The following is a 46,906-nucleotide window of genomic DNA, read 5'->3' on the forward strand; positions in this document are numbered from 1 at the left end:
AAATCCATTCTTCCCTTGCCAGTTTTCCCGTTACCGTTTACTCTTTTCATGTGACCTCCTTGCTTTCCGTTGTTTTCGTTCAAAAACATGGTAGCAGGTGAGGTCATACCTTCGTTTCAACTAAGTTTAGGACACTTTCCGAAACGCCTGTCATTGATGGCCGCACAAGACCGCAAATCCCATAAGGTATTCCACGTTCCCCTTGCGCCCCTCTATCGGCGACCGGGTGACGCCAAGATACGCAAGGCCCGGGAGGGCGATGGCGCGAGCGCTCTCCTTTTTGTTTCTCCCCCTTGAGTGCCCCGAAGGGGGGAGGGGGTGGCATGTTGGCGATGGTTCCTGATTTGGTTCACCTCCCCCGCCGCTTTGCGGAGCCCCCTCCTTGTAAAGGAGGGGAAACGGGGCTTCGGACGAAGTTGACGCGCCGCCTGTCTGGAAAAACGTCCTGACATCCTCCAACACCTTCTGGCGCACTTTTTCGTCCCGCACGATTCCTCCCTTCCCAACATTCTCCCTGCCCGCCTCGAACTGCGGCTTCACCAGCAACACGGCGAATCCGCCCGGTTTGAGCGCTGGCAGGGCGGGGGGGATGGCAAGCCGCAACGATATGAACGACACGTCCGACACGATCATGTCCACCATGTCCGGGATCATCCCCGGCGAGAATTCCCGGGCGTTCAGCTTTTCCATGCAGACCACGCGCGGATCGGAACGCAATTTGTAATCAAGCTGGTTTTCCCCCACGTCCACGGCATACACCTTCGCCGCGCCGCGTTGCAATAAACAGTCTGTGAACCCGCCGGTGGAGGCGCCTATGTCCAGGCAGACGAATCCCTCGACATTGATATGGAAAAAGTCCAGCGCGTGGGCGAGTTTTACCCCGCCACGGGAAACATAGGGGTGGTCCTTGCCTTTGATTTCGATAGCGGCCTCTTCGTCCACCAGCGCCCCGGCTTTGGCGGCCAACACGCCCTCCACCGTCACCAGCCCCGCCATTATCAGCGCCTGTGCGCGTTGGCGGCTTTCGGCGAGATGGCGCTCAGTGAGAAGGATATCCAGCCGCTTTTTGGGCATGCGAGGATCCGTTGACGGGATTGGCCGAGCGCGAATCGTGGACGAATTCCCTGGCGGCGCGTTCTATTCCGTTTGCGTCCAGCCCGAACTTTTCGCGCTGTTCGGCCTGGCTTGCGTGCTCCACGAAAACGTCCGGCAGGCCCAGGCGCCGCACCGCCACATGGGGGATGCGTTTTGATTCTATAAGCTCCATCACCGCGGAGCCGAACCCGCCAGCAAGGGTGTTCTCCTCCACGGTCATCAGCAGGCCGCATTTCTCGCCCATCCGTTCGATAAGCTCCGCGTCCAGCGGCTTTACGAACCGGGCGTTCACCACGGCTACGTCCAGCCCTTCGGCGCTCAGGCGCACCGCCGCCTCCAGCGCGGCGTACACCGGATTGCCCGCGGCGATTATGCAAAGGTCCGCCCCGTCCCGCAAAAGTTCCCCCTTGCCGATGGCCACCGGCGGTGTGTCCGAGGCATTGCGCGTGCCGAAAACGGCGCCGCGAGGGTATCGTATGGCGGCGGGGCCGGGATGGTCCACGGCGGCCTTTAGCATAAGCGGAAGTTCATGTTCGTCCTTTGGCGCCATCACCACCATGTTGGGCACGCAGCGAAGGTATGTGTAATCGTACAGCCCCTGATGCGTTGCGCCATCCTCGCCGACGAGCCCGGCCCGGTCCACCGCGAAGGTGACGTTCAGGTCCATCAGGCATACGTCGTGCGCGATCTGGTCGAAAACGCGCTGCAGAAACGTTGAGTATATCGCCACAACAGGTTTCATCCCGTCGGCCGCCATGCCAGCCGCGAAGGTGGTGGCGTGCTGCTCGGCGATTCCCACATCATAGAACCTGTCCGGGAATACGCCGGCGAATTTGGAAAGCCCGGTCCCCTCCGGCATGGCGGCGGTGATGGCGACGATGCTTTTGTCCTTTTTGGCGAGGTCAATCAAGGCGTCGGCGAAAACGTCCGTGTATGTCATTTTCGACACGGTCTTTATTGAGTCCCCCGTGGCCGGATGGAAAGGGGAGACGCCGTGGAACGATTGCGCCTTTTCCTCCGCCGGGGCGTAGCCTTTGCCTTTTGTGGTGATCACGTGGATCAGCTTGGGGCCCTTGAGGTCCTTGGCCGCCAATAACGTTTCGATAAGATAGGAGATTTCATGCCCGGCGATGGGGCCGACGTATTTATATCCCAGGTCCTCGAACAGTTTGCCGGGGACGATGATCCCCTTGATCGCCTCTTCGAACCTTTTGGTGAACTGCGCCACCTGGTCCCCCGCCACGCTCTGGATCACCTGGCCGAACTCTTCCTTCAACTTTACGTACCATTTGCCGGTGATGATGCGGTTGAGGTGCTGGGAAAGCGCCCCCACGTTGTGGGAGATGGACATCTTGTTGTCGTTCAGCACAACGGTGAGGTTGGTGTGCATGGCCCCGGCGTGGTTCAACCCTTCGAAGGCCAGCCCGGCGGTCATGGACCCGTCGCCTATTACGGCGATCACCTTGTTCTGTTTTCCGCGATGGTCCCGCGCCTGGGCAAACCCTAATGCGGCGGAGATGGATGTTCCCGCGTGGCCTGTGTTAAAGCAGTCGTACGGGCTTTCGGTCCTGCTGGGGAATCCGGAAATGCCGCCGGACTTCCTTAACGTGTTGAACCTCTCGTAACGCCCGGTGAGCAGTTTGTGGGCGTAGCACTGGTGCCCCACGTCCCAGATGATCTTGTCCTCCGGGGCGTCGTACACATAGTGCATGGCGATGGTAAGCTCCACCACGCCGAGGCTGGAGGCCAGATGCCCCCCGTTGCGGGAGACCACTTCGATGATCTTCGCCCGAAGCTCCTCCGCGAGCTTTTCCAACTCCGGAACATCGAGGGATTTTATGTCCCCCGGGCTTTTTATCCTTGAAAGTATTGGATATCCGCTGCTTTTATCCATCAGGCAATATTCGCACAATTTCGGGGATGTATCAATGGAATTGGGGGGTGCGCGCCAGTTTGTCATTCTGAGGCAAAGCCTGAGAATCTTGAACAAGGAGACCCTTCACTTCGTTCAGGGTGACAAGCAAATTAAAGGCGTATCCTGTCATCCCGGAAACCGTTATTTGCTTCCCCGTGGTCGCCTGACCACGGTTCTTTTATGCTCGGCGGGGTGTTGAGCCGAAGGCGTCACCCCGCCGTCATTAAATCTCACCGCGAAAAGTCAGGGCAGACCGCCATTCGGCCTGCAACGCACCGATGGACGTAAAATCCGTGGTCAGGCGACCACGGGGAAGCAAAAGCGCCTCCGTGCCTCTGTGGTGAAAATATCTTCATCTCGCCTCGACTGTGGTTTAATTAAATCTTATGAACGAAATAACCGGACACTACGAAAGCCTTCTCGCCGACGTTTATACCTGGATGTGCGGGGGGCGCGAGGCGAAGGTGCGGGAGAACGAATCGCTTTTTGAAAAGTGGGACATGCTCCCGAGGCTTTCCGGAGTGGCGTTCGACCTTGGGGCGGGGCCGGGATTTGCCGCAAGCCCACTTGCAAGGCGGGGCTATAAAGTCACCGCCGTGGACACCAGCCGCAAGCTTTTGGACGAGCTTTCCGCCAGCGCCGATGGAAAGTCCATCAAAACGCTCTGCGCCGACATGATGGACATCAGGAGGTTGGCCGGCGGCCCGGTGGAGCTTGTTACGGTTATGGGGGACACTATTTCACACCTTCCCGCGCACGAATCGCTGGAAACACTTTTGCGGGACATTTATAAAACCCTCGAACCTGGAGGAGGGCTGATTTTGTCATTCCGTGATCAGCCGGCGTCGCCGTCCGGGATCGTGAAAAAATTCACGGTGATGGCCGATGACACGCGCGAGTTCCACTGCGAAATAACGTATGAACGCGAAAGGATAAAGGTGACGGACACCATCCGTGTGAGAATCCCCGGCGGATGGGACGAGCGGAGCGGGACCTATCACAAGATACGCCTGACGGACGATCACGTCATGGCAAGCCTGGCGCAGGCAGGATTCACGGTCGAAGCGCGGGAGGTCGTTGGCGGATTGAGCGCGGTGATGGCGGGGAAGGGGGGATAGGGGGGCTGAATCTACGCCACTTCCCTGGCGTGTGCTATTTCCATGCGGCCGGCCGGGCGCACTTGGATTCCAGGATGCGGCTGCTATGCTTTGATTTATTAAGCATCAAAGCGGCGGACAATCCGGCTTCAAACGGCATGTTAAACCTGGGCAGGCGTTCCTTTTTGCCGGAAAGTTGCACCCTGGAAAGGTCGTGAATCGAATATTTGCATTTATTGATGAGGTGAAAAATACGTTTCAAGCGGTCTTTGTCTGGAGGGACTTCCAATGTACAACGAGGCGTCAGGCCCAATGCCGTCAGGCCGCTGATAAGGGCGAGGTATAAACGTTCATACCTGGCGTCATAGGGTATGTTGATGAACACCCAGTTGTCGTTCATCGGGGATTATTTATAGGCCACGCGAGTTTTAGCCGGAAATTCTTTCCGGATTTTACTGGATATATTCCTTTGCGCTCGCGGGCCGATTTGCTTGCGCGCCTGTTTGCGGACATCACTCATTAACGATAATATTTCCCTGACTTTCTTATTTGAGACGCCAAGGTCTTTGGCGACTTCGTCGAGTGACGGGGCTTTGCCTTTTAAGTCTTATCGGTTCCATGATTTCTTATTCTAAAGTAAGTGAAAATATATGTCAACGCCCCTTGAATTCTAAAACGCCCTTGCTATCACATATTTCGCAAGATCGCTCAATCTCTCTCCTCCGGAGCCTAATATCGCAAGATGTCCGATGGCGCGGTCGGTTAGGCGGGAGGCCAGTTTGCGGCTTTCGGCGACGCCCATCAAGGCGGGGTAGGTAAGCTTTTTCTTCCGGGTGTCGGAACCGGGAGTTTTGCCAAGGCTTGCAAGTTCGCCTTCGATGTCGAGTATGTCGTCCACTATCTGGAACGCCAGGCCGATGTTCTTGCCATACTCCGTGATGGCGTTGACCGCATCATTGTCCCCCCCGCCAAGCAAGGCGCCGCCGCGCACCGATGCGGCGATCAGTTTACCGGTCTTGTGGATGTGGATGTATTCCAGCGACGCCATGTCCCCCTCGGCGCCTTCCATCTGGATGTCCGCCATTTGCCCGCCCACGGTCCCCACCGATCCCACGGCGTTGGCGGTGTGGCGCGAAACTTCCAGCAACGTTTCGGGGCTGACGCCGGGAAAGTTGCGAAGGTTTGATATTATCTCGAACGCCAGGGTCAATAGCGCGTCCCCGGCCAGTATTGCCGCCGCCTCGCCGAACTTTTTATGGCTGGTGGGAAGGCCGCGCCGGTAATCGTCGTTGTCCATGGCCGGCAGGTCGTCGTGTATCAACGTATATGTGTGGATCGCCTCCAGCGCCACGGCGAAAGGGACCACGCGCGAACGCGCCCCGCCGACGGCGTCGCAGGCGGCCATCGCCAGCGTGGGGCGCAGCCTTTTGCCACCGGCGAACAGCGAATAACGCATCGCCTCGTGCAAAACGGCGGGGTGGGTTGCGGATGGCGGCACGAGCCTGTCCATGGCGTCGTCCACTATGGCCCGGATTTCGTTGAAATACGCGGTCAGCGGCATTGCTAAAACGGGGCGTCTTCGGACGGGTCGGCCGCAGGCTCTGTGGCAAGGGCGCCATCCTTGCCCCGGACGAGTTTTTCGATCTTTTTCTCCGCCTCGTCCAGCTTTTTCTGGAGGGTTTTGGCCATGCGGACCCCTTCCTCGAAAAGCTCTATGGACTTCTCCAGCTCCAGGTCGCCCCCCTCAAGCTTGCCGACGATCTCTTCGAGCCGCTTTAAGGCCGCCTCGAACTTGATTTCCTTGTTGTTCTCGCTCATAGCGATTGGAAGTCTAGCATGGAAAGGCAGGTTTGAGAATCACTGCTTGCGCTAATCTCCTGTAGTAGCGCCGCCATCTTGGCGGCAATTGCCGGCGGGACGCCTGCGCTACGGGGTGTCAGTACGCCCCTCTCACATTTTTGTTACATGACGTAAAATACTGTGGCATAATCGACTCCTAAGGGAATCAATCGGTTATAAATCAACAGTGACCGCAACTTTGTTCAAGGCTCAAAAAGGGGTGGACGAGGACCAGTCCGAAACTCCGCACCTTTCCCGGAAGGCTCTCATCGGCATCATCGGCCGCATCAGGGAATTCAAGGGGTTTTCCGTCCCGCAGTTGACCCGGATCGCCAAGCTCAAAGTGGAGCATTGGGGGCCTGCCGAGTTCATCATCCACGAGGGGATGGACGATGTGGACCTGATGTTCATTCTTCTGGCCGGCACGGTGTATGTCCACAAGAAGGTGGAGAAGGACGGCGAGGACACTTTTGAGCAGATGGCGGAGATTTCCGGGCCGTCCATCATCGGCGAGAACTCGTTTTTCACGGGGCTGAGCCGGTCGGCGGCGGTGTTCGCCCGGGAGCGGGTGCCGGGCATAGTGTTAAACCGGCGGGATTTCATGCGGCTTATCAGCCTGGACAAATCGTCTTTCCTGAGCTTCCTGCGCCAGATAGCCGAGGAAAACCTGCAAAGGGCGGAGCGCACGGCGGTGCTTTACATGGGGACGCTTCAACTGATCCTCAAGGACGCCACCATGACCAAAAGCGCCTTCTACGCCGAGCTGATGCATTACCGGAAAAAGCTGGAGCTGAACAAGGACGACGTCCACGCCATGCACAACATCGTGCGGGACGTGATGCTTTTCATCCGCGAGCTGAACTTGACGCTCGAGGACCTGTATCAATTCGCCAACCTGCCGGAGATAAAGGTAAAATCGGTGGACTTCAAAAAGTTCACGCTGACCAAGACGCACAGGTTCTACCAGCTGTTCCGCAACCTGGTGGAGGACATGTACCAGACCCAGCAGCTTCTGCCGCTCATGGCGGTCAATTTCAAGGACAGCATCCTTTCGTCGGTGATAAACAGCATGGAGCAGGGGGTGCAGATCGTGGAATACCCGAAGATCATCTCCATATCCAACGAGGTTTACACCGAATTTTTGAAGCTGTACAGGGATATGGGCTTCACCCTTGTGAAAGACACCCCGCCGCCTGTGACGGGCCGCGGAGGAAAAAAAGGGGGGAAGAGCATTATTGATCTGTTGTGGGAGGATGTTTAAGAGTCGCCCCACCGTCTAAGGGCCCATTTTTGCTTCTCCGTGGCCCTCTGCACTTGCTTCCCCGCGCTTGCCCCGCGCTTGCTTCCCCGCGCTCGCCCCGCACCTGCTTCCCCGTGGTCGCCCCGCACCTGCTTCCCCGTGGTCGCCGACCACGGTTTCTTCACCCCTCTCCTCGCTTCCCCGTGGCCCCGCACTTGCTTCCCCGCGCTCGCCGACCACGGACTCCTCACCATGGCGTAGAAGGTTTTATCACTTCCAAGGGAACCGCGCCCCGCTGTTCGACCAAGTAATCGCAAGCGCTTGAATAGGGATAATGCTCCGGTCTTTCGCAAAGTCTCCAATGGGACGACAGCGGATTATTGTGTATGTACTCGATTTTCTGCAGGAAAAACTTCCACGTTGTTATTTGTTTTGGGGAATGCGTTTTTCGCCAAAAGTGGGTGTTCCGGTCGCGCTCCTGTACCACAAATCGCGTCAACACAGGATTTCTTTCCCTGTTCAGGGCGTTAATGATTTCTCTTGCGGTGAATTTATGGAAATCGCGCAGGAAATTCCGAAGAGAACCGCTTTCATCCATGGACACTATCATATGCAGATGATTAGGCATCAGCACATACGCGTTTAGTCTGATTTCGCCCTTCGCCACCCTGTAGGAGAGGGATTCAAGAATAATAGCCGCCAAATCGGAACGCTGGAAAAGTTTTATCCAGTGATTTACGGTGGAGGTGATGAAATACATTTGCCGCATGGGTAGTATTTTATAGCACAAAAGGAAGGAGTGGTGAACCGTGGTCAGCGACCACGGGGAAGCGATGGGGAGGGTGAGCAGTCCGTGGTCAGCGACAACGGGGAAGCTGAAAATTGCCGGTGACGCCGACGCTACTTAAAATCTTCAGCGTAGTCCACGCAGCGCATGTCCAGCCGGAACAGGTCGCCGGCCACGCGCCCGATCACCGCCGGGCTTTGCCGCCGGAACCATTCCGCCAGTTCGTTTGGCCCCATCTCTTTGTGCCGCACCGCCACGGATATCGTCGGGATGTCCATCTCCGGTAACGAGCCGCTCCCGGCGCGGGAGATGTCATCAATCAAAAACACCTCCGCATCGGCCCCTAATCTGGCTTTAAGTATCGCTGTAACCCTCTCCGCGCAACTCCTTATATCGTCAAGACTTCTGGCAAGATGGCGCAACGTGGGAATGCGTTTGACCGCAGTTTCCGGGTTAAGGTAAAACCGCAACGTCGCCTCCAGCGCGGCGAGGGTCATTTTGCCGCAGCGAAGGGCGCGTTTAAGGTGGTTCTTGCGGATCAGGGCCACATATTCCTCTTTCCCGGCGATTATCCCCGCCTGAGGCCCGCCCAATAATTTATCGCCGGAGACGGTGACGATGTCCGCCCCCGCCTCCAGGGTCTCCCGCATGGTGGGCTCATGGGGCAGGCCGAGCAGGGCCAGGTCCACCGCCGCGCCGGAGCCCAAGTCCACCACGTATGGCAGTTTTTTCGATTTTGCCAGTCCGGAAAGTTCCGCGTCCGAAGGTTGGGTGGTGAATCCGATTATCCTGTAGTTGCTTGAATGGGCGCGCAGGATCATGCCGGTGTTTTCGTTCACCGCTTCCTCATAGTCTGCAAGGTGGGTCCTGTTTGTCGTCCCCACTTCGCGCAGGATGCATCCGCTTTTCGCCATTATCTCCGGCAGGCGGAACGATCCGCCGATTTCTATAAGTTCGCCTCGCGATACGATGGCCTCTTTCCCGGCCGCAAGGGTGTTTAGCGTCAGGAGCAGGGCGGCGGCGTTGTTGTTCACCACTGTGGCGGCTTGCGCGCCGGACAATTCGATTATCAGGTCTTCCGTAAGGTCGTCCCTGTCGCCGCGCGATCCGGCGGCAAGGTCGTATTCCAGGTTCACGTTTGATATTGCCGCCTCGTATGCCGCCCTGGCCGCTTCTTCGGCCAGCAGCGCCCGGCCAAGGTTTGTGTGCGCCACCACGCCGGAGCAGTTGATCACTTTTACGACGCGGGGATTGGCGAATTCGTTAACGGCGTTTTGGACTTTGCCGGCCCATCCGTCCATGTGCGCAAGCTCGATTTTAGCGCCGGAGAGAATTGCGCGGCGGGCCTGGGCCATCACCTTGCGGGCGATGTTGCGCACATGCTCACGTCCATGCGCCTCGATGAGCGGGGCAATGGAGGCGTTTGCCAGCAATTTGTCTATGGACGGCAAATTTTTGAGGTCGTCTTTGGCCAAGGTTTAAAGTCTCCAGACGAACCGCCGGGCGCTGTTTCTTTTTCCCCTCCTTTATAAGGAGGGGTGGCGGCGCAAGCCGACGGGGTGGTATTCCGATTGAATTATACCCCCTCCCGCCTTCGGCGTACTCCCCCTATAAAGGGGGAGAAATAGTTGAGAAGTCCAGGGTGCAATACATTGGACTACAATATACCCTTTGCCGCCAATCGCGGGGAAGCTGAAAAATACCTCGCAAGTAAAGGAAAAAGCGGAATTGAACCACAGAGGCACAGAGGTTAAGAAAAAAGAAATATCTTTTCTCTGTGTCTCAGTGTCTCTGTGGTGAAAAATCTTCCTCTTTCAAAACTTCGAATAGGAATCCGTGGTCAGCGACCACGGGGAAGCTAAAACAGCCGACCACGGGGTAGCAACAACAGCCGACCACGGGGTAGCAACAACGATGCCCCCCCGGCGGCAAACAGGAATCCGTGGTCAGCGACCACGGGGAAGCTGAATTGTAACTCCATATCAAATCACGTCACCTGTTTTCCTTCTGCGTGTTTTCCTTGTGCGCGGCGGGGCATGTCTCCATAGGCTCGGTCCCGGCTATGAAAACCTCCGTTGCGGCATGGGGGCACAGGGGCGTGGCAAGTTTGCCCGTTTCGAGGTCTATTACGCGCTCGACCAGCCCCGCCGGTCTTTCAAATTCGCGGGCCGGTACGGTTTTGAGCGCTTCGGCCATGAACTTCGTCCATATGGCCCCGGCGCTGCCACTTTGGCCATTTCGTGTCCATACCGCAACGGCGATATCGCGGGTGAATCCGGCGAACCATTCGCCGCCGTCCGGAGCGCTTCCGCCAAAAGCGGCGATGTTGGCGCCAAGCTCTGGAATCCGTTTGAACGCGCCGTGACCAGCCGCGCCAGTAAGCATGTCCGTCAATAAATACACCGCCTGAGGCTTTACCGCGTCGGCGATCCGCGGCTGGCGCTCCTCCAACGTGGAGCCTTCGGAGGTGGCCGCGCGGCTTATGTAATACGGCTCCACTTTCAGCCCGTTGTCCGCCAGCGCGGCGCATGCACTGGCGATTTCCATTGGCGAAACCTTGCCCGCCGTAACCTCCTCAGGGTCTGCGGGAGCATGGAATCCAAGCCTCTCCATAAGCTCCACAACGGCGTTCGCCCCGGCCTTGTCCAGCAGTTTTGTGGTGGCGGCGTTGTTTGAATTCTCCAGCGCCGCGCGAAGCGTGACCGGGCCCTCATCCCCCTCCAGCATGTCCGCCGGGGTGAAGCCGGACTCGATGGCGGCAAGGTAGATGAAAGGTGAGATAGCGCTTCCCGCCGCCCCAGCGGCATGCGTTGCGAGGTTTTGCGGGGACGATTTATAGTCAATCCCCCCCACCATCGCCAGAATCGCCCCGTCCTCCGGCCTGATAGCGGCTATGGCGCCCTCCATCGGGGGCGCCTTGCGGGATTTTTGCGAAGCGGCGGCGGCCATCGCTTCTTGCGCCGTCTTTTGCAGGGCGGGGGAGAGCGATGTTTTCACGGTCAGCCCGCCACGGTACACGATGTCGGCCCCGTATGTCTGTTCAAGGTAAACCTTCACTTCGTCAATGAAATAAGGGGCCAGCCCCCCCGGAGATTTGAGCGGGACTATTTTCAATGGCTCGGCATTGGCGGCGGACTCCATGGCGGGGGTGATAAGCCCCTCGTCGCGCATGCGGCCCAGCGCAACGGCCCTGCGTTTCACCGCCGCGTCGTAATTGACGTGGGGGGAGTATTCCGACGGGGCGCGCAGAAGACCGGCGAGCATGGCCGACTCCCCCAGTGAAAGCCGGGCGGCAGGTCTGCCGAAATAGGTCATGGCCGCCGCCTCGAACCCGTACGAGCCGGAGCCCAGGAACACCATGTTCACATACAGCTCCAGAATCTCCGCCTTGGCGTACTGCTTCTCTATCTGGATGGCAAGCAGCGCCTCCTTGATCTTCCTGATGACGCTTTTTTCAGAAGTCAGGAAAAGGGTCTTTGCCAGCTGCTGGGTGATGGTGGAGCCCCCCTGGGCTTTTCGCCCCTCGCGGATGTCCACATACAGCGCGCGCGCAACGCTCATGTAACGTATCCCGTGATGGCGGAAAAAGGCGCTGTCCTCCGTGGCCACGATGGCTTCCGCAAGGGTCTTGGGGATGGCGGAGTAGGGTATCCAAATCCTTTTTTCGCGGTATATCTCCCCGGCGGGGGAGCCGTCCGCAGCCAGGATTTTTGTGACCACGTCCGCCTTGCGGTCCTTTAACTCCATTATCTCCGGCAGGTCGTGGTACATCGCGGCGGTGAAGCCGGAGACAGCGCCGGACAAGGCCGCCATCACAAAAAGTATTATCGAGAAATACGGCCGCCGCCTGAAAAAGGCGGGGAGGGGAAGGTTCATATGGTCAGCGATCTGCCGCCGTCCACCACGATGGTGTGGCCGGTGATATAGTCCGCCTGGGCCAGGAACAGGACTGTGCGGGCGATATCTTCCGGATCGCCGAACCGGCGCAATGGGATGCGGGCGAGGATGCGTTCGATCACCTCCGGACTCTCTCCCCCCACAGGCTCCATAATGGCGCCCGGCGCGACGGCGTTAACAAGGATGTCCGGCGCAAGCTCCACGGCAAGCTGCCTTGTCAGCGACTTCAATCCGGCCTTGGAGACGGCGTATGGGGTGAAATCTTTTTTTGTGAAATCGGCGTAAACGTCCACCATATTGATTATCCTGCCCGGTTTGGACTTGCGTAATAACTCCGCCGCCGCCAGCGAAAGCAGGGCGGGAGCCTTTATGTGGATGGCGTTGAACCTGTCGAACGACTCGCCGGTGATCTGGGCGATGGGGGTCTTTGCGAACACGGAAGCGTTGTTCACCACTACGTCCAACCGGCCGAAAGTATCTGCCACCCGGCGCGGCAGGGCGCCGATTTCATCTTCCCGCGACAACTGCGCCTTGAATATTGCGGCGGCGCCTTTGCCGCTGGCCGTTTCTATTTCATCCTTGAGCGCGATGGCCTCTGTTTCGGACGACGAATAGTGGATGGCAACACAGTACCCGGCCTTCGCGAAGGCGAGGGACGTTGCCCGGCCAAGCCTTTTGGCGGCGCCTGTTATGAGGACTGTCTTGCGGTGGTTGTCCATGGCTGGATGTTATCACAAGTGGCGCGGTTGGCGGCTTCCGGGATGGATGTATGCTCCGGGATTAGTCCCGGGGCCAATGCGATTTTCCTTTTACTGTACGCCTCCCATTTATTACAATGAAAAATTGTTTGAAGAATCGATGTTACACAAGGCGCAATCAGCTTTAGAGGCTTTTCGATGAAAGAGACTTTTGACAAGGGGCCCAGGATAACCGCCGGCAAAATCCAGAAGGGGATCGCCGTTGACGAATTGATAGACAGGTTTTTCAACGCCTACAACGCCGCCAGGCTGGCGGAGGCGTGCAGGCTGCTGGAGAAAAAGGTGCTGTCCACGGAGACGGTGCTGGGCGTGTCGCTCACCGGTGCGCTCACCCCGGCGGGGCTTGGCACCTCGTCGCTTGTGACGTGGATAGAGAACGGGTGGATAGACTACCTTGTCACCACCGGGGCCAACCTCTATCACGACCTGCATTTCGGGCTTAACCTGCCGCTGCACAAGCACACCCCCTTCGTGGACGACAGGGAACTGCGAAAGCACGGCGTGATACGGATATACGACATCGTTTTCGATTTCGATGTGCTGGCAAAGTCGGACAAATACCTGTTCCACATCCTGGCCCAGCCGGAGTTCAAGCGAAAGCTCGGCTCGGCGGAGCTGCATTACCTTATCGGCAAATACGTGGACGCCACGGAAAAAGAGACCGGAAGCGTGGGCAAGACCATACTGGCCGCCGCGTACAGGAACGCGGTGCCGGTGTTCTGCCCGTCGCCGGGGGACTCCACCATCGGCCTGAACGCCGCCGCGCTGGAGCTCACCGAAGCCGGGCTTGAGATGGACCCTGTGCGCGACGTGAACGAGTCCACCTCCATCGCCCTGCACGCAAAGCGGAGCGGCACATCCGGCGTTCTGATATTCGGCGGCGGCAGCCCGAAAAATTTCATGCTGCAGACCATCCCGCTGCTCGACGAGATTATGGAGATACACGTGGCCGGGCACGACTATTTCATCCAGATAACAGACGCCCGGCCGGACACCGGCGGGCTTTCCGGCGCCACGCCGCACGAGGCGGTGAGCTGGGGCAAAGTCAATCCGGAAATGATACCCGACACCGTGGTGGGATATATGGACAGCACCATCGCCATCCCGCTGATGACCGCGTATTTGTTAAACAGGGTGGCTCCGCGCAAACCCAAGCGGCTTTACGAGCGCCGCGAAGAACTTTACAGGAAGCTTGCCGCCGAATATGAAGCGGCCAGAAAGGGCTGACGCAATATATATGAAGTACCAAGCGACGTTGCGGCTTATGGCAATTATCGCCCTGCCGCTATTGGCCGCGTGCCAGGACCATCATTTCGTGCCTTACGACAAGATGAAGCCGCTGGAAGCGCCAAAACCGATGACCGAGGAGCAGAAGAAAGCCGCCGCCGAGCAGGCGCGGCAATCCGCCCAACAGGCCCCGCAGGCCCCGCTGGCTCCCATGCAGCAGGCCCCGCAGGCCTCGCAGGCCCCGCAGGCTCCGGCCCAGCAGGGCTATGGAGCCCCGCCGGTGGCGATGGAGGCGGTGACAATCGTGTCCGGGAGGGTGGAGCTTTCGGCGTCGGTTGGAAAACCGGAGCCGGGCTGGGCGCTGTATGTCGTCGTCCGCCCGCCGGAAGGAGGGCCGCCATTGGCCGCCAAACGGCTCGACAAGGTGAGTTTCCCTGTTGAATTCGCCGTTACCACGCGCGATGCGATGATGGGGGAGGTGAAGCCCGGCATGCCCGTTTCCGTGGAGGCCGTGTACGATTCCGACGGCGACCCGATCAGCAAAGACCCGAAGGACCTTTTCGGCAAGGGGAAGGAGACGGTGAAAGCCGGCTCGGGGAAGACGGTGATAGTTTTGGGGAAGAGGGGAAAATAAATCAGGATGAATTGACCACAGAGACACAGAGGCGCAGAGAAAAGGAAATATTTCTCCGTGCCTCTGTGCCTCAGTGGTGAAAAATCCTCATTTGCCGCTTACCGTGGTGTTTGAGCGCAAAGCGCGTCACCCCGGACTCCTGGAAGACTGCGGAGTGAAGAACACCCCGCAGAGCGGTAAGAACCGTGGTCAGGCGACCACGGGGAAGCGGGTAAATGCCATTGGATCAGGGGCAGTGTCCACAGCTTGTCATTCTGCGCGATAGCGAAGAATCCACTTTGAAAAAATATCGAAACTATAGGGAGACGCTTCGCGTTGCTCAGCATGACAGCCAAAAGTAAACTGAGCCACTTCCGGATTAAAAGCCAACTCTCCACTAAAAAATCCGCAACGCGCCCCCGTCCGGATGTGATATAAATTCCGCCATGCGACATTTGAAGTTATATGCCCTCGCCGCCATCGCCTTTGCGGCGGCGTCCCTTTGTTTGACGGCGGCCCCGGCCCATGCGCTAAGCCTTGGGGGGCTGGAGGAAACATGGATCGTCACGGTGTTCCGCCGTGGCGGACCGGTGATGATTATGATACTGATAAGTTCCATCATCGCCATGGCCATATCGCTGGAGCGGTTTTCGTCCCTGCGCCGCGGCAGGATGTTCAACAACGGGTTCCTGCTGGAGATAATGAAGCTTGCCTCCCGCGGCGAGTTTGAAATGGCGATCAAGATGTGCAAGTCGTCGGACATGGCCATGAGCCGCATTGCCCAGGCGGGGCTTTTGCGGGGGCGGTACGGCGTGCTGGAGGTGGAACGGGCCATAGAGTCCGCCGGGGCGCACGAGGCGACGCTTTTGCAGACAAACCTCCGGGGCCTTGGGGTGATAGGCATGCTCGCCCCGATGCTGGGGCTGTTGGGCACCGTGACGGGGATGATAAACGCGTTTAACGCCATATCGCTCGAAGGGGTGGGGAACCCCAGCGTGGTTGCCGCAGGGATAGCCGAGGCGCTCTTGAACACGGCGGCGGGGATCATCGTGGCCATATTCGCCCTTGCGGCGTACCATTATTTCCAGGGGCGGGTGGACAGGCTGGTGTATGAGATGGAGGAGACTTCGCTCCAGTTCGTGGAAGAGATAATGCACGCGGCCGAGGCGGCGAAAAAAGGGGCCAACGCGGCGGACCGGGCCAATGAAGTTTAAACGGCCAAGGACAGACAGTTTCGACCTGCAGCTCATCCCGCTCATAGACGTCATATTCTTCCTTCTCGCCTTTTTCATGATCTCCACCACATTCATAGACCACGACCGCGCCATGGACGTGGAATTGCCGCAGTCGAAGGCCGGCTCTTCCACGGTGAAGTCTTCCGTGTTTGAAATAGATATGACGGTGGACAACAAGCTGTACCTCAACGGCCAACTTATCCAGCTTGACGCGCTCCCGTCGCTCCTTGCGCAAAGCAAGGCCGCCGGGGACAAACGCTCCGCCATCATCCGGGCGGACAAGAGGGTGAACCACGGCGAAGTGGTAAAGGTGATGGAAGCATGCAAGGAAGCGGCCATAGCGGACATCGGCGTGGCAGTTCAATAGTCGCCGCGCTGACTATATTATTTCTGGCGGCGGGGCTCCCCGCCATGGGCGCCGAAAGCGGCGCGGCGGACGAGCCTGCGCCCATTTCATTCCCACGCAAGGCCATACCGGCAAAGGACAAGAAACTGGCGATAGCCTTGGGCTTCCCCCCTCAAATGATCCGGGACGCGGAGGCCGGGGCCGATTTAAGGACCACCCGGTATCTGATGAAACACCCATCCCTTTGCGCTAGGCTCATGGGGGAATACGGCCGTTCCGCCACACTGGAAAAGGACGAGGATAGCGGCGCATGGACGCTCAAGGCCGCCTCCGGCGCGTCGTATGTATTCACGGTGATCCACACATCCGAAGAGGTGACGCTGTTAAAGTTCAACTTTTTCATCCGGTCCGGCATGGGGATCGGGCTGAAAATATCGGGGACCGGCGCCTTGGTGATAAAGACCGGGCCGGGAGAAGGGAAGGGCGCCACAAGAGTGGACTATGACGTATATTTTGCAAGGGGAGCGCTCCCGCTGGACTCGCCCGCTTCTGCCATTCAAGTCCACGAAGGGGTGATCCTGGGGGATTTTGGCGCGATACTGCAAGCTTTTTCGGATCTAAGCGGTTCCGTCACGGACGAAGCGGGGCTGATCGCCCGGGAGATGGAACGGGAGAAGGATACGTTTGCCCCGGAAGAGGTAAAGGAGTTCAGGAAGATGTTTGTGAGGCAGGGGACAAACCGGAAGTGAAAAAATGAGAATCAAACCACAGAGGCACAGAGGCACAGAGTTAAAGAAATTCACTTTTTCAATCCTCAGCGGCTTTCGAGATAAAATACAGATGCTTGATCCGGCGAGGACAAAACCGCAAAATAGCGTCATTACATTCTTTGTATCTCTGCGCCTATGGGGTTTTGGTTGGGAGCAAACTTATGACAATGAATCCATGCTCTGACCTGACGGAAACGATAATATCGTGCGCAATTGAGATTCACCGGTGTCTTGGCCCCGGATTGTTGGAATCAGCGTATGAAGAATGCCTTTGCTATGAATTGAGCATGCGGAAAATCCCATTTGAAAGGCAGAAACATCTGCCTATGGAATATAAGGACATCAAGTTGGACTGCGGCTACAAGCTTGATATCATTGTTGACGGCAATGTCATTGTTGAACTAAAGTGCGTTGAAAACATCCTTCCAATTCACGAGGCGCAACTTCTCACCTACCTGAAACTGTCCAATATAAAAGTTGGATTGATTTTAAACTTCCACGTGGCCTTGATGAAAAACGGTGTGAAAAGGATGATCTTGTGAAAATAGAGGATTTTACGATTTGCAATGAATAGCGCTCTTTTCATTTTCCTCCTCTGTGCCTCCGTGCCTCTGTGGTGAATCAAAATCTTAATTGAAAGAATATTGAACATGAGACGGACTGATTTTGAAGGCGACCCCGATGAACTTGCCGCCGTTCTGGACATGGCGCGGGACGGCCAGTTGGGGATTGTGGACGCGGCGGGGTGGCCCAGGGTTGTCCCGGTGAACTTTGCGTGGATGGACGGCGCCATATATTTCCACGGCGCCACGGAAGGGGAGAAATATACCCTTCTAAAAGCCATGCCGAAGGTCTGCTTTTCGGCGTATGCGGCGTATTCGTATGTTCCATCATACTGGCGGTCGCAAAGTTACGCCTGCCCTGCTTCCATTTATTACAAATCGGCGCATATCCGCGGGACAGGGTCTGTGGTGGAAAACATGGAAGAAAAAGCGCGGGGCGCCCAGGCGTTGATGGAAAAACACCAGCCGGAAGGAGGGCATGTAAAGATACAGGCCGGGGATCCTTTGTACGCCAAAGCGCTTGTTGAAACAGCGGTATTCAAGATAGAGCCGGTTGAAATCACGATGAAAAGCAAGTTTGGCCAGAACCTGCCTGAAGAAGCGCGGCGGGGACTTATCGAAAAACTGGAACAACGTGGCGGGGAGATTGACAAAAAAACGGCGGAAGAGATGAGGAGAACGTTTGAAAAGGGGGGGGCCGTGGACTCGTAAATGTGTTTAATTTAGCGCAAGTTGTGAAGGCTTAAAGCTGGTAAATAAACGGGATTTTCATGAAAATAAGGATTCTAAAAATTAGTTTGCCATACATTTTTATCTATGCTATAAATAGCCCTGCCTTTTTTGGGCAGAACAATTCCGGGAATCAGAAAACCAACCTGATTTTTCGCGCAGTAGTGAACCATAGGGGAGAAAAACATGGCCGAGGAAGTGTCCGGCGCGCCGGGTGACGCCCCGTCGCGGAGGAAATTCTTTTTAATCACCGGCTGGTCTTCGCTTGGCCTTTTCCTGGCCGGCGCTGGGGCGGCTTTCGCCAAGTATTTTTATCCGGGCGTGCTTTATGAGCCGCAGACCACTTTCAACGCGGGCAAACCGTCCGATTTCGTGAAACCGGCCAACCCGAACGAGACCATCGTGGACGAGCGGTTCAAGAAATCCCAGCGGGTGTGGATAATGAGGAACACCAACGGCATTTACGTTATGGTGGCGGTGTGCACCCACCTGGGCTGCACCCCAAACTGGTTCCCGGGCGAGCAGAGGTTCAAATGCCCGTGCCACGGCTCCAACTATAACACCCAGGGGGAGGTTGTGGCGGGCCCGGCTCCGTTGCCCCTTTTCAGGGCGAAACTCTCCATCGCGCCGGACGGCTCTATGATAGTGACCACCGGCCTTTTGGGGATCAAGAGGGCGGAGCTTCAGTATAAAAAAGGGGTGTTGCTCCCCCGCTGGACCGATGAAGAGAAAAAAGATATCGCCAAGGCTCCATATTTTCTTGAGTTGAAGGCTTAACCGTTTGAATTTCAAGAAGGAAGGTTAGTTATATGTCACAAACGCCTGGACATGGAGGCGATCAGAAACCAGGGAAGTTAAAGATCCTGGCGGATTACATCCAGAGTACCGACGCATGGAAATCCTTTTTCCGCACCGGCTATCCGGACAGCCTGTTAAAGCGCATGGCGGTCATGCGCTCGAGCTTTGTGATGCACATCCTGCCTACCAAGGTGGGTGTCCACGGGCTCAAGCTCGGATACACCTGGTGCATGGGGGGCATCACGCTGTTCCTGTTCCTTATGCTCACCCTCACGGGGGTGATACTGATGTTCTATTACGTGCCGGAAGAGCACAGGGCCTTCACGGACATGAAGGACTTGAAGTTCATGGTCCCATACGGAATGATCATGAGGAACATGCACCGGTGGACAGCCCATGCCATGGTCTTTTCGGTGATTGTGCATATGGCCAGGGTGTTCTATACAGGATCATACAAACCCCCAAGGCAGTTTAACTGGGTGGTGGGTGTTATATTGCTCAAGCTTACGCTTTTACTGTCGTTCACGGGCTATCTGTTGCCTTGGGACCAGCTTGGATTCTGGGCGGTGACCGTGGGGACGAATATGGCTTCGGCCACACCATTGGTCGGTTACGAAGGGCCTTTCAGCGAATTCCTGGGGATCAGGGTTGATAACGATATAAGGTTCGCCATAATCGGCGGAACGAGGATCGGGCCCAACGCGCTGATCCGTGCGTATGTGTGGCATTGCGTGGGTCTGCCTCTGATCGCTTCAGGGCTTATGGTGTTCCATTTCTGGAGGGTACGGAAAGACGGATTCTCCGGGCCCCTATGAACTCATTTGATTATATTGTAATTAAGGTAGAAACAGGCTCAACTTCCCAGGTGAAAGGAAAAAGATGTCTGACCTGAATATAGCCAAGTCGGGCTACATGCTTTCGAATAAACCCGATTATCCACGGACGCCATCGTGGCCGTACTTCGTGTGGATAGTTTTCTTATGTATTCTGTTTGTGCTGGTATTCTTCTGGGGAGTTTCCTTTATATTCGACGCTCCATTGGAAGAAGAGGCGGCATGGGCGAAAACGCCGAATCCGGCCAAGGCGCCCTGGTATTTTATCGGGTTGCAGGAGCTATTGGTCTATTTCGATCCATGGATCGCCGGGGTGTTGCTGCCGGGCCAGATATTGGTGGGGCTGGTATTGATTCCATATGTGGACATTTCGCCAACTGAACAGGGTAAATTCAGCTTTTTCAACAGGAAATTTGCCGTCTCGTTTTTCTCTTTCGGGCTTTTCCTGTGGTTCTTCCTGATATTGATCGGTCAATGGTTCCGGGGCCCGAGCTGGGAGTTTTACTGGCCGCTGATAGACTATCCTATCGGGGGAATGCACTGGACGTATCCTGGGGTGCCTCTTAAAGTTTCGGAAGCGGGAACGGCGAACGTCCCCAATATTATTGGATTCATTGGGCTTGTCCTGTTTTTTGGCGGCGGCATGGTGGCGCCTTACCTGGTGGCCATGATGGCCGGAACCAACAAAATAGCCGCAAGGTTGAAGGAGTATCTGGACGTTCTGGGGCCGATCCGGTATGTCCTCATCCAGGTGCATGTATTGTTGACATTATCTGTGGTGGTGAAAATGGTTCTGCGGCTTGTGTTCGGGTTTAAATACGTGGTCACAACCCCTTACTTCAACATATAACGGAGGAGGGGAGAACATGATGAATAACATAGTCATTCTGATCCTTATAGCGAACATTGCGGGTGTGCTTGTCCTGTGGAAGCGGGACAAGAGCATGCTTTACGCCCTTTTCTCCGTGTCGCTTCTGTTCCTTTTCGGGATGACCACGTTCAAGGACATGGAGCCTGAGTGGAAGAAGTATCAGCGGCAGTATGTGAAAATGCTGGTGGACAAAGAGCAGGATCCGGCCAAAAAACATGATATCGGCAAGTTCGACATCAAAATCCGCCAGATATGGAACAGGGAGCTTGGGGTGACCGACCGGTGCGTCACCTGCCACCTTGGGGTGGACAATCCGGACATGAAGGACGCACCCCAGCCGTATAAATATCATCCGGCCGCCCATACCAGTGAAAGCGGGATGGTGATTCACGATTTCAACAAGGTCGGTTGCACCATTTGCCACCAGGGTCAGGGGTTGGGCACCAATCTGGAAGACGCCCATGCCAGGGATATCGAGCATTGGGAACATCCGATGTACGCCACCGGCAAGTTCTCGATGGTGCAGGCATCCTGCGTGCAGTGTCACGAGGAGTTAAAGGAAAAGGGGACGGACCTGCCCGGGGCTGAAATGATCCTCGAGGGGCGTAATTTCGCCTCCGGCCAGAACGGCCTGCAGATCGAGTGCGTCTCCTGCCATACCATCAACGGGGTGGGGGAAGTGGTTGCGCCGGACCTTACAAATTTCGGCGAGTCCACGGCGCATGAGTTCGAGGCCACCCATAACATGAAGCACCTGGCCGGTGAAAAGACCAAGTACAACTGGACGCTGGAGCACTTCCTCGATCCGAAGAGAGTGTCCCCGGCCGATCCGGCCCATGGCGTGGAAGAGACGATAATGCCCAACTTCGAGATGACCAAGGAACAGGCGCACCAGATGACTGTCTGGGTCCATTCGATGAAGGAGAGCAACATCCCGGTCAAATACCGGTACCGGCCCGAAGGGGCGGACGCGAAGAAGCGCGGATCGTTGCAGGCGCAGATCGCCGGACTGTACACTCCGGAGGAATACTCAAAACTTTCCTCCGGCGAGAAGCTGTTCCTCAAGTATAACTGCTGGGTTTGCCACACGGTGCAGGGCAAGGGGGGGAAACTGGCCCCGGACCTGAGCAAGGTTGGCAACAGGCGGCACGAGGACTGGATGCAGAAACACTTCAAGGACCCGAAATCGGTGACCAAGAAGTCGTTCATGCCGACGTTCACGTTGTCTGACGAGCAGATAGGTGAACTGATAGCGTACCTGAAGACGTTGCAATAAAGAATGTTGCGGGGGAGAGGATATCCGTTCCCCCGCGATGTTTCGAATTTGATTGATAAAATGGAGGGGCGGTCTTTATAATTAATCTTAAGCCTGGAATGATTATAAAACCGCCTTTTTCAAAGGGAGCTCCATAGCAGTCATGGAAAAGCGATATTACGATTTCTTGTACGATCCCAAGACATACGAGGACATCCCCTGCCAGTTCAACTGTCCGGTCCATACGGACGTGCAGGAATACATTCATCTTATATCCAAAGGAAAATACGCGCAGGCGCACGCGCTGATCCGCGAGACGAATCCGTTTCCGTCGGTGTGCGGCCGGGTGTGCCAGCACCCTTGCGAAACAGGGTGCAACCGGCAGAAGCTGGACACATCCGTTTCGATAAGGGCGCTTAAGCGGGCCGCCACGGATTTTTCGGACAGCCAGTTCATCCCTCCCGCAAAATCGTACTGCACGAAAGAGAAGATAGCGGTGATCGGGGCCGGCCCGGCCGGGCTGACGGCGGCGTATGACCTGGCGCGGCTCGGCTATCGCGTCACGGTGTTCGAGGCGGAGAAGCATCCGGGAGGAATGTTGCGCTATGGGATACCGGCTTACAGGCTCCCCCGCGAGGTGATAGACAAGGAGACGGAGTTCGTAAAGAGCGCCGGGGTGGAGATTAAATACGGGGTGCGGGTCGGCAGGGATATTTCCCTCCACGCGCTTCGGGAGGAGTTCAAGGCGGTGCTTATCGCCGCGGGGGCCTGGAAAGCGGCGCTGCTAAACGTTCCGGGCGAGGGATTGGCCGGCGTTTATCACGGCGCCACGTTCATGTACAAGATAAACAATGGCGAGGCGATGTCCCTTGCCGGCAAGACTGTGGTGGTGGTGGGCGGCGGATTCACGGCGATGGACGTTTCCCGCTCGTCAATCCGCATGGGCGCCAAGGAGGTGCACATCGTTTACCGCCGCACGAAGGACGAGATCCCGGTGGTGCCGTCTGAAATAGTGGAGGCGGAGGAAGAGGGGGTCCATTTCCACTACCTGGTGGCCCCGGTGGAGGTCGTTTCAAAGGACGGCAAGAACGTGTCTGGCCTTAAGCTTATAAAGAACAAGCTGGGCGAGCCGGACAAGAGCGGCAGGCGCAAACCGGTGCAGATCGAAGGTTCCGAGTTTGTGATGGAGTGCGATATCGTGGCCCCGGCGGTCTCCCAGGCGCCGGAGACGGACTGCCTCAACGGCATGAACGGCATCAGGATGAGCAACTGGGGCTCCATCGTTGTGGACGAGAAGAGCTGGATGACGAACATCCCCGGCATATTCGCCGTGGGGGATTTTATAACAGGGACCCAGCACGCCATAAAGGTCATCGCCGAGGGGCATCACGCCGCCGTGTCCATTGACACGTACCTGCGGGGCGAACCGGCGGAATACGCCAAAAAGAACCGGGACAATTACGTTATCGAGGACGCGGACGAGCCTTCGGACAAAAGCTATCACTACGACGACATCACGCGCAAGTCCAGCGGCACAATACCGATCCGCCAGCGGGTGACCACCTGGAAAGAGGTGGAGACCGGGCTGACCAAAGAACAGGCGGAAGCGGAGGCGAGCCGGTGTTTCCAGTGCAACTACCTGTGGACGTACATCCCGGAGTCGTGCATCATGTGCGCCAACTGCGTGGACGTGTGCCCGCAGTACTGCCTGTCCATCACTCCGCTCACGGAGCTTGAGCATCAGCGCTGGCTCAACGAGGGGATCGGGCTTAAAGAGCAGGGGGTCACAGGCATCCAGATAGACAAGAGCAGGTGCATACGCTGCGGATTCTGCAAGGCGGTGTGCCCGACGGACTCTATCACTTTCTCCTGTTACAAAGGGATGGCTGAAAGGGCGAAGGTCTGACGGCCGCGCCATGGTTGGCGTCCGGTGTGGAGCTTGTATGATTCAACTAGCGCAAGTGAGGGGTTTATGCTAACAGTAAAAGACAGGATGGCCGTTGAGATATCCAAGGTTGAAAGCTCCTCAACGGTCCTTGCCGTCGCGAAAATCATGGCGGAAAAAAGGATCGGAAGCCTGCTGGTTCAAAAGGACGGCAAGATAGCGGGGATAATCACCGAGACGGACCTTGTGCGCAAGGTGATGGCCGCCGGGGTGGACGCCGCGAAGCTTTACGCCACGGACGTGATGAGCGCGCCGTTGAAGACGATAGACTCCTCCAAGAAACTGTACGAAGCGGCGGAGTTCATGGACAGCCAGCACATCCGCCATCTTGCGGTGGAGGAGAATGGTGAAGTGGTGGGGGTCATCTCCGTGCGCGACCTGATCCATCCGGAGTTTGTGGACGGCGAAGGCTGGTAGCGGTCATTTCCCCGCCGCGGGGAACTCCACCTCGAATATGGCGCCGGACGGAATGTTGTTCCGGACATTGACCTGCGCCCCGTGCATGTCGGCGATCTGCCGCACAATGGCAAGCCCAAGGCCGCATCCGGGCGCCGTAGATTCGGGCATCCTGTAAAACCGCTCGAACACACGCTCCCGTTCGCTTTCCGGGATCCCCCGCCCGTTGTCCTCCACGCACAACGCCACGCAACCTTCTTTCTTCCTCACTTTAACTGTCACCACGCCTGATGGCTGGATGTAGCGTATTGCGTTGTCCACAAGGTTGTCGAGCATCTCCCTTATCAGCCCCTTGTCGCCGTTTACCATAAGCGGCCCATCGTCCTGATCGAAACCCACGTCTATCCCCTTGTCCAGCGCCCTGGCGGCCCAATGGGAGGTGGTCTGCATGGCGGCGGCGCCCATATCGAATACCGCGAAAGAGGGGGGGATGTTTTCCTGCGGCTCCACCCTGGCCAGCGAAAGGAGCTGGTTTGTGACGTGTATCAGGCGCTCCACGGCAAGCTTGATTTGATTGAGCGAATCGGCTGTCTCCGGGGTAACGGACTGGCGCAAGGCAAGCTCCGTCTGGGTCTTGATGCCGGCCAGCGGTGTGCGCAACTGGTGGGCGGCGTTGGATATGAACCTGTGGCGCGCCGCAAGGGCGTCCTCGTTGCGTTTGAGAAGCCCGTTAATAGCTTCCAGCAACGGGGCCACTTCCACCGGGGCCTTTTCTTCCTTGAGCGGGCTTAAGTCATTCCATGAGCGGCTGGCGACTTCATTGCGTATATCGTCCACAGGGCCCAGGCCGTGGCTTACGCCGCGCCAGGCAAGCACCGCTGTGATGGCCACCAGCAGCAATTGAGGGATGAATACGCCCGCCAGTATTTCCCCGGCGACGATCTGGCGTTTGTTCAGCGTCTCCGCGATTTGCACGGTCACCATCCCGTCCGCTTTCCCGGCCCCTTGCGGCTGGGTGAAAAGGGCGGCCACGCGCACAGGCTCCCCCCGGTAATCGCCGTAATAAAACTGCTTTTTGTCCCTGCCGCCGCTCCAGGCGGCAGGACCAAGCCCTGCGGCGCCGGACACATGCTTTCCTTTCCCGTCCGTGACCTTGTACACCACCTTGTCGTACTGGTCCCACAACAGCATTTCCATGGCTGGATGGGGGAGGTCCAACGTAATTTTGCCGTTTATTACCTTTACCTGGCTTGCGACGGCCAGGGCGGTGTTGAGCAGGTAGCGGTCTGAAGTGATGTCCACATACCGCAGCGCGATATAATACGACAGCGCTCCGCTGGCGGTGACGATGATGATCATCGGCGGGATGAGCCAGCGCAGGAGGTTGTGGCGAAGCGAAAGTCCGCCGCGCCGCTTATTTCCCGCCATCCAGAAGGTAGCCCAATCCCCTGACGGTGCGGATGTTCACACCATAAGGCTCCAGCTTTTTTCTTACCCTGTGCACATAGACCTCTATGGCGTTGGAGCCGATTTCCTCCCCCATGCCGCAAAGCCTGGCGGCGAGCCGTTCCTTGTCCATAATCCTGCCGGCCATGGAGGCCAGCGCCTCGAGCACACCCAGTTCGCGGGACGAAAGGTCCAGCGCTATCTCCCCGACCATGGCCCTTTTGCCGGCCACGTCAATCTTAAGGGCGCCAACCTGGATAAAATCGGCTCCGGAGGCCTTGGACCTGCGGACAAGCGAGCGCACCCGCGCCTCCAGCTCCGAAAGATCGAAAGGTTTTGTCAGGTAATCGTCCGCTCCCATATCAAGCCCGGCCACGCGCTGGGCCACTGTGTCCCTGGCTGTGAGCACAAGCACCGGGGTGGGGGACTTGCGGCCGCGCAATCGTTTCAATATCTCAAGCCCGTCCATTCCCGGCAGGCCCAGGTCGAGGATCACCGCGTCGTAAACCTGTGTGGTGAGGGCGGCGTCCGCATCATGCCCGTCTTCCACGCAGTCCACCTTGTGGCCTGTCTGCCGGAACGACCTGTCCAGCCCGTTGCGCAGCACCGGGTCGTCCTCCACGATAAGTAATCTCATGCCGGAACGTCCTTTCGAAAAAGGTGATAAACGATTTCATATCTTACTCTCAAGGCTTATGGCGGGCGATGGAAATAATTGGATGGCAGTAAGCGGCCTGTAAGGAACGGGATGTATATTCGGAGCATCGTCTTGCGCGGATTTGTTTTTGACCGCGGCGGATGGTCTGTTTTTGGGGGCGGGGGGTGGCGCATACCCGCTTAACATGCCTGTTCACCCCCCATTGAAAAAGCAGCCGTCGCCGCGGTTTTTTTTGTGCGCGGAAGTTTCAATCAGGGATGATGGGCAGGCTCGCAAGAGCGAAGATCAAGAATTTCCACCACAGAGGAGCAGAGGCGCGGAGGGGAAGAACTTTTGCCTCTTTTGCTTGCGTGTATTAGTGGTTATGAAAAAAATAACCACAGAGCCATTGTTCCACAGAGAATATTTATCTTCTCTGTGGCTGTGTGCCTCTGTGGTTATATTCTTTTCAGAAAAGGAAAATAGCCGCCGCCACCACCGTGGTGTATCCGCTCTTCACGATGGCGCTTTGGGTGATGTTGCGCGTGTTGACTATCCGGTTGGATATCTTGAACACCTCTTTCTTGTGGTCCCAGCTTGCGCTCTCGTCAAACTCCACGCCAAGCGTGGAGGCGAGCATGGCCGCCGCCAGGTCCTCGGCGTAGTCCCCCGCCTGCTTGTCGTTCTGGCCATAGCCGTGGTGCTCGCTCAAATAGCCGTAGCTGTTCTTGTCCGTGGGGATGGCGCAGCCGACGGACGACGACACCAGCCTGTGCGGCTCGTTGCTGCCGCACCGGGCCATGACGCAGAAGGTGATGGCGCCGGGATCGAGAAGCTTTTCACCTTCCCTGCGGGAGATGATCTTGCAGTTTGGCGGCAGGATGGACGAAACGTACACAAGGTTGCACTTTTCGATTCCCGCGTCGCGAAGCGCCAGCTCGAACGAGCGAAGCTCCTCTTTATGCGTGCCGACTCCGTTCGTGAAAAACAGTTTTTTGGGGACGAGATTCATCTTCTCCCACGCTCTCCTAAATCAAGCCGGCCGGTCAAGGCCGCTGGTCAATAAACCTGCAGGTGATTGGAATCCGCCTGTCCCGTCCAAACGCTTTGGATGTGATCTTTACTCCAACCGGTCCCTGCCGTCTTTTATACTCGTTGAGGTCCACCATGCGGACAATCTTCTCAACGAGTTGCTTACTGTAACCCAAATTCACGATCTCATCAATAGTCTTGTCGCGCTCGATGTACTCGGCGAGCACGGCGTCGAGAATATCGTATGGGGGCAGGCTGTCGGTGTCCTTCTGGCCGGGTCGAAGCTCGGCGGAGGGCTCTTTTTCGATGGTGGCGCCGGGGATGACGCCGTGCCCCGCCGAATCGTTGCGCCACCTGGCCAGCGAGTACACCCGCGTCTTGAAAACGTCCTTTATAACGGCCAGCCCGCCGGCCATGTCGCCATACAGCGTGCAGTATCCCACGGCGGTCTCGCTCTTGTTCCCGGTGGTGAGCAGAAGCCATCCGAACTTGTTGGAAAGCGCCATGCAAAGCGCCCCGCGAATCCTGGCCTGTATGTTCTCCTCGGTGGCGTCCTTGCCTCGCCCCGTGAACGTTTCGCGCAGCGCCTCGTCGTACGCCGTCATTATCCCGCCGATGGGGATGGAGACCATGCCGACTCCAAGGTTTGCCGCAAGCTCGTTTGCGTCCTTTACCGAGCCTTCGGACGAGAAAGGGGAGGGGAGCGACACGCCGTGGGCCCGCGCAGGCCCCAATGCGTCCACGGCGATGGCCGCCGTCAGCGCCGAGTCTATCCCGCCGGAGAGGGCTATCACCACGTCCGTAAATCCGTTCTTGGAGACGTAATCGCGCACTCCCATGGTGAGCGCCTTGTAAATCTCCTCGTCCTCGTTTTCGATGACGCGGCGCCTTGTTTCCTTTAACGGCTGTCTTGCGGCGGATGAAGACGTCACCTGGACAACGCTTCTTTGGTATCCGGAATTATTCGCGGTCAGGTCAAAATCGTAAACAAGGAAATCCTCGTCGAACGCCGCCGCTTCGGCAAGGATGGCGCCGTCCGGCCCGAGGATGAACGAACGCCCGTCGAACACAAGTTCGTCCTGCCCCCCCGCCTGGTTAAGATAGGCGAAAGGCAGGCCGGTCTTTCTGACCAGCCTTTCCACATGCTCTTTGCGTTTTGACAGCACGCCGCTCCTGTATGGCGAGCCGGATATGTTCACAAGCAGGCTCGCCCCGTCCGCGGCCTGGGATGTCACGATATCGTTTTCCACCCATATGTCCTCGCATATGGATATGCCCACGCCGTGGCCCCCTGTCACCAGCAGTTGGCCGTTGGCCCCGTGGGTGAAGTAGCGCCTCTCGTCGAATACTCCGTAGTTTGGCAGTTCAGTCTTGTAGACCGAGCCGCGCCATTTGCCGTCGCCGAGAATGCAGGCGGCGTTCATCGGCGCGCCATCGTGGAACACCGGTGATCCCACCACCGCCGCTATCCCCGTGGCCTCCTTTGCCAGTTCACGCACGTATTCTTCGCACCGGGTGATGAACGAGCGGCGCATAAGAAGGTCCTCCGGCGGATATCCGCACACCGAAAGCTCCGGGAACACCACCAGGTCCGCTCCGGCCTCCTTGCCCATCCGGATGCATTTGCGGATGATCTCGCCGTTGCCGCGCAGGTCCCCCACGGTGGGATTTATCTGGGCCAACGCCAGGCGGAAGGGGTTGCTCATGGTTTGCCGCCCGCCTCGGCGGGAGTTGTCCCGGCCGTGGCGCCTTTTTCGCCGGCCTGCTCCGGGACGATGTCTATCCGCGCCCCGGAATAGTCCCGCAAGGTGGCGTAGAACGCGCCGAAAATGATCTTCGACTTCATCATCACGGGGGCGAAGGCGTTGTCGTCGGAGAACCAGATGGTCATCTTGCCGCGCCGCTGGAATATCCCCTCGGTCTTAAGCTGCGGCTCCACCACTATGGTGTCCACCAGCCCCTGCCGGATACGGATACGCTCCTTGCGCACCGCCTGAATCTTCAGCTCGTATTTTTTCCTGTCGTCGAACACGGGGATTTCAAGCGTCTGGCCCACCTTGATCTTGTCCTTCATCGCGCGGAACGCGTACATCACGGAAAACGAGTCGAACGTGGCGGGGTCTATTTTGTATTCCTTCGGCTCCTCCCCGTCCACGCTGTACCTGGCCACGCTTTTCGCGTGGTCGAATTCGATCACCTTGCGTTTCCTGTAATTGCCTTCGGATATGCGTATGTCCACCCCGTTGCTGCGCATGTTGTCCACGTCGAAAATGGAAGACGACTGGTCGTCCACCTTGTAAAGTGAGCGGACCCAGCCGACGGACCGGGCCAGAAGGTCAATGGAATACAGCCTGCCGCCGGAGCCTGTTTTATCGTTGATGGAAAGTGACGCCTCGCCACCGAGTATCCCCATCCATGTGACGTCGTAGGTGAACCGTTCGCCGGGGGAGAAGGGGATGCGCGGGGCGGCATCGGCCATGGCCCCGGCGTTTGCGGAGAATATGTATAGAGTGAGGGCGCAAATCGCCAGCGTCACGGGCAAAAAGCGCGTTGTAAAAACCCCCGGGCCGTTACTGGCTGGCTGCGTGGGCCGGGTATTTGTTGGAATAGGCATGGACGACCTGCCAAAGGTCGAGCTTCTTGAGCTTGGCGGTCTTGAACACCCGGAGGTTGGACGTGGTGATAAGGTCTTCCAGCGACATGTCCATCCGCCACCCAAGCTTGCGGAAGAGAGGATCGCACATGTTTTCGACCTTGGCTATCATGGGATTGGACGAAACGAAATGGTTGACGATGACGATCTCCCCGTCCGGCTTGGTGACACGGCGCATTTCCTCGATCACCCGGAACGGATCCGGCACGACGCTGATGATATGCGTGGCCACTACGAAATCGAACGTATTGTCCGGAAACTGGAGGTCGCAAGCGTCCATTTCAAGGAGTTTTACGTGGTTTAAACCGTGTTTTTCCACCTTCTTGCGGGCTTCGCGCAGCATGTGGGTGGATATGTCTATCCCGGTGACGTGGCTGTTATGCGGATACAGCGGAAGCGTAAGCCCCGTGCCCACCCCCACGTCCAGCACATTGTCCCCCGGTTGTATCTCAAGGTTGCTTATGGCGAACTTCTGGCGGGGGTGGAAGAAACCCTTGAACAGCAGGTCGTAAACCGATGAGTAGCTCTTGTAAATCTTCTTGATGCTTTCGTATTCCATCAACCCCTCGTTATAAAGAATGACCTGACGGTCAACGTTTGCCGTTGGATCCTTCCAACGCCCGCACAGCTTCCATCGGAAGCTCGAAAAGCCGCTTGAAAACGTTTGCGATGCCCGATGCGAGCGACTCGAACGGGATCGCCTCCACCTCCGGGTCTCCCAGAGGCCCTGTCACCTCGAAATACGCCGCCAGAAACCCTTTTTTCTCCCCCGTCAGCACATATCCGGCCAGGGGTATTGAGCTTATTACCTTGTCCACCGTCACAAGCGGCATCACGCCCACCTGCAAGTCCACCGTGTTGCGCCCTATGTCATAGTCCCCAACGGCGGATATGCGCATGGCGTCCGATTCCACCATAAGGCCCTTCGTGGTGGCGACGCCGGACTTCACGGCGAAATCCGCCATGATGCCGTGGTAGGGCATCCCTTCCGCCGCCATGTCAGGCCACTTAAGTTTAAAATATTGAAGCACATTAAGCAAAGAGAAAATTTTCGACAGAAGATCGAACCTTTTGATCACACCCGGCCCGCTTTTGGCCTCCACCCAGCCGGAAAACGATTTCTTGATGTCCTGCCACCGTTCACCCCCGCCGGCGATGTCCCCCTTCAGGTTGATCCGCGAATCTATGATCTTCTCGTGGCCGAAGGCCTCCTGCAGGAACCTTCCGCTGTCCAGGTCGTTTATCTGCGCGGAGCTTGTGAAACTTATCCCGGGCTTGCCGCTGGGAATGGCTATGTCCGAGGTCCACCGCCACTGCCCCCCGTGGGCGGAGAACATGAGCGGCTCCACCTTGAACACCTCCCGTTCATAGCGCATACGGGCGCTTAAGTCGGTGTAATGGATCATCCCTATGGTACCGGCGCTGGAGGCGGTGTTTATGGTCCATATCCAGTCCGGGGTGGGGGTGGCGTCCGTGAGGGGTGGCGGGGCTGTTTTTGGCGCCGGTTCTCCTTCTCCCGAAGGTTCGCCGAACAGGTCGTAAAGGTTGAGCCCGTTTGCCGCTATGTTCAGGATGAACTCCGGCCTTTTGGCGACAATCCCCTGGGCGGAGATGGTGAAGCCAGCCTTGTTGAACTTCCCGGAGCCGTTCTTGAGGAAAAACTTGTTCGCTAAGAACTCGAACTCCCCGTTGCATCCGTTGAAAATCCCTTCGAGGATCGGAAGCTTGAAGCTGGCGTTCTCCACACGAAGTCCCCCGGCAAGTTTCACCGGCTTGTCCCCGGCCACGCTGTATATTCCCAGCTTGCCTGTGACAAGGCCGCTCCCTTTCACGTCGTCGAAGAAGAGGAAATATCGGTCCAGGTCGTCGAGCATGGCGCCGTCGGTCTCAAACGAAAGGTCCATCCCCTGGCCTTGCGGCAACTGGCCGATCTTCCCCGTCACCACGATGCGAGACTCGCCTATGTCCACAAGAAGCCTGTCTATGTTCAGTTTTTCACGCCCGGTCACCGAGCCTGTGAATGTGTACACATTGCGCGTCCCTTGCGGTTTTTCGATGACGTCCAGCAGGCGGTAGTGCGCGCCGGTCATGTCCAGCGTGGAACTTAAGGAGATATCGTTGAATCCACCTTTGGCGGCGATGGAGACGTTAGCCTCGCCGGTCTGGTGGTATGTGCGCTGGGTGGCGATGAACCTGATCCGGTTCATGTCCTCGAAGGCCGCCCGGCCGGTGAGGTTCATGTCGAAATAGGGATTGTCCTTTAGCGCGTCCTTCACCGTGCCGGAGACGATGAAAGGGGAGGAGCCTATTTTCCACCGGAGCCGCTTGAGCTTTATTTCCTTTAAGTTCCCTTCGATCTCCCCGGAAAGCCCCTTGACAGGCGGGCCCACCGCCTCGCTTTCCATGGTGACGTTGTCCAGCGTTATCTTTCCCTTCATGGCGATGGATTTGGCGAGGTCCTTCGTGTCCCCCGTGACGGCCATGTCCACGCCGGCCGATCCTTCGGTGAAAACGGTATGGGCCAGGAAATCCTTCAACTCCTCCGATTCGGCGCGGGACTCTATGATTTTCTCCGCTTCGTCCAGGTTCACCGCCGCATTGGCGCGCAGGTTGAAAGTGGGCCAGCCGTGGATGTTTTCAAGCGTCCCGGAAACGTCCGCCAGCGCGCTTTTGCCGTAATTGCCGCGCACGCCGGAAACGGCCAGCTTGTCCCCGTCCAGGGTGACTTTTCCCTCGATGCCGTCAAACGCGTTGGCAAGCTTCGGGAATTCGATCCTGGCTCCGGACACGAGCATGGAGCCTGAGAACCGGCGCAGCGATTCCGGCGTGCCCATGTTCTCAAACGTGGCGAAGTCCCCCTTGAAGGAAAGGCCGGCCAGGCGTATCTCCCCCTTTTTAAGGTTGGCGGAAAGGAAAGAGGACTGCTGTGGCGAAAGGGCGTTGTCCGGCAGCCATTCACGCAGTTCGGCCACCTCCATGGGCGCCGTGTCCACGGAGATGTCCAGCGACGGATTGTCCGTGTCCATCCCCTCGATGGTCCCCCGGACATTGGCGGACAGCCCGCCGATGGTGACGGCGGCCTTTTTAAGGTTGAACTTTTTGTTCGTCCCTTCCACGTCGTAAACGATCACAGTCTGCCTCGGCTTGACGTTGGCCGAAAACGCCTGGGCGTAGCGTATGTCCACCCCGGAAATGGAAACGCGGCCGCGGGACTTTATCCCTTTCTCGATGTTGCCGGCCAGCGTTGCGTTCCACGAGACCGTGGCGTTCATCTTCTGGAAAGGGACGTGGGGCCTTATGTAGGGCCAGAAGCGGCCGGCGTTAAAATTGGTAAGCGACACCTTGCCGGAGAACCCTGTCAGCCGCCCGGGGCCGTCCGGGATGTCCTCCATCACGCCGGACAAAAGGACGGAGGCCGGAACGCCGCCTGTCTGAATCAGCCCGGACACATCGATCTTGCCGCCGCCGTGACGCCCTTCCCGGGACATGGAGACGTTGACTTTGGCAAGGGCCGCCGCCACCGGCTCTTTGTCTATGTGATAGTCCTTCCAGTGGATGCTTCCGTTGGTGACGGAGACCGACTTGAACATGTCCAGAAAGCCCTTGATAAGCTCGTGGACGGTCAGTTTCTTCGAAGGGTCCAATTTGTTCAGCAACGGCACGTTGTACGATCCGTCCGCAAGGCGCACAACGCGGACGACGGGGCTTACCACCGTCAGATCGTCCAGCGACAATGTTCCCGTGAGTGCGTTGAGGACTGAAAGCGATCCGCGCGCCTGCTTTACGGAAAGCAGAGGCTTGCCGTTTTTGGAGACGAGCACGTTGCCAAGGTTTAGCGATGGCCCGCCGATGACGGAGAAGTTCACCTGGTCGAAACTCAGGTCCGCCTCCAGTTTCCTTTCGATGTACGACTTGATGAAGGCGCTGACGTGCTTTTCCGTGACGATGGACGGCGCGACGTGGAAAATGGCGATGAAAATGGCCAGCACATATATGAGGCTGGCCGTCACCTTCGGCCGCTTGAAACGGCAATGACGGAAGATGGAAGACTTCAAATCGGATTGAGGAGGCGATGATGGAGGCAATTCCGGTCCAGAAGATTCCGGATTCATCCCGCTCCTTTCCACCCCGGCGATCTTGCGGCCGGGCCGGAGGTTGTTTTGTTATCAGCTGGAAACCATCGCCGCCGGCCCGGTGAACAGGCAGGCGGCCTGGATGTGACTCTTTAGAAACGCTCCGTCAGGCGGGCGGCCTTGCCCTTCAGGTCGCGAAGGTAATAAAGCTTCGCCCGGCGCACCTTGCCGGACCGGACCACCTCGATCTTTTCCACCCGGGGGGAATGGACCGGGAAAATCCTCTCCACGCCGATCCCGGAAGAGACCTTGCGCACGGTGAACGATTCGCGCACGCCGCTGTGCTTCTTGGCTATCACCACGCCCTCCACGATCTGGATGCGCTCTTTCTCGCCTTCCACCACCTTGGTGTGCACACGGACAGTGTCCCCTATGGCAAAGGAGGGGATGCTTTCTTTCATGTATTGCTTTTCAACGAACTCGATTGCGGTCATGACAAAAATCCTTAAAAATCCTTTACGCCCGGGAACCCAGCAGCCTGTCCATTATTATGGCCGCCGCGCACCGCACGGGCAGGTGGTTAAACCCGTCTTTCAATCCTTCGATGGGGGCCAGCCGCACGTCCGCCCGGTCCATCACCGATTTTGCCAGCCCGTGCCCGGTGCCAAATAAAAGCGCCGCCCGCCCGCACTGGCTTAAATAGTCCCTCGCCGCGCCGTAGTCCATCACCGGCCCGGAGCTTTTGGCCCCGGTGGCCGCAAGTTTCACCGCGCCGCCGCGAAATGAAAAATTATCCACCATATCATCAATTGTGTCAACCACTTTAACGCACCCCAGGGCTTCTTTGCGGGATGGGTTATAAGCGGCGCCATACCCTTCCATCCAGTGGGTGGAGAGGCGCTCCACAAGCCGCCGCTGGGTGGCCAACGGGGTTATTATATAAAGGTTTGCGATTCCATAGGTGCGGCACGTCCGGGCGAAATCGTGGACGTCTATAGTGGTCACCGAGCTTGTCACCTCTTTGCCTTGCTTGTCGGACACGGGATGATGCACCAGCGCCACCGCCAGGTTCTCGGCGATCAGCCGGCTTTTCTCAAGCTCACTCACCTTTTTCCTCCATCGCCTTGCGGGCTGTCCGCATTTCATCCTCCGAAAGACCCGCTTTGTCCAGCAGGGCGGGGCGCACCCTGGCGGTCTTGATTATCGCCTGCTCGCGCCGCCATTTTTCTATTTTCGCATGGTCGCCGGAAAGGAGTATCTCCGGAACCTTCAATCCCTCAAACTCCGGAGGCCGGGTGTATTGCGGATATTCAAGCAGGTTGCCGGCGTGGGACTCCTTGACCGTGGACTGTTCCTCCCCCACCACCCCCGGCACGAGCCGGGCCACGCAGTCCACCAGCGCCATGGCCGGTATCTCGCCGCCGGTGAGAACGTAATCGCCGATGGACACCTCCATGTCGCACAAAAGCCCGGTCACCCGCGCGTCCACCCCCTCATACCGTCCGCATAGGATAATTATACCCGACTGCCTTGAAAGCTCCATGGCAAGGGAATGGCGCAAGACCGTCCCGGCGGGGGACATGAGTATCACCTTCGCGGCGGGGTTCGATGTTTTAAGCTGGGCCACGGCGGCCGCGAACGGCTCCACCTTCATCACCATCCCGGCCCCGCCGCCGTATGGATAGTCGTCGGTGATCCGGTGCTTGTCTGTGGTCCAGCCGCGCAGGTCGTGCACGTTCACCTGTATCTTGCCGCTATCCCTGGCCCTTCCGATGATGGAGGAGTCCAGCGGGCCGGCGAACATCCCGGGGAAGATCGTGACTATGTCAAATCTCACTCCATCTCCTCCATAGGCTCGGCCACTATCCTGCCGTTCTCCATATCCACTTGCTTCACCACATCGGGTATGCACGGCAATAAAAGCTCCTGGCCGGAATCGTTTTTCACCACCCACACGTCCCTTTCACCCGCCTCGAAAAAATCGGCAAGTATGCCCAGTTTCTCCCCGTCAGGCCGGAACACCGGAAGGCCGATCACCTCCTCGTAGTAATGGCCGCCGCCGGGAAGGTCCGGCATTGTGGATCGTGGCGTCTTTATCATCATGTTGACCAAATGGCGCGCCGCTTCCGGCGAGTTCACCCCGGCGAATTTCACCAGCATCGGGCCGCCGGAGCCCCTGGCCGATTCAAGCACAAGGGAAAGGGGGGGGGATGAGCCATGTTCATCGGCGATGGAAACGCAATTGCCCGATAGGCCCGAAACGGCCTCCGGGAAGAAAGGATACAGCTTTAACTCGCCATGCACGCCGTGGGGCTTTCCGATCCTGCCGACGGCGATCAAAAGGCCGCTGGCGGAGCCGTCCGCACCGGAGCTTTCGGCTTGCCGGGGCGGACGATGTCCTGATTCGCGGGCCAAAGGCTTATTCCAATATCTCCAGCACGGCCCGGACGTTCTTCCTGGCGGCGGTGGCCGCAAGGATTGTCCTCATCGCCGAGGCGGTCCTGCCGCGCCGTCCGATCACCTTGCCCAGGTCGTCCGGAGCGACGCTAAGCTTGATGGACGTCGTGTCGTCAGCCTCTTCCTCGGCCACGGAAACCTGCTCGGGATGATCCACCAGCGCCTGCGCCACGTGTTCAATAAGCGCTTTCATGTCCATGACCTCCACTTGTAATGGCCTCCCGCAAGCCAAATGCGGGCAGGCCGGTAAAAACAGGCGTTACTGCTTGGCCGCGGCCTGTTTTTTAATAAGGCTTTTCACGGTGTCGGAAACCGCCGCGCCGGCCTTGAGCCAGTGGTCGAGCCGTTCCTTGTTGAAATCCGCCTGCGCGCCAGCCGCCTTGTTGGGGTCGTAATGGCCGACGGTCTCCAGAAATTTGCCGTCCCGGGGATTGCGCGAATCCGTGGCGACGATCCTGTAGAATGGCTTTTTCCTGGCTCCCATCCGCTTCAATCTTAAAATAACAGACATTCCTTTCTCCTAATAGTCCCGATTTAAGTTACATGCCAAGCCCGGCAAACGGGTTCATTCCGGCCTTCTTGCCGGTGAACCTGCCAAGGCTCTTCATCATCTTCTTTGATTTCTGGAAGTTCTTGAGCAGGCGGTTGATCTCCATCATGTCCGTCCCGCTCCCACCGGCGATACGCCGCTTGCGCGACGTGTTTATTATGCCGGGATTCGATCTTTCCTTCTTCGTCATGGAGTTTATTATAGCCTCCACCCGGGTGATTTCCGACGGGTCGAAGTTGATGTCCTTCATCGCCCCGCCAACGCCCGGAATCATTTTCAAAAGCTGCTCCATCGGCCCCATCTTCTTGATCATCTGGAGCTGCTCTAAAAAGTCGTTCAGGTCGAATGACGCCGAAAGCATCTTCATCGCCTGGGTCTCGGCCTTTTTCTGGTCGATATTCTCCTGCGCCTTCTCGATAAGGCTTAGAACGTCCCCCATGCCCAGGATGCGCCCGGCGAGCCTGTCCGGATGGAAAGGCTCGAACTGGTCCACCTTTTCGCCGGTTCCGATGAACTTTATCGGCGCCCCGGTCACCTTTTTTATCGAAAGGGCGGCGCCGCCGCGCGTGTCGCCGTCAAGCTTGGTGAGCACAACGCCGGTCATCCCGATGCGCTGGTTGAACGTCTGCGCCACGTTCACCGCGTCCTGCCCGGTCATCGAATCGGCCACGAAAAGTATTTCGGATGGCTTTAACAGGTTTTTTATCCCGTCAAGCTCCGCCATCATCACGTCGTCTATGTGCAGCCGTCCCGCCGTGTCCACCAGCACCACGTTGTAATTGTCCCTCTGGGCCATCACAAGGGCCTGGCGGCATATTTCTATGGGAGGGGTGGTGGGGGAGGAGGGGGCGACAGGCACCCCGGAACTTTCGGCCAGCACTTTGAGCTGGTCCATGGCGGCGGGGCGGTACACGTCGGCGGACACCACCATCGGCCTGTATCCCTGCCTGGCGATCTTCAACGCAAGCTTGATGGTGGTGGTGGTCTTGCCGGAGCCCTGCAGGCCGGTCATCAATATGATGGTCGGGCCGCGCTCGGTGTATTTTATCTCTTCGGTCTTGCCCCCCAGAAGCTCGATGAGCCGTTCGTGGACGAGCTTTATCAGATGCTGGCCGGGGGTGAGCCCCGCGGCGGTCTGCGAGCCAAGGGCGGCCGTGCGCACGTCCGCGATGAAGTCCTTGACGACGTTTATGTTCACGTCCGCCTCAAGGAGCGCCATGCGAACTTCACGCATCGCCTCGGAGACGTTCTCCTCGGTGAGCTTGTGCATGCCGCGGAGGCGTTTTACCACCCCCTCGAACCGCTCGCTTAGACCCTCAAGCATCCAGTCGTATATCCGGTAAAATAGTTGCTCATTTCGCCAGTTAAGGCTTTCCAGAATCGTTTAGTATATAACGTGATATCAAGAAAGTCTATCTCGGGTTGAAGAAAAAATGGCATCGGGGCCAAGGGACGGATTTTGCGCTGTCCGGGGTGTTCTTCACCCCGGACTCCATGTGGCGTGCCAGGAAGGCGGGGTGGCGCCTCCGGCTCAACACCCCGCCGGGCGCCTAAGTTAATTACATGCACAGCGTCACAACCAGCTTCCCCGTGGCCGCCTCGGGCTGTTGCCAAATGCTCATCGGGGTGTTCTTCACCCCGATGTCCCAAAGTCGAGTGCGTAATGCTCGTATAAAAAAAGAGTCCGGGGTGAAGAACACCCCGGACAGCGTTCGTTTCGTGTGTTTTCCCTTTTGGGCAACAGCCCGGGGCGGCCACGGCGAAGCATAAAAAGGGGGAAGTTCTGATCCCGGATAGCCGGAGACGGCTTCCGGGATGACAAGACTCACTGCTTCTGTGGTGACAATTCAGGTTTCGCCGCCTAGCCCTGATGCTGGTTGGCCGCCAGGATTATTCTGATGTGTTCCTTGGCCTGATGGGAAAGGTTGACGAATTCCACCCCGGTCTCGATCCTGCCGGTCCCTTTTTTGTTCAGGTGCACCACTTCACCCTCAACTTCCACCATCTCATCCCCGGCGGCCAGGGTGATGTTCACCTTTGAAAGCAGCGGGAGCGGTTTTGTGGTCTCAAGGCGCATGCCTCCCATCGAAATGTCCAGCGTCCTGCCGATGGACGATTCGGCCACTTCCCCAAGCGCGCCGTATATATCATAAGCGGCAAGGTACAAATGTTTCACCCGTGGGTAGCGCCGTGAATCTTCACCGCTGGTCATCTGGAAATCTCCTCATCTCTTTTGCGGCCATGATTGTATCACTTCCCGTCATTTTCGTCCGGGCCGGTTTTTCCGATAAGGGTAACACAGGCGGAGTATCCGTGGACATAGCTTGCTCCCCCGATAGGGCCGATCTCATTTATGCACACAGACCCGGCCATGGGGGCGGAGTGGCCCACAAGTTCACGGGTGAGTTTTGCGTCCACCCCTTTTTTCCCGTAAAGCTCGTTGGCGCGGGCCGCGCCGGTGAATATGATGGCGCCGCCGGGGGGGCGGGCCGAACCTGTGCGGGGTGAAAAGAAGCTCCATGTCCTCGGTGGCGGTGGACTTATCCATCATGTGGAACCGCACCGTGTCCCCCTTGCGGAAAACCGGGCCGGCCGCAACGGCTCCGCGCCTGTGGTCCACCATTCGCACTTTGCGTATCAGGTAATCGCCCCGTCCGGCGGTGTGTGGGGGCTTGTCCGCCACAAGTTTGCCGAGGAAAAGGCCGCGGTGGAGCGCCTCGCTGTCCGCCATGGAGGCGTCGCCCATCACTACGTCGGCCGCTTCGTCCGCCGGGCGGCCGTCCAGCTCCATTATCATGGCCCCGGAGAGGCGTGTGACGGTGTATGGCCGCCCAAGGGGATTGCCCCCTTGCGAAAGCATCACCTGCGCCCCCACCGAGCCTGTCATGGCCACTCCCACAGCGCATATCTTGTGAGAAGGGCCGAATCCCGCCATGTGGCAAAGCCCCACGCTGGCCGCGTTCATCACCCCTCCGGCCACCGGGACTTCGGGGTACACCCGCGAGAACGCCGAAAGGACCTCCGACATACCCGTCCCTCCGGTTTCGCTGAACAATATCACCGCCCCCGGTTTTTTTCCGCCGAACATTCCGGCCAGGCTCTTTTCAATCCCGTCCGGACGTGCGGACAACACCTGTTTGTCGAGCGCGAAAGAAGCGAAATCGGCGCCGTCCCCCCCAAGGGCCATCACGGAAATGGCGCGTCCGTCGTCCTCGTCCACGCCGCCACCGATCACACCAGCTCCCGCGCAGGCGGCAACGGCGCCGCCGGGGATTGCGGCGGAAACGCCGGCCGCCAGCGATTGCAGACTGGCCCCGTGCCCCGGCCCGGCGAAGATCAATGCAAGCTTTACGGCGCCAAGCCCTCCCATGCGAAGGTCCATTTCTTTAAGTATGTCCTTCACGCCGTCGGCGGGGGGGTGGCTTTTGGAGAATTCGCAGGCTATCATCGGCCCGGCTTTTTCAGCGGAAGGGTGATATGGAACGTGCTTCCCTGGCCCGACACGCTGGACACCCCCACCGTGCCGCCGTGTAGCTCCACCAGGTTTTTGCAGATTGTCAGGCCCAGCCCGGAGCCAGGTTCGATGCCAAGCTGGTGCGTGCGCAACTGCTCGAACTTTTCAAACACGATCCCCTGCTGGTCGGCGGGTATCCCCGGCCCGGTGTCGGACACCTTCACGGTCACATGCCCGTTCTCCGCCGTTTTGGAGACGGTTATGGCGCCCCCTCGGGGGGTGAACTTTATCGCGTTGCTTATAAGGTTGTTCATCACTTGCAAAAGCTTGGCCCCGTCGCAGTCTAACGTCGTTTTTTCGCCCAGGTTGATGGTGATTTCCTGTTTTTTCTCGTTGGCGGCGAATTCCATTGTGCGGACACTTTCTTCGATTATATCGTCAATCACGATAGGATCATAGGCCAGTATTACTTTCCCCCCCTCCAGCTTGGAGACGTCCAGGATGTCGTTCACAAGCTGCATGAGCCTGTTGCAGGAGCGCAGCATGGTGGCAGTCTCCCTCTGGAAGTGTCCCCCCTCGCGGGACGACTGTATCATTTTCACGAATCCGCTTATCACGTTGAGCGGCGAGCGTATGTCGTGGGACACCACCGCCACGAACTCGTCCATCCGCCGGTTGAGGTCTTCGAGGACGCGGTTCTTCTCCTCCAGCTCGATTGCGTGGAGCGCCTTTTCCTCCGCCAGCGCAAGCCGCCTGTTCGCCCGGGTCATAAGCGTTCCGCCCAGCACCACAATGAGCACCACCACCACAAGCAGCGACATGGTCTGCCAGAAGCTTTTGTTAAGGAGCCTTGTGGCCTCCCATTCCGGCGCCGCCACGGCAAGGCTCCACGATTTGTCCAGTATCCTCACCGCCGCCATGGACACATACCATTCTTCCCGCGCGCCGTCCACCTTGAGCCTGCGGCCGTCCTGGTTAAGAGGAATCCAGCCGGCGGTCCTGTGGCCGGAGGCGGCCATGCGGAATTCGGAGGCCAGCCGCCCGCCGTCGCCCATGGCTCCGTAAATATCGCCTGCCATGCCGTCTATCTTGCCGGCGTCCGCCATGATGGTCTCGCCGTTGTAAAGCCAGGCAAAGCCGGAGCTGCCCACGCGCACAGGCTCTATGATGGTCTTCACAAGGTCGTCCACGCCGATGAGGGCGATTATCATCCCGGAGGCGAAAATCCCCCCGGCCCCTTTTTCCCCCTCCGGCCTGGCCTGGCGGAAAATGGGCATCCCCACGGCGATTCCACGGTAATGCGGCGTCTGGACTATCCGGGTGGCGATATTCACCCGCCAGCGCGGCATGGTCTCAAGGAAAAATGAGTGTATCTGACCGTGGAGCAGGTGCGGGTCCGGGGCCTTTGTGACGATAAGCCGCGTTTCCCCGGCGCCGTCCAGAAGGATCATGTGGGAAATCCTCTCGTCATGCTTGGAGATTATCCCCCGGAACGCCTTGTCCACCGCCTGTATGTCATACCGCTTGACGGCGTCCAGCTGGCTGGAGGTGATCATGTCGCTGATGACGCTTTCCATGAAAAGCTCCACGGACTTGGCCGACGAGTCCGCCAGGAACGTCAGGTTTTTGGTGAACGCCCGTTCGTTCTCCTCCTTCACCGTCCTGTTGACGCTGTACGCGATGGCCGCCACCAGGGAAAGCGAGATTATGACGCCAAGCCAGATAAGGCCTATCAGGCGGCGCTCCCGGTTCTGCTGCTGCGAGCTTTCAGCGGGCTTCATCGCTTGCCGCCGCGCTCCCGTTCCCCTGTTCGCCTGCCCGCGGGTTTGCGGAACAGAAGCCTTATGGGGGTCTTGTTAAATCCCCCTTGCTCCCTGATCCTGTTGGCAAGGTAGCGCTGATAGGAGAAATGCACCCCGTCGGGATAGTTGGCCATGATCACAAACGTGGGAGGGGCCGCAGAGGCCTGCGTGGCGAAATAAAGCTTCACCCGTTTGCCGCGGAACACCGGCGGCTCCTTGCGCTTGGTCGCTTCTTCCAGAATGCCGTTGAGGGCGGATGTGGCGATCCTCTTGTTGTACTCGGCGCCCACTTCCTCCACAACCTCCAGTATCTTGCTCACCCTTTGCCCCGTGGTGGCGGAAACGAATATAACAGGGGCGTGGACCAGGAACTTTAGCAGGTTGCGGATCCCTTCTTCATATCGCAGCGCCGTCTTTTCGTCCTTTTCCACCGCGTCCCACTTGTTCACCACGATAACGCACGCCTTGCCGGCCTCTTGGACAAGCCCGGCTATCTTCGTCTCCTGCGCGGCGGCGCCCTCCGTGCCGTCTATCATCAATAGCGCCACGTCCGCCCGCTCGATGGCCTTCATGGCCATTATCACGGAGTATTTCTCAAGCTTGGCCGTCACCTTGGCCTTGCGGCGTATTCCGGCTGTGTCTATTATCACCCACCGCTTGCCGCGCGCCGTGAACTCCGTGTCTATCGCGTCGCGGGTGGTGCCGGGAACATCGCTCACCATCATCCGGCTCTTGCCCAGCAGGGTGTTGACCAGCGACGACTTGCCCGCGTTGGGCTTGCCCACCACGGCGATGCGCACCGGGCGCTCCTCGTCCTCCGGTTCAACGTGCTCTTCTTCCTTGATTTCCCCCACGGCGTTCTTGAGCAGGGGGTCTAGCCCGATGGAATGCTCCGCGCTTATGGGGAAAACGTCCTCGAATCCCAGGCCCATGAAATCGGCCTCGGCCGACTCCTGCTTGTGGGAGTCCATCTTGTTCACAACAAGGGACACACGTTTCCCCGATTTCCGCAGCCGCTTGGCGATGTCCTCGTCCACGGAGGTGACCCCCTCTCGGCCGTCCACCATCAGGAAGATCAGGTCCGCCTCCTCGATGGCCATCATGGTCTGCTCGCGCATCTGGGAGAGTATCTTGTCGCGGCTTTCCGGCTCGAACCCGCCGGAGTCTATTATCCCGAATTTTTTGCCGCGCCATTCGGCGATGGCCACGTTCCTGTCGCGGGTGACTCCGGGTGTGTCGTCCACAATGGCGGGGCGCCCGCCGATGATTTTGTTGAACAACGTGGACTTTCCCACGTTCGGCCTTCCCACGATAGCGATATAGAACATAGGACTCCAAGCTCTGAAATTGAATATTTTAACACTTTGGGGCGTTAAGGTGGGGCGCATTGACGCGCCGGGGAATATCGGGGAGGAGCCGTGATGTAAAAAGTCTTTTTAAAGAAAATGATACGGCGTGTCGCGGGCAAGTTCGTCAATCGTCACTCCCAGCGTGGCGGCCAGGGCTTTTGCCATGTCCCAACCTGGGGTGAATGCGCCGTTTTCGATGCGCTTGATAAGCAGGACGCTGATTCCGGAACGGCGCGCAAGTTCCTCCTGCGACCAATGGTGGCCTTCCCGAAGCCTGCTCACGCCGTTTTGAACTGACATTTTAGTGACGCTCCCCTGTAAATATATTACCAAATTTATTCGAAAATGGGGGCGCGGGGGGGGGCGGAGAGGGGGGGATGAAGATGCAGTGACACAGGTATTAAGCCCGCAAGACGCCTGCGCTATGGCTGGCACAAGTCATCAATCATTTTACGGACTGTCCCGGCCAAAACAGGGATGTCATTTTGACATATACCGAAGACCGCTTCATGGTCAAAGCGGCGCTGTATGCGGCCTATCACCTTAAGCGCGCTTTCCAACGTCTTTACTGTTCATGCGTTTGAGAGCGATATGCCCATCCGCAAGGTCGTCAAGGAACTCGCTGACGGCTTCGCGGATGTAATAGCTTTTGCCACGGCCGGTTTTTCTGGCGAGTTTGTCAAGCCGCTTCACCATGTCGTCCGGCATCCGCACGGCAACCTGTTGCTCCATCTTTTCCTCCATTGCCCGATGCTTTAGCTTAGCACATCCTTGCGGCGGAGATTTTGCGTGAAATCATGCCGGGCGCAAGAAAGCCGGGGAGAAGGCCTCCCCGGCGCGCGGACGAATAGGAAATCACGCCCGGGAGTTGATGTACACCCCGTACTTCTTGTCCACGCCCTGGATGTGGTGGACGAGCCAGTCCTTGAGGAACATCATGATGTCGGTGGCCAGCGCCGTGTCCCCGGCCTTGAACTTGCCGTAAAGCCTGCCGGCCTTGGCCAGCAGGTTCTCGTGCAGCTTCTTGTGCGTGTCAAAGTCCGGATAGTTGTTCTTGCGCAGGAACGCTTCTTCGTTCTTAAGGTGCGTCTGCGCGTATTCCATCAGCCCGTCGAGCACCGAGCCTATGTTAGCGTGGCTGCCGCCGGTGCGCACCTGGTGGTGCATCTCGTTGATGATGTCCACAAGCTTTTTGTGCTGCCTGTCCATTTCCGGCACGCCGACGCTGAACACGTCGTCGTCCCATTCGAGCAGCACGCCGCCATCGCCTCCCTTGCTGTGGAAAAGAAGCTCCGCCGCATGGGTGTCCGAACCGTGGACGAGCCGGATGAGGTCCTTGACCACGTCGTTGAGGCTTTCGGCCTGGGCGTTCAGCTCCTCGGAGGCCGCCGCGATCTCCTCGGCGGAGGCGGCGTTGTTCTGCGTCACCTTGTCCATCTGCGACACCGCCACGTTCACCTGCTCCACCCCGGTAGTCTGCTGGGTGGAGGCCTGCGAAATGTCCTGGACGATGCTGCCCACCTTTTTCACACCTTCTATGACGCCGCTCATGGCGCCGCCGGCCTTCCCCGCTATCTCCACCCCGGTCTGGGCCTTTTTCACCGCCTCGGCGATCATCGCCGCCGTGTCCTTGGCCGCGCCGGCCGACCTTTGCGCCAGGTTTCGCACCTCCTCGGCCACCACCGCGAACCCTTTGCCGTGCTCTCCGGCCCGCGCCGCTTCCACGGCGGCGTTGAGCGCAAGAAGGTTGGTCTGGAACGCGATCTCCTCGATCACCTTGATGATCTTGTTTATCTCGCCGGAGGACTTGCTTATCGCCTGGATGGCGTCCAGCAAATCTTTCATGGCCACGGAGCCTTTTTCAGCCCCTTCGCCAGCCAGGTGGGATATCTTGTTGGCGTCCGAGGCGTTGTCCGAATTCGTGCGGCTTTGCGAGGTGATCTGCTGGAGCGCCGCCGACGTCTCTTCCAAAGATGAGGCCTGCTCTGTCGCCCCTTCGGCCAGGGCCTGGGATGCGCTGGAAATCTCGCCCGAGGCCGCGCTTATCTGCGAGGAGCCCTCGCTCAATGTGTTTATTATGCGGATCACCGGCTTGACCACGGAGCGGTTGATGAACAGGAACACGGCGCCGAACACCGCCAACGCGAAGACCGAAAGGGCGGAGTTGAGGATTATCGTGTTGCGCGAGTCCGCCAGCGTGATGTCCGCGGCTTCCGTGGAAAGTTCGCCCACCACCTTGGATATGTTAAGCGAGGCGTTTATCGCCTTTGTGGAGCGGCTGATCCATTCTCCGGCGGTGACAGGGTAAGGGACCGCTTCGGCGCTGGCCTTGAAAATGTCCAGCCGCAGCTTCTGGTACTCGCCCAAAAATTCCTGTTCGAAGGCGCTGATGGCGGAAGAGAGCTTCGGGGGAGTGTTCTTCAGCCCTCTTAAAGCGATAGTCTTGGCCGCGGCCTGGTCCACCACGGCGCGGAACATCTTGAGCTTTTCGAGCGTCTCCGGCGGGATGGGGGCGCCCGAGCCGATCACGTTGCCCAATTGCGCCCGCTCCCTGCCGGCGTATTCGGCCAGCGCCGCCACGTTAGCGCGCAGCACGCTGTTGTAATACAGCACCTGTTCGGAAGGATCCTCCGGCGCGAAAGCAACGTCGCGCAGTAAAAATTCCGCGTCTATGTTGGCGGTGGCCTTTGCTATCCAGTCCGGCGCCGGGATGGACTTGCCTTTGACGGCGGAGCGGGAGGACTTCACCTCCTCATACGCCTTTTTCCACGCGCCAAACTGGGCCTTGAAGTCCACGCCGTCCCGCTCGGACAGCAGCTTTTCGGACTTCAGCGCCGCCGAGTTGGCCTCCGTGTCGCCGTTGCGCCCAACTTCGTCGAAAGTCGCAACAAGCTCCGCCGGGGGCGTCTGGCTGCCGATGATGGTGGCGCCCACGCCCCGTTCGATGGCCTGCCACCCGGCCGCGGCGTTCAGATGTCCGGCGATTTCGTTCATCTGGTCGTAACGCTTCGCGTCACCGCGTTGGCGCAACGCTTCGGTGACAAGCAGCGCCGCCAGGACCAGCGACACAACCAGCATCAGAGAGATCATGCTAACGAGTTTGGCGAGTCAATCCCTTTTTTAGTTGAAACTCCCGGCATGACCGTCACGCCGCTTTCACCATTATCTTCCCCGCCAGAGCCCGTTTCATGATCTCACGCAGTTCTGGCAGGTGTTTATAACCGCTCACTTTCCTCAACCTGGG

At 58.1% G+C, this 46,906-nt stretch carries 46 protein-coding genes; 15 read left to right on the forward strand and 31 right to left on the reverse strand.

What is annotated here, in order from left to right; translation table 11 throughout:
- Positions 1–150 precede the first annotated feature (150 nt).
- Together HZB29_10665 and HZB29_10670 are read right to left on the reverse strand one after the other, a co-directional pair.
- Entirely contained in the window at positions 151–1,074 is a 924-nt protein-coding gene (locus tag HZB29_10665; protein MBI5816054.1) for a TlyA family RNA methyltransferase, read from the reverse strand.
- Positions 1,040–2,989 (reverse strand): 1-deoxy-D-xylulose-5-phosphate synthase, encoded by a 1,950-nt coding sequence (locus HZB29_10670; protein MBI5816055.1) that lies wholly within the window; start codon positions 2,987–2,989, stop codon positions 1,040–1,042. Before HZB29_10670 ends, HZB29_10665 begins: the two co-directional genes overlap by 35 nt.
- Before the next feature lie 407 nt (positions 2,990–3,396).
- Between HZB29_10670 and HZB29_10675 the strand changes: the two genes are divergently transcribed.
- Entirely contained in the window at positions 3,397–4,128 is a 732-nt protein-coding gene (locus tag HZB29_10675) for a class I SAM-dependent methyltransferase (protein ID MBI5816056.1), read from the forward strand.
- A 34-nt stretch (positions 4,129–4,162) separates the two neighbouring features.
- On the opposite strand, the gene HZB29_10680 is transcribed toward HZB29_10675, so the two are convergent.
- The 3 genes from HZB29_10680 to xseB form a co-directional block, all read right to left on the reverse strand.
- Positions 4,163–4,507: a hypothetical protein gene (locus tag HZB29_10680; GenBank protein MBI5816057.1), complete on the reverse strand. Its 345-nt coding sequence runs from the start codon at positions 4,505–4,507 to the stop codon at positions 4,163–4,165.
- 270 nt (positions 4,508–4,777) lie between these two features.
- Complete coding sequence (locus HZB29_10685; GenBank protein MBI5816058.1) at positions 4,778–5,668, reverse strand: polyprenyl synthetase family protein; 891 nt, start codon at positions 5,666–5,668, stop codon at positions 4,778–4,780.
- Between the two features lie 2 nt (positions 5,669–5,670).
- Positions 5,671–5,925, reverse strand: coding sequence for an exodeoxyribonuclease VII small subunit (xseB, locus tag HZB29_10690; protein MBI5816059.1), 255 nt, complete (start codon positions 5,923–5,925; stop codon positions 5,671–5,673).
- Positions 5,926–6,133: 208 nt separating this feature from the next.
- Between xseB and HZB29_10695 the strand changes: the two genes are divergently transcribed.
- The gene (locus HZB29_10695; GenBank protein MBI5816060.1) at positions 6,134–7,207 is read left to right on the forward strand and encodes a cyclic nucleotide-binding domain-containing protein; all 1,074 of its coding nucleotides are present in this window, start codon (positions 6,134–6,136) and stop codon (positions 7,205–7,207) included.
- A gap of 226 nt (positions 7,208–7,433) precedes the next feature.
- On the opposite strand, the gene HZB29_10700 is transcribed toward HZB29_10695, so the two are convergent.
- The 4 genes from HZB29_10700 to HZB29_10715 form a co-directional block, all read right to left on the reverse strand.
- Positions 7,434–7,946, reverse strand: a complete 513-nt coding sequence (locus tag HZB29_10700) for a transposase (GenBank protein ID MBI5816061.1) — start codon at positions 7,944–7,946, stop codon at positions 7,434–7,436.
- Positions 7,947–8,086: 140 nt separating this feature from the next.
- A complete protein-coding gene (selA, locus tag HZB29_10705) occupies positions 8,087–9,448 on the reverse strand; it encodes an L-seryl-tRNA(Sec) selenium transferase (protein ID MBI5816062.1) in 1,362 nt (453 codons plus the stop codon).
- Between the two features lie 517 nt (positions 9,449–9,965).
- On the reverse strand, positions 9,966–11,849 hold the full coding sequence (locus HZB29_10710) for a transglycosylase domain-containing protein (protein ID MBI5816063.1): 1,884 nt from the start codon (positions 11,847–11,849) through the stop codon (positions 9,966–9,968).
- Positions 11,846–12,589, reverse strand: a complete 744-nt coding sequence (locus HZB29_10715; GenBank protein ID MBI5816064.1) for an SDR family oxidoreductase — start codon at positions 12,587–12,589, stop codon at positions 11,846–11,848. Before HZB29_10715 ends, HZB29_10710 begins: the two co-directional genes overlap by 4 nt.
- A 177-nt stretch (positions 12,590–12,766) precedes the next feature.
- On the opposite strand from HZB29_10715, the gene HZB29_10720 reads away from it, so the two are divergent.
- From HZB29_10720 to HZB29_10780, 13 genes are all read left to right on the forward strand, one after another.
- Positions 12,767–13,855 carry a deoxyhypusine synthase gene (locus HZB29_10720; protein MBI5816065.1) on the forward strand — a complete coding sequence of 363 codons (1,089 nt, stop codon included), beginning with the start codon at positions 12,767–12,769 and terminating at the stop codon, positions 13,853–13,855.
- Positions 13,856–13,865: 10 nt separating this feature from the next.
- Positions 13,866–14,489 (forward strand): hypothetical protein, encoded by a 624-nt coding sequence (locus tag HZB29_10725; protein MBI5816066.1) that lies wholly within the window; start codon positions 13,866–13,868, stop codon positions 14,487–14,489.
- 425 nt (positions 14,490–14,914) lie between these two features.
- The gene (locus tag HZB29_10730; GenBank protein ID MBI5816067.1) at positions 14,915–15,682 is read left to right on the forward strand and encodes a MotA/TolQ/ExbB proton channel family protein; all 768 of its coding nucleotides are present in this window, start codon (positions 14,915–14,917) and stop codon (positions 15,680–15,682) included.
- Positions 15,672–16,070, forward strand: coding sequence for a biopolymer transporter ExbD (locus HZB29_10735; protein MBI5816068.1), 399 nt, complete (start codon positions 15,672–15,674; stop codon positions 16,068–16,070). The genes HZB29_10730 and HZB29_10735 overlap by 11 nt, the downstream gene beginning before the upstream one ends.
- 44 nt (positions 16,071–16,114) lie before the next feature.
- Entirely contained in the window at positions 16,115–16,798 is a 684-nt protein-coding gene (locus HZB29_10740; GenBank protein ID MBI5816069.1) for a hypothetical protein, read from the forward strand.
- Positions 16,799–16,980: 182 nt separating this feature from the next.
- The gene (locus HZB29_10745) at positions 16,981–17,361 is read left to right on the forward strand and encodes a GxxExxY protein (GenBank protein MBI5816070.1); all 381 of its coding nucleotides are present in this window, start codon (positions 16,981–16,983) and stop codon (positions 17,359–17,361) included.
- 108 nt (positions 17,362–17,469) lie between these two features.
- Positions 17,470–18,093 carry a pyridoxamine 5'-phosphate oxidase family protein gene (locus HZB29_10750; protein ID MBI5816071.1) on the forward strand — a complete coding sequence of 208 codons (624 nt, stop codon included), beginning with the start codon at positions 17,470–17,472 and terminating at the stop codon, positions 18,091–18,093.
- A gap of 204 nt (positions 18,094–18,297) precedes the next feature.
- Positions 18,298–18,888 carry a Rieske 2Fe-2S domain-containing protein gene (locus HZB29_10755; protein MBI5816072.1) on the forward strand — a complete coding sequence of 197 codons (591 nt, stop codon included), beginning with the start codon at positions 18,298–18,300 and terminating at the stop codon, positions 18,886–18,888.
- A 32-nt stretch (positions 18,889–18,920) separates the two neighbouring features.
- Positions 18,921–19,724, forward strand: a complete 804-nt coding sequence (locus HZB29_10760) for a cytochrome b N-terminal domain-containing protein (protein MBI5816073.1) — start codon at positions 18,921–18,923, stop codon at positions 19,722–19,724.
- A 64-nt stretch (positions 19,725–19,788) separates the two neighbouring features.
- The gene (locus HZB29_10765; protein ID MBI5816074.1) at positions 19,789–20,592 is read left to right on the forward strand and encodes a hypothetical protein; all 804 of its coding nucleotides are present in this window, start codon (positions 19,789–19,791) and stop codon (positions 20,590–20,592) included.
- Between the two features lie 16 nt (positions 20,593–20,608).
- Entirely contained in the window at positions 20,609–21,889 is a 1,281-nt protein-coding gene (locus HZB29_10770) for a c-type cytochrome (protein MBI5816075.1), read from the forward strand.
- A gap of 142 nt (positions 21,890–22,031) precedes the next feature.
- Positions 22,032–23,774 (forward strand): FAD-dependent oxidoreductase, encoded by a 1,743-nt coding sequence (locus HZB29_10775; protein MBI5816076.1) that lies wholly within the window; start codon positions 22,032–22,034, stop codon positions 23,772–23,774.
- 66 nt (positions 23,775–23,840) lie between these two features.
- On the forward strand, positions 23,841–24,230 hold the full coding sequence (locus tag HZB29_10780) for a CBS domain-containing protein (GenBank protein ID MBI5816077.1): 390 nt from the start codon (positions 23,841–23,843) through the stop codon (positions 24,228–24,230).
- 3 nt (positions 24,231–24,233) lie between these two features.
- On the opposite strand, the gene HZB29_10785 is transcribed toward HZB29_10780, so the two are convergent.
- The 22 genes from HZB29_10785 to HZB29_10890 all read right to left on the reverse strand — a co-directional run bounded on the left by HZB29_10785 (position 24,234) and on the right by HZB29_10890 (position 46,752).
- Complete coding sequence (locus tag HZB29_10785) at positions 24,234–25,637, reverse strand: sensor histidine kinase (GenBank protein MBI5816078.1); 1,404 nt, start codon at positions 25,635–25,637, stop codon at positions 24,234–24,236.
- Positions 25,624–26,292, reverse strand: a complete 669-nt coding sequence (locus HZB29_10790; protein MBI5816079.1) for a response regulator transcription factor — start codon at positions 26,290–26,292, stop codon at positions 25,624–25,626. The genes HZB29_10785 and HZB29_10790 overlap by 14 nt, the downstream gene beginning before the upstream one ends.
- Positions 26,293–26,761: 469 nt before the next feature.
- Entirely contained in the window at positions 26,762–27,304 is a 543-nt protein-coding gene (locus HZB29_10795; GenBank protein ID MBI5816080.1) for an arginine decarboxylase, pyruvoyl-dependent, read from the reverse strand.
- A gap of 34 nt (positions 27,305–27,338) precedes the next feature.
- On the reverse strand, positions 27,339–29,030 hold the full coding sequence (locus HZB29_10800; GenBank protein MBI5816081.1) for an NAD+ synthase: 1,692 nt from the start codon (positions 29,028–29,030) through the stop codon (positions 27,339–27,341).
- Positions 29,027–29,860: a DUF3108 domain-containing protein gene (locus tag HZB29_10805; protein ID MBI5816082.1), complete on the reverse strand. Its 834-nt coding sequence runs from the start codon at positions 29,858–29,860 to the stop codon at positions 29,027–29,029. Before HZB29_10805 ends, HZB29_10800 begins: the two co-directional genes overlap by 4 nt.
- A 34-nt stretch (positions 29,861–29,894) precedes the next feature.
- Complete coding sequence (locus tag HZB29_10810) at positions 29,895–30,536, reverse strand: class I SAM-dependent methyltransferase (GenBank protein MBI5816083.1); 642 nt, start codon at positions 30,534–30,536, stop codon at positions 29,895–29,897.
- A gap of 31 nt (positions 30,537–30,567) precedes the next feature.
- A complete protein-coding gene (locus HZB29_10815; GenBank protein MBI5816084.1) occupies positions 30,568–33,987 on the reverse strand; it encodes an AsmA-like C-terminal domain-containing protein in 3,420 nt (1,139 codons plus the stop codon).
- A gap of 215 nt (positions 33,988–34,202) precedes the next feature.
- Entirely contained in the window at positions 34,203–34,544 is a 342-nt protein-coding gene (rplS, locus tag HZB29_10820; protein MBI5816085.1) for a 50S ribosomal protein L19, read from the reverse strand.
- 22 nt (positions 34,545–34,566) lie between these two features.
- Entirely contained in the window at positions 34,567–35,196 is a 630-nt protein-coding gene (locus HZB29_10825) for an RNA methyltransferase (protein MBI5816086.1), read from the reverse strand.
- Positions 35,150–35,887: a tRNA (guanosine(37)-N1)-methyltransferase TrmD gene (gene trmD / locus HZB29_10830; protein MBI5816087.1), complete on the reverse strand. Its 738-nt coding sequence runs from the start codon at positions 35,885–35,887 to the stop codon at positions 35,150–35,152. The genes HZB29_10825 and trmD overlap by 47 nt, the downstream gene beginning before the upstream one ends.
- Positions 35,884–36,465, reverse strand: a complete 582-nt coding sequence (gene rimM, locus HZB29_10835) for a 16S rRNA processing protein RimM (GenBank protein MBI5816088.1) — start codon at positions 36,463–36,465, stop codon at positions 35,884–35,886. The genes trmD and rimM overlap by 4 nt, the downstream gene beginning before the upstream one ends.
- Positions 36,466–36,469: 4 nt before the next feature.
- Positions 36,470–36,700, reverse strand: a complete 231-nt coding sequence (locus HZB29_10840; protein ID MBI5816089.1) for a KH domain-containing protein — start codon at positions 36,698–36,700, stop codon at positions 36,470–36,472.
- A gap of 66 nt (positions 36,701–36,766) precedes the next feature.
- Positions 36,767–37,018 carry a 30S ribosomal protein S16 gene (gene rpsP, locus HZB29_10845; protein ID MBI5816090.1) on the reverse strand — a complete coding sequence of 84 codons (252 nt, stop codon included), beginning with the start codon at positions 37,016–37,018 and terminating at the stop codon, positions 36,767–36,769.
- 28 nt (positions 37,019–37,046) lie between these two features.
- Entirely contained in the window at positions 37,047–38,381 is a 1,335-nt protein-coding gene (gene ffh, locus HZB29_10850) for a signal recognition particle protein (GenBank protein MBI5816091.1), read from the reverse strand.
- Between the two features lie 537 nt (positions 38,382–38,918).
- Positions 38,919–39,269 (reverse strand): PilZ domain-containing protein, encoded by a 351-nt coding sequence (locus HZB29_10855; protein ID MBI5816092.1) that lies wholly within the window; start codon positions 39,267–39,269, stop codon positions 38,919–38,921.
- A gap of 38 nt (positions 39,270–39,307) precedes the next feature.
- Positions 39,308–39,475, reverse strand: coding sequence for a hypothetical protein (locus HZB29_10860; protein ID MBI5816093.1), 168 nt, complete (start codon positions 39,473–39,475; stop codon positions 39,308–39,310).
- Positions 39,453–40,505 (reverse strand): hypothetical protein, encoded by a 1,053-nt coding sequence (locus tag HZB29_10865; GenBank protein ID MBI5816094.1) that lies wholly within the window; start codon positions 40,503–40,505, stop codon positions 39,453–39,455. The genes HZB29_10860 and HZB29_10865 overlap by 23 nt, the downstream gene beginning before the upstream one ends.
- Positions 40,502–42,292 carry a HAMP domain-containing histidine kinase gene (locus tag HZB29_10870; GenBank protein MBI5816095.1) on the reverse strand — a complete coding sequence of 597 codons (1,791 nt, stop codon included), beginning with the start codon at positions 42,290–42,292 and terminating at the stop codon, positions 40,502–40,504. The genes HZB29_10865 and HZB29_10870 overlap by 4 nt, the downstream gene beginning before the upstream one ends.
- Positions 42,289–43,641, reverse strand: coding sequence for a ribosome biogenesis GTPase Der (der, locus tag HZB29_10875; protein ID MBI5816096.1), 1,353 nt, complete (start codon positions 43,639–43,641; stop codon positions 42,289–42,291). Before der ends, HZB29_10870 begins: the two co-directional genes overlap by 4 nt.
- Before the next feature lie 108 nt (positions 43,642–43,749).
- Positions 43,750–43,962, reverse strand: a complete 213-nt coding sequence (locus HZB29_10880; protein MBI5816097.1) for a helix-turn-helix transcriptional regulator — start codon at positions 43,960–43,962, stop codon at positions 43,750–43,752.
- A 243-nt stretch (positions 43,963–44,205) separates the two neighbouring features.
- Positions 44,206–44,394: a ribbon-helix-helix protein, CopG family gene (locus HZB29_10885; GenBank protein ID MBI5816098.1), complete on the reverse strand. Its 189-nt coding sequence runs from the start codon at positions 44,392–44,394 to the stop codon at positions 44,206–44,208.
- Positions 44,395–44,517: 123 nt separating this feature from the next.
- Positions 44,518–46,752: a bacteriohemerythrin gene (locus HZB29_10890; GenBank protein MBI5816099.1), complete on the reverse strand. Its 2,235-nt coding sequence runs from the start codon at positions 46,750–46,752 to the stop codon at positions 44,518–44,520.
- Positions 46,753–46,906: the final 154 nt, after the last annotated feature.

Source organism: Nitrospinota bacterium, assembly GCA_016235255.1.
Classification (GTDB): domain Bacteria; phylum Nitrospinota_A; class UBA7883; order UBA7883; family JACRLM01; genus JACRLM01.

What these genes read in the sequence shown, in the direction of transcription:
- HZB29_10665 (MBI5816054.1), bottom strand. Translation starts at nt 1,074, where the DNA reads ATGCCCAAAAAGCGGCTGGATATCCTTCTCACTGAGCGCCATCTCGCC.
- HZB29_10670 (MBI5816055.1), bottom strand. Translation starts at nt 2,989, where the DNA reads ATGGATAAAAGCAGCGGATATCCAATACTTTCAAGGATAAAAAGCCCG.
- HZB29_10675 (MBI5816056.1), top strand. Translation starts at nt 3,397, where the DNA reads ATGAACGAAATAACCGGACACTACGAAAGCCTTCTCGCCGACGTTTAT.
- HZB29_10680 (MBI5816057.1), bottom strand. Translation starts at nt 4,507, where the DNA reads ATGAACGACAACTGGGTGTTCATCAACATACCCTATGACGCCAGGTAT.
- HZB29_10685 (MBI5816058.1), bottom strand. Translation starts at nt 5,668, where the DNA reads ATGCCGCTGACCGCGTATTTCAACGAAATCCGGGCCATAGTGGACGAC.
- xseB (MBI5816059.1), bottom strand. Translation starts at nt 5,925, where the DNA reads ATGAGCGAGAACAACAAGGAAATCAAGTTCGAGGCGGCCTTAAAGCGG.
- HZB29_10700 (MBI5816061.1), bottom strand. Translation starts at nt 7,946, where the DNA reads ATGTATTTCATCACCTCCACCGTAAATCACTGGATAAAACTTTTCCAG.
- HZB29_10710 (MBI5816063.1), bottom strand. Translation starts at nt 11,849, where the DNA reads ATGAACCTTCCCCTCCCCGCCTTTTTCAGGCGGCGGCCGTATTTCTCG.
- HZB29_10715 (MBI5816064.1), bottom strand. Translation starts at nt 12,589, where the DNA reads ATGGACAACCACCGCAAGACAGTCCTCATAACAGGCGCCGCCAAAAGG.
- HZB29_10720 (MBI5816065.1), top strand. Translation starts at nt 12,767, where the DNA reads ATGAAAGAGACTTTTGACAAGGGGCCCAGGATAACCGCCGGCAAAATC.
- HZB29_10725 (MBI5816066.1), top strand. Translation starts at nt 13,866, where the DNA reads ATGAAGTACCAAGCGACGTTGCGGCTTATGGCAATTATCGCCCTGCCG.
- HZB29_10730 (MBI5816067.1), top strand. Translation starts at nt 14,915, where the DNA reads ATGCGACATTTGAAGTTATATGCCCTCGCCGCCATCGCCTTTGCGGCG.
- HZB29_10735 (MBI5816068.1), top strand. Translation starts at nt 15,672, where the DNA reads ATGAAGTTTAAACGGCCAAGGACAGACAGTTTCGACCTGCAGCTCATC.
- HZB29_10740 (MBI5816069.1), top strand. Translation starts at nt 16,115, where the DNA reads ATGGGCGCCGAAAGCGGCGCGGCGGACGAGCCTGCGCCCATTTCATTC.
- HZB29_10745 (MBI5816070.1), top strand. Translation starts at nt 16,981, where the DNA reads ATGACAATGAATCCATGCTCTGACCTGACGGAAACGATAATATCGTGC.
- HZB29_10750 (MBI5816071.1), top strand. Translation starts at nt 17,470, where the DNA reads ATGAGACGGACTGATTTTGAAGGCGACCCCGATGAACTTGCCGCCGTT.
- HZB29_10755 (MBI5816072.1), top strand. Translation starts at nt 18,298, where the DNA reads ATGGCCGAGGAAGTGTCCGGCGCGCCGGGTGACGCCCCGTCGCGGAGG.
- HZB29_10760 (MBI5816073.1), top strand. Translation starts at nt 18,921, where the DNA reads ATGTCACAAACGCCTGGACATGGAGGCGATCAGAAACCAGGGAAGTTA.
- HZB29_10765 (MBI5816074.1), top strand. Translation starts at nt 19,789, where the DNA reads ATGTCTGACCTGAATATAGCCAAGTCGGGCTACATGCTTTCGAATAAA.
- HZB29_10770 (MBI5816075.1), top strand. Translation starts at nt 20,609, where the DNA reads ATGATGAATAACATAGTCATTCTGATCCTTATAGCGAACATTGCGGGT.
- HZB29_10775 (MBI5816076.1), top strand. Translation starts at nt 22,032, where the DNA reads ATGGAAAAGCGATATTACGATTTCTTGTACGATCCCAAGACATACGAG.
- HZB29_10780 (MBI5816077.1), top strand. Translation starts at nt 23,841, where the DNA reads ATGCTAACAGTAAAAGACAGGATGGCCGTTGAGATATCCAAGGTTGAA.
- HZB29_10785 (MBI5816078.1), bottom strand. Translation starts at nt 25,637, where the DNA reads ATGGCGGGAAATAAGCGGCGCGGCGGACTTTCGCTTCGCCACAACCTC.
- HZB29_10790 (MBI5816079.1), bottom strand. Translation starts at nt 26,292, where the DNA reads ATGAGATTACTTATCGTGGAGGACGACCCGGTGCTGCGCAACGGGCTG.
- HZB29_10795 (MBI5816080.1), bottom strand. Translation starts at nt 27,304, where the DNA reads ATGAATCTCGTCCCCAAAAAACTGTTTTTCACGAACGGAGTCGGCACG.
- HZB29_10800 (MBI5816081.1), bottom strand. Translation starts at nt 29,030, where the DNA reads ATGAGCAACCCCTTCCGCCTGGCGTTGGCCCAGATAAATCCCACCGTG.
- HZB29_10810 (MBI5816083.1), bottom strand. Translation starts at nt 30,536, where the DNA reads ATGGAATACGAAAGCATCAAGAAGATTTACAAGAGCTACTCATCGGTT.
- rplS (MBI5816085.1), bottom strand. Translation starts at nt 34,544, where the DNA reads ATGACCGCAATCGAGTTCGTTGAAAAGCAATACATGAAAGAAAGCATC.
- HZB29_10825 (MBI5816086.1), bottom strand. Translation starts at nt 35,196, where the DNA reads ATGAAATGCGGACAGCCCGCAAGGCGATGGAGGAAAAAGGTGAGTGAG.
- HZB29_10840 (MBI5816089.1), bottom strand. Translation starts at nt 36,700, where the DNA reads ATGAAAGCGCTTATTGAACACGTGGCGCAGGCGCTGGTGGATCATCCC.
- rpsP (MBI5816090.1), bottom strand. Translation starts at nt 37,018, where the DNA reads ATGTCTGTTATTTTAAGATTGAAGCGGATGGGAGCCAGGAAAAAGCCA.
- ffh (MBI5816091.1), bottom strand. Translation starts at nt 38,381, where the DNA reads ATGCTTGAGGGTCTAAGCGAGCGGTTCGAGGGGGTGGTAAAACGCCTC.
- HZB29_10855 (MBI5816092.1), bottom strand. Translation starts at nt 39,269, where the DNA reads ATGACCAGCGGTGAAGATTCACGGCGCTACCCACGGGTGAAACATTTG.
- HZB29_10865 (MBI5816094.1), bottom strand. Translation starts at nt 40,505, where the DNA reads ATGATAGCCTGCGAATTCTCCAAAAGCCACCCCCCCGCCGACGGCGTG.
- HZB29_10870 (MBI5816095.1), bottom strand. Translation starts at nt 42,292, where the DNA reads ATGAAGCCCGCTGAAAGCTCGCAGCAGCAGAACCGGGAGCGCCGCCTG.
- der (MBI5816096.1), bottom strand. Translation starts at nt 43,641, where the DNA reads ATGTTCTATATCGCTATCGTGGGAAGGCCGAACGTGGGAAAGTCCACG.
- HZB29_10880 (MBI5816097.1), bottom strand. Translation starts at nt 43,962, where the DNA reads ATGTCAGTTCAAAACGGCGTGAGCAGGCTTCGGGAAGGCCACCATTGG.
- HZB29_10885 (MBI5816098.1), bottom strand. Translation starts at nt 44,394, where the DNA reads ATGGAGCAACAGGTTGCCGTGCGGATGCCGGACGACATGGTGAAGCGG.
- HZB29_10890 (MBI5816099.1), bottom strand. Translation starts at nt 46,752, where the DNA reads ATGATCTCTCTGATGCTGGTTGTGTCGCTGGTCCTGGCGGCGCTGCTT.